The sequence below is a fragment of the Frigidibacter oleivorans genome (assembly GCF_003993775.1).
Lineage (GTDB): Bacteria > Pseudomonadota > Alphaproteobacteria > Rhodobacterales > Rhodobacteraceae > Frigidibacter > Frigidibacter oleivorans.
On sequence record NZ_RJRZ01000022.1, the window covers coordinates 1 to 55,541 of the forward strand.

Here is a 55,541-nt window from a genome sequence, read left to right on the forward strand (position 1 = left end):
TGGGGCAGAAGGTCAGTGCCGGCGACCTGATGCTGACGCTGGAGGCGATGAAGATGGAAACCGGCATCCACGCCGACCGCAGCGCCACCGTCAAGGCCCTCCACGTCACCCCGGGCACCCAGGTCGATGCAAAGGACCTGCTCGTCGAACTCGAGTGACACGACCGGGGGCTCAGGCGGGGTGGAGCGCCCTCGGACTCTCGTCCATCTGGGCGATCACGCGATCCAGCAGACGTTCCGTCAACCGGGCCCGGACCTCGGTGAAATCCGGGTTGTCCCAGAGGTTGTCGGTGTTTTCCGGATCCGCCTTGCGGTCGTAGAGCTCGCCCCAGCCCTCGCCCGCCGGCACGATCAGGGTCCAGTCCTCGGTCACGAGGGTCCTGATCCGGGCAGGCGCGCGGTACCCCAGCCGCGCGCTGCTGTCGTTGAACTCCACCAGGACATCCGGGCGCGGCTCTGCCGCCGGGTCGCCGAGGACGGGCAGGAAGGACCGGCCCTGCATTCCGTTATAGGGCATGAGCCCGGCCCGTTCGAGGATCGAGGGCGCGATATCGACCGTCGATGTCAGCGCGGCGCAGCGGGGGCGCGGGTCCGGATCGGACGGATCGCTCCAGATCAGCGGCACCTTGTTGAGCGATTCCCGCATCCAGGGTCCCTTCAGGAGCAGGTCGCTGTCCCCGAGATAGTCGCCATGGTCCGACGTGAAGATCACGACCGTGTTCGCGGCCCGCCCCGATGCCTCCAGGGCGGCGAGGATCTCGCCCACCGCATCGTCGATCATGGTGATCATTCCCGCCGTCAGGGCCATCGCCTCGCGCAGATGCTGCTCCGACGCGATGAAGGGGGACGTGCGGGTGGCCGGCGGCGTGCCGGCCTCGAAGGCGTCGTGGAGCCTTGCCAGCGGCACGGGAGGCGACCTGTGATCGGCATAGCGCGTGCCGAGCTCGAACTGGTCGGGGCTGTACATGTCCCAATAGCGGCCCGGGGGGTTGAACGGGTGATGGGGGTCGGGGAACGACACGAAGGTGAACAGCGGCTGCGCGGATCCCGCCTGATCCCTGAGATACCGGCTCGCCCGATCCCGGATATAGAACGTGGTATACGCCTCTTCCGGCATGTCGGGGCGCAGGGCCTGCCGCACCGTGTAGTCGTGCGGCAGCCCGCGCATCGGGTTGTCGGCCACATCGGGATAGGTGCGACGCAGCCACTGGCGGTAGTGTCCGCCGGCCTCGGTGCCGTGGTCCGTGACCATGTCGACGTGATCGTAGCCGTAATAGGGCAGCGGGATGTCATAGCCCCCCTCGCCCTGATACCGGCCCGGCTGCTCTTCCCCGTAGAGAGTCTCGTCGATCTTCCACGCTTCCGGGATCGGGCCGCCATCGTCCCTGGGCGGAAGTCTTCGCCCGATCATCGGCTGGAGGTGGGACTTGCCGATGGCCCCGGTCCGGTAGCCGGCCGCGCGCAGGACATCGACGAAGGTATTGGCTTCCACCGGAAGATGGCAGCCGTTGTAGCGCAGGCCGTGGGTCGTCGGGAACCGGCCGGTCATGAAGCTCGCGCGGTTCGGCATGCAGACCGGCGAGGCGACGAAATACTGGTCGAACGTGGTACCCCGCGCCGCAAGCCGGTCGATATTCGGCGTCTTCACCACGGGATGGCCATTGCAGCCGAGCCAGTCCCAGCGGTGCTGGTCGGTCATGATGACGAGAAAATCGGGGCGGTCGGTCATCGGTCACTCCTTGTCGTCGGGCGGGGGCCGTTCCGGGGCAGCCGCGCGGGGCAGCGATGGCCCCGGGGACAGGCCCGAGGGGATCACTCCGGCAGACTACCCCGCGGGGCCGGCCCGTGCCACGGGCGGCGCGGCGAGAACCGTGTTCGCGCGCCGCCCCGGCCTGTCATCCGCGCCTGTCAGGTCGTCAGGTCCAGCCGCCTCGCCCCGGCCCTGACGCCCAGGTAATGGGCCACCAGCACCGCCAGTCCGGCCGCCGTGGCGATACCGTGCACCACCGGGTCATGCAGGATGATCCCCACCGCCAGCGCCAGACGCAGCGCCACCTGCCATGCCCCCAGCCGGGCAAAGTCGAAGGCGGTGAGCGCGCTGGCCAGCAGGTAGAGCGCGATGGTGAGCCGCAGGATCAGCAGCACCAGGTTCACGACGTCGACCGTACCATCATAGCCCGGCAGATAGACGATGCCGCTGGCCTGCGGATCGAGAACGGCCTGCGGGATCAGCAGAAGCTCGGGATAGGCCGCGAAGATGAACGGGATGACGAACATCACGATCCCCGAGCGCACTGCGGACAGGCCGGTCATGATCGGATCGGCCTTGGTGATGGAGGCGGCGGCATAGGCCGCCAGCGCCACCGGCGGCGTGATGGCCGAGGCCGCGGCGAAGTAGAAGATGAACATGTTCGCGGTGAAGAGCGACACGCCCAGTCCGGCCAGCACCGGCCCCATCAGCAGCGATACGTTGATGAAGGCCGGCGCCGCGGGCATGCCCATGCCCAGCAGGATGGCCAGCAGCATCGTCACCGCCAGCGCCAGGAACTGGAAGAAACCCGCGCCCCCTTCGCCGAGGTTGAGGCTGTTGAGCCACTGCAGCACGTCGAGCGAAATGTAGAAGGGCATTCCGGTCATCTTCAGGCTGAAGTCGATGATCGTCACCACGAGGAACATCAGGTAGAGCGTCGCGATCAGGCCGCCCGCATCGGACAGCGCGTCGATCAGCTTGCGCGGCGCGGCCCGCATCGCCGGGTCGAGGAACAGCAACCCCATCAGCAGCAGCACCGCCCACCATCCGGCCCCGCCGACGTCGCCGGCCGCGTTCTGCAGGAGTTGCAGCACCCAGGGCAGGTCCCGCGCGATGCAACCGGCTCCGGTGACCGTCCGCTCGGCGCCGAGAAGCGTGCCGAGCAGACCGCAGCCCACGGTTTCCTTCGGGGTCAGAAGCAGGGCGGTGATAAGGACGATGGGCGCGAAGATCATGACCAGGTTCAGGATGTCCTGGCGGCTCATGTGCATCTCGTCGGTGAATTCGCCCACCGCCTGGATGTTCTGCCGGCGCGCCTGGAAGACGACCGTGAGGAACAGGCAGAAGAAATAGGCGATGGCGGGGATCAGCGCGGCGACGATCACGTCGCGGTAGGGCACCGCCGTCATCGAGGCCAGGATGAAGGCCGCCACGCCCATCACCGGCGGCATCACCGCGCCGCCGGACGAGGCCGCGGCCTCGATCCCGCCTGCGAAGGTGCGCGAGAAGCCGCGCTTCAGCATCATCGGGATGGTCAGCACGCCGGTGGACAGCACGTTGACGACCGGCCCGCCCGAAATCGTGCCGAACATGGCCGAGGACACGACCGCGGCATGCGCGGGACCGCCGCGGAGCGAGCGTGTCCAGCGGAAGGCCAGCTTGATCAGCGACTGGCCGCCGGCCGACACGCCGAAGAGCGCGCCGAGGATGAGATAGGGAAAGATCTCGTTCAGGACGATGGCCATGAACCGCCCCAGCAGGCCCGAGGCATTGCTGGTCAGGATGTCGTGGACCCGCGAATAGCCATCCGCCAGCGTGCGGGGTTCGCCGCCCAGCTTGGTCACGAGATACTTGTTAAGGCCGTCGGCGCCGAAGAAGTACCACACGCCGATGGTGGTGAAGGTCCATCCCACCACCACGATCGCCACGATCACCAGCGGCAGGCCCCAGACCTTGACCGCATAGGCGAGGAACACGGAAATCGCGATGCCGATGATGGGGACGAGCCAGCCGCCCAGCGTGTTCAGGCATTGCGGATCATCGACCGTCGAGGGCTCGGGCATGCCGAACAGTGCGGCATTTTCCTTCTCGATCCGCAGGGCTTCCTCGATCAGCCGCGCCCGGTCGCCGGTGATCTGGTCGGCAAGGCAGACCGACTGGATCTCGTTCAGATAGGCGAGCGACACTGCAGCCGCCATCGCCACCAGCGCGATGTCAAGCGCCAGCGCCAGCGGCTTGCGCTGCCCCTCGCGCTTGCGGGTGTTCACCTGGCGCAATGCCACGATCAGCATCATCACGAAGAAGGCGGCCGGGTAGAAATACTCGTAGGGGAAGCGGCGGATGCGGATCGCGGTCTGGCCGGTCAGGTCGGCCACCAGGGCGTCGAGCCCCGGTATGCCCGGCATGGCGTTGAAAAGCCCGACCACGACAAAGGCGAAGGCCAACCAGTAGGCGAGGCGCATCGTGAAAGACGAGGTCGCGACTTCCGCGGATGAGGCTGAGGCAGTCATGGGAGCGCCTTTTTCGTAATCCGACGGTCATGTGCCGACCGCCGGTTTCTGCGATGATGTCGGGATCGGGTCGGGATCAGGGCTTTGCGCAGTCCGGGACCGTGTATCCGGCCTCTTCCCACGCGGCGACCGCGCCCGGGTGATACTTGATCGGGTTCGGGCCGCACATGCCGGTGTCTTCCGCATCGATGGCGCCCAGCAGGACATAGCGCATGTAGGGCGCCTTGGTCTCGAAGGTCTCGAGGTTGTCCAGGAACAGCGCCGTCAGGGCCTTGGCCGTGTCGAAATCCATCTCCGAATTCACCACGACGGCCCCTGCCGTTGCCGGGCCGCGCCAGATCTCATCCTCCGACTGGATGGTCACGCCTTCCTGCCGGGGAAGCTCGGACACCGGAATCTCGAAACCGACGGTGCCGGGGCTGGCAAGGTACTTCTGGAACGGTTCGCTCTCATATGCCTCCCGGGGCACGGAATAGAGCGTCATGGCCCCCGCAGCCGCGGCCTGGGTCAGGCGGTCGTCGGGGAAATAGATCGGCAGCACCATGCCGTCGCCCGACCCGTCCGCGATGAACTGCGACATCTGCCCCCAGTTCGACTGCACGCCTTCATAACCCTTGCCGTCTTCCAGTCCGGCGATGATCTGGATCATCGCCCGGGCGTTGGCCAGGGCACCGCCGGAGGGCGGCCCGTTGATGATCCGCTTGCCCTCGAGGCTGTCCCAGCCCGACACGCCCGAGCTGTTGTAGGCATACAGGCCCATCGCGCCGAGACTGACCGTGAAGAGCGCCGAGACCTTGCCGACCAGCTCGGTCCCGCCTTCGGCCCCGATCGAGGCATAGGGACCTGCGCCCCGCGACAGAAGGAACGGCGCGATCAGCGGCACGGGGGCCACGTCGGTCGTGCCCCGGGCCACATTGACGAGCGAGTCGGTCAGCGTCTGCCCGTCCTGCACCTGGAAATCCGCGATGCCCGCGGCACTGGCAAGCTCGGCCAGGGTCATGATGGTGGTCAGGGGCGAACTGCCCGGATTGGAGCCCTCGGCCGTCATGGTCTGGGCATGGACCGCGAAGCCGGCGAACGAGGCCAGGGCGGCGGCGGCGAGTGTGGCGGTTGTCTTCATGAGTGTTCCTCCCTAAAGCCGGATCGCGCCGGCGACGAAAAGCCGAACCGGCGCGCGATCACCCGCGCGCCGTCTCCCCCGAAAAGATCGCGACAGACGCGCCAAAGCGGATGACGGTCAGGTCGCGGGCCACCAGAACGGGCCCATCATATTCCAGCCCGACCTCGTCCAGCACCTCGCCGAGGCTAGGCGGCTCGGGCGCCTTCAGGACCACATGGGTCAGGATCGCGGCCTTGGGCCGGATCTGCGCGAACACCCGGCCCACCTCGCGCGGGGTGATGTGGTGTTCCAGAACCGTGCGCACATGCGGGTCCCGTGCCATCACTTCGGCGCGCGCCATGGCGACCTCGTGAACCAGCACATCCGCGCCTTCGGCGTGCCGGACGAGGTTCTCGCTGTAGCGGGTGTCATGGCTGTGAACGAAGACATGCCCCCCGTATTCGACCCGATACCCGAAGGCCGGCTTCACGAAATCCCCGTGATCGACCTCGAAGGCGATGATGCGCAACCCGTTCTCGTCGAAGACGACGCCTTCGGAAATGACGCCGACATCGACGCGCTGCAGGTCGGGGTCGATCTCCTGTCGGCCACACGGATGGTCCGGTCGCCGCTCATGAAGGCCCACAGCCCGTCCACGACCTCGCGCACGCCCTCGGGACCGACGACGCGAAGCCGCCTGCGGCGCGCGCCCCAGGGGGCGGGGATCGCGCCGGTCATGACAAGATCGGGCAGCGCCGCGTAATGGTCGGAGTGGAAATGGGAGATCAGCACCGCATCGATGCTGCCGGCCGGAACGCCGATCTGCGCGAGTCGCACCACGGCGCCGCGGCCGCAATCGAGCAGGACGCGCAGCCCGCCCGCCTCGATCAGCGTGCTCGTGCCGAACTTGTGGAGGTCGGGCATGGGGGTGCCCGTCCCGAGCAGCGTGATCTTCATCGGCGGGTTCACAGGGTCCTCCACAAACGCGATCTGCCTGACATTCTGACATCCTCCCGGGTATTGACGGAGCTTCCGCTCCGGGGCCTTTCATCGCCTCGCTATCGCCGGACCTCCCTTGTCCTGCCCTAGCCGGACCAGACATCGACGAGCCAGAAGCTCAGCGCGGGAAAGGCGATCAGCAGCCCGATGCGGACGAATTCCGACGCGATGAACGGCACGGTTCCGCGGAAGATCGCCGAGGTCGGGATCTCCTTGGCGATCGCGGAAATGATGAACAGGTTCAGACCGACGGGCGGGGTTATCATTCCCAACTCCACGACCACGAGCGTCAGGATCCCGAACCAGAGCGCCTGCTGTTCGGGCAGAAGGCCGAAATCGAGGCTCATCATCGTCGGAAAGAACACCGGCACCGTGAGCACGATCATCGACAGGCTGTCCATCACGCAGCCCATGACGAGGTAGAAGGCCACGATCAGCAGCAGGACGGTCGTCGGCGCGATCTCTGCGGCCGTGAACCAGTCCGCCAGGGTCGTCGGCACGCGGGACAGGGCCATCGCGACATTGAAGATGTCGGCGCCGAACAGGATGACGAAGATCATCGCGCTGGTCGCCGCCGTCTCGACCAGGCTTTCGATCAATGCGTCCAGTGACAGGGTGCGCGTGAACACGCCCACGACGGCAATCAGCACCACACCGATGGATGCCCCCTCGGCCGGCGTGAAGAAGCCCCCGTAGATCCCGCCCAGAACGACGACGAAGATGCCGACGATATGCCAGATGCTGCCCAGGCTGCGCAGCCGGGTCTGCAGGCTCGCCCGCTCCTGCAAGGGGGCGGCGTCGGCGAAGACCCGCACATAGATCGCGATGGCGATGATGAAGCCCAGGACCGCCAGCACGGCGGGGACCGTGGCCGCAAGGAACAGCTTGACGATGTTCTGCTCGGTCAGCAGCGCATAGATGATCAGCACGATCGAGGGCGGGATCAGGATGCCCAGCGTGCCGCCCGCCGCCAGCGCGCCGGACGACAGCGCACCGCTGTAATGGTGCTTGCGCATTTCGGGCAAGGCGACCTTTGCCATGGTCGATGCGGTGGCGATGGACGAGCCGGAAATGGATCCGAACATGGCGCAACCTGCGACCGCGGCCATGGCAAGGCCGCCGCGCCAATGCCCGATCCACGCGTTCGAGGCTGCGAACAAGGCCGTCGAAATGCCGGTATGGGTCGCCAAATGCCCCATGAGGATGAACAGGGGCACGATTGCCAGATCGTAGGACAGGAACTTGTCGGTCCAGCCCGTGGACACATAGGCCTGCAGACTCGAGGAACTGGACAACAGGATGTAGCCGATCGCACCGACGGCGCCCATGGCCAGTCCGATCGGTGCGCGCAGGACAATTGCTGCGAGGAGGAGCAGGACGAGAATGCCTGCGACGAGAGTCGGATCCATGGTCAGTGTCCAACCTCGCTTACCGCTTCCCGCGGGAGCAGCGTCGCCTGCGCGAAGGCAATCAGGCTTGCTGCGCCGGTTCCCAGGACCGACGGCACATAGGCCCACCAAACCGGAATCGACAGCAGCATCGTCTGGTCTCCATACGCCCGGATTTCCGCGAGGCCGTGGACCGTGAAATAGCACAGCGCCGCCCAGGCCAGTGCGAAGCCGATCAGCCAGATCCAGTCGATAACGGCGCGGACGCGATAGGCGAGCCAGTTCGTGAACAGGTCGACCATCACATGGCCGCGCTTCAACTGGCACAGCGGCAGAAACAGGCCGGCCGCCCAGACGCAGGACATCTCGACCAGTTCGAAGTCGCCGCGAACGCCCTGCAGGCCCAGAACACGCATCACGACCGAGACGGTGACCGTCAGCGCCACGCCGAACACCACGGCACCGCCAAGCGCGGCAAGTATCCTGGCCAGCCTGTCCATCCAGGTCAGCAAGGGGGGATGCCCCACCCCCTGCCGAGGCCATATCGCTGCCCAGCTGGACATTTACGCGCCCTGATCCAGGAGCGCATTCGCCCGCGCCAGGATCGCCGCCCCGTCATGGCCCGCGTCGTTCAGCTTGGCTTCCCAGGCGGCATAGACCGGCAGGGCAGCCTCGGACCATCTGGCGATTTCCTCGGCCGGGATTTCAACGATCTCGTTGCCCTGCTTTTCGACCATGTCGCGGCCGACGGCCTCGAAGGCGTCGTAGGTCTTGCCGATGCGGCGCGACAGCTCGATGCCGGAATTGGCATCGATCACGCCGCGCAGATCGTCGGAAAGCCCTTCGTAGCTGGCCGCGTTCATCAGCAGAACGTTGGTATTGGCATAGAGGCCGCGGGCGCCGGGGGCTGCCTCGCTGGAAAACTTCGTCAGTTCCTGCAGCTTGAACGGCGGCACGACCTCATAGGGAAGGCAGCAACCGTCGATGACGCCGTTGCTGAGGCCGACGACCATCTCGGTCACCGGGAAGAACACCGGTTCTGCGCCCAGCGACGCGAGCAGGTCGCCCATGCCGGCATTCGGGCTGCGGATCTTCTTGCCCGCCAGATCGCTGGCAGAGCGAACGGGGTTGTCGCGCATGTGCAGCTTGCCGCCATCGTGGCTCCAGAAGGCGAGCGGCTTCATGCCGGCGAATTCGTCGCCGCCGAACTCGTCCATCAGCCTGTGCAACGCGACCGAGGTTTCTTCGGCATGCTTGGCCAGGAACGGCAGGCCCATGGTCTCGGCCACCGGATAGCGGCCCGGCGTATAGGTCGGCAGCGCCCAGGCGATGTCGACGATGCCCTTCTTGACCTGTTCGACAAGTTGCGGGGGCTTGCCGCCCATCTGCATGGCCGGGAAAAGCTGAACCTCGATGGCACCTTCCGATGCCGCGGCTAGCTCCGCCGCCCAGGGTTCGAAGAACTGCGCGTGCATCGGCGCGACCGGCGGCAGGAAGTGGTGCAGGCGCAGGGTGACTTCTGCGGCGGACGCACGCCCGACGATCGCAGGGGTTGCGATTGCAGCCCCCAGCCCTGCGAGCACCAGACGGCGCGACGGGGTGAATGATGACATTTGCTTCCTCCTGGTGATTGCGGCCGGGTATCGTCGGCTGATTCCGGCGGGCGAACGGGTGAGCCCTATGTGGTCTGCTCTGCGCCTGGCTGTTCGGCGGCCCCGCCCCGCGCAGGACCGGCCGCCACCGCGCGGCCCGCAACTGCAATCAGGATGCGTGAAACCATTCCCCCCTCCCGTGGCGATTGGCCTTGCGCCGAAGCAGCTTGCCGCGCCCAAGGAGCCGCGGCAGACTGGTCCGGTCGTTAAAAAATCATATAGCTATCTTTTTAATATAGCGCAACGTCATTTTTCGTCGCGCGCGCCGGTCACGGGCCGCTGTGCCGGACTCCGGACCCGGGGATTCCGCCACCTCGCCCGCAGGAGTCTGCTTGACAATAAGCTATAAAGGTAGCTTATTATTTTTCTTGCAGGCGGGAGGCGCAGCCGTGGCCTGGCATGTCGCACAAGCGTGCCAGCCGTCGAAATCCGAGGGAAGGAGACCAGCGCGTGAGAAACGATACACGCAGGCGGATGTATGACCCCTGGCCGGAGGGCGTGCAGCCCACCGTTCCGATCGAAGGCTATACGAACACCTGGACGCATACGCCATCGCAGCCCGCCTATCGCCGGCCGCTGACGCGCACCGAGGTGACGGGTCCGGCCGACCTGTGGCGCAAGCTGCATTGCGGGGACAGCAACCTCGCCCTCAGCACGACCGGAAAGCTGGCGCAGGGCCTGCTGATGGAGGTCACCGGCCGCATCCTCGACGAGGACGGGCGCCCGGTCGCCAACGCCATCGTCGAATTGTGGCAGGCGAACGCCGCCGGCCGCTACACCCATGCGCTCGACCAGCGCGCGGCGCCGCTCGATCCGAATTTTCTCGGCCACGGTCGCGTCAGATCGGACGAGAGCGGCACCTATCGCTTCCTGACGATCAAGCCGGGGGCCTACCCGGTCCCGGTCAAGGACACGTGGTGGCGCCCGCCGCATATCCATTTCTCGGTGCTGGGACCCAGCACCCTGTCGCGGCTGGTGACCCAGATGTATTTCCCGGGCGACCCGCTGAACGACTGGGACCGCATCCTTCAGTCGATCGGCGATCCGGCGGCCCGCCAGCGTCTGGTGGCCAGACAGCTGCACCCTGCCGAGGTGGGTGTCGACCATCTCGGGTTTCACCATGACATCGTCCTGCGCGGACGCAACGCCACTCCGGAAGCATGATGGAAGACCTACAGCACATGCGCCGCATCCCCCTGTCGCAGCACACCATCGGTCCGTTCTTCCCGGCGGACTACTTCCGGCCCGGCGACAACGACCTGACCCGCCTGTCCGCCGATGCCGAGCCGACCGGCAAGGGCACGCCCTTCGTCCTGACCGGGACGGTCCGGAAAGAGGGCGGCGACCCGGTCGCCAACGCGATCCTCGAGCTTTGGCAGGCGGATGCCGCCGGCCGGTTCCGCCATCCCGAGGACCCCGAGGCCGACAAGGCCGACCCGGATTTCCTGGGATGGGGACGGGCCTGGTCGACCATCGAGGGCGTCTACGACTTCCGCTCCGTCCGGCCCGGCCCCTATGTCGAGGATGGCCGGAAGCGCGCGCCGCACCTGAACATCATCGTCATGGGGATCGGCCTCATGCGCACGGTGGAAACCACGCTGTTCTTCCCCGAATTCCCCGAGGAGAATGCGCAGGATCCGGTGCTGACCACACTTCCCGAAGATCTGCGGCACATGCTGATCCTGCGCGATCTCGGCGAGGTCGACGGCGTGCAGACCTATGGGTTCGATTTCCTCCTGCGGGGGCCGAGGGGTCTCGAAACGCCCTTCTTCGAGACGTGAGCCCCCTCGCCCGCCCCTTACGGGCGCGGTCCCGACAGGCTCTGGTCCAGCAGCCGCGCCAGCCCATGGACGCCGTCCATGACTGGCGTCGGCACCTCGAGCTTCCGCGCCAGCTCGACCAGCGCGCCGAGGATCGGGTCCAGCTCCAGCGCGCGCCCGGCATCGACATCCTGCAGCATCGAGGTCCGAAACGTCCCCAGCTTGCGCGTGGTCTCGATTCGCGCCTCGACATCGTCGAACCCGGTCAGCCCGATCCGCGCGCCCACCGTGGACATCTCGCGCATCATCGTAAGGGCAAGACCGCGCACCCCCTCGTCGTCCAGCATCGTCGCCAGGTCCGCCCGGCACAGGGCCGACAGCGGGTTCATGTTGGAATTGCCCCACAACTTGCTCCAGACCGCGCGATGGATCGCGTCGGTCGCGCTGGCCGGGATGCCGCCGGCGGCGAGGTGCCGGGCGATGTCGGATGCAAGACCGCCGTCGGCGGCGTCCCCCAGCAGCACGCTGTTCGCCGCCACCAGACGGATGCGCCCCGGCGCCTCGACCAGGCTTGCCGCATGGATCACCGCGCCCACGACGCGGCCGGCGGGCATCAGCCGCGCCAGAACGCCGTCCGGATCGACCGCATCGAGGTGCAGGCCCTGCGCCGGCCCGCCGAACGCCTCGAAAAACCACCAAGGCAGACCGTTGATCGCGGCCACGACCGTCGTCCGCGGTCCCAGGGCCGCGTCGATGAGCGGCGCCAGCCGGGGCAGGTCATGCGCCTTGAGCCCCAGCAGCAGGACATCCGCGTCCCGCAGGTCGGCCGGATCATCCGTGGCCGCGACGTCGTACCGGCGAAGGGATGTGCCGTCGTCAAGGGCAAGACCGGACGTCCGCAATGCCGCCAGCGTCGCGCCCCGTGCCAGAACCGTCGCCGTGGCGCCGGCCTCGACGAAGCCCGAGGTGAGCCAGCCTCCGATCGCTCCGGCACCGATGACTGCCAGTTTCATCAAACCCTCCTTTGGCTCGCCACGCTGGCAGCCCTTCCTCTGTCATGAACAATCGCAGGTCGCACCCATGGAACCCAGCCCCCCCGGACCCGAAACCGCCCGCGACCCCGGTGCACGGCGCCCGACCCGCGACGGCGGCGAGATCCGCTATCGCATCTGCGGCGACGAGGGGCCGGCGGTCGTGCTGATCCCGTCCCTCGGACGCGGGACCGAGGATTTCGACCTTCTGCTGCCGTCGCTCCTGCGGGCGGGGCTGCGCCTCATCCTGCCGGAACCGCGCGGCATCGGGGGGTCCACGCCGCTCCGCCCGGGCGACACCCTGCACGACATGGCCGCCGATATTGCCGCGATCCTCGAGGCCGAGGCGGCTTCCCCTGCCGTTCTGGTAGGCCACGCCGCCGGCAACTGGGTCGCGCGGATGCTGGCGCATGACCGGCCCGACCTGACCCGCGCCGTGGCGCTGGTGGCCGCGATCGTGACCAATACCGTGCCGGAACCCGTCAAGGCCTCGATCTCGGCCAGCTTCGACATGTCGCTGCCGGACGGGGAACGCCTCGGGCATCTGCGGAAGGTCTACTTCGCCGCGGGCTCCGACGCCTCGGTTTGGCTGGACGGCTGGTGGCCGGAGGTCGCCGCGGAACAACGCCGTGCGGCGGGCCAGACCCGCGACCAGGACTGGATCCGCTCCGCCGACCGGCACCCGACGCTCTATGTCGGCGCGACCGAGGATGTCATCTCGCCGCCGCCCGAACTGGCCGCGCTGCGCCGGACGATCGGCCCGAAGGCCGAGTGCGTGGTGATCGGGGGCGCCGGACACGCGCTGTTGCCGGAGCAGCCGGAGGCCGTGGCCCGGGCTCTGGCGGACTGGATTGCCGGACTGGCGGACAGGGAGGGCTGACACCGGGCGCGGGGGCCTGTCGCCTGTCCCGCGCCGCCGCGGTCCGGTCACGGATACTGTCGCCATCTGCATCCATCCCCAAGGTCAGGGGGCCAAGCCGCCCCACCTCGAGGCGGACGGTCCGGTCCTGCGCGACCATGTCCCGCCAGCCGGTTCCGGCGGCACGCGCCCCGGCACGGCGATCGGCGGCAGGCGGGTCATGGCCCGGCGGTCACGGCTTGAAGACCGGCGCCCGCTTCTCGCGGAAGGCGGCCATCGCCTCGGCGCTGTCCTCCGAGGTGGACAGGGCCTTGGTCTGGCCCTGCTCGAACCGGTAGCCCTCGTAGACCGACTGTCCCTCCGTGACCTGGAACGAGGCCTTGGCGGCGCGAACGGCCGAGGGGCTGGCCCTGGCGATGTCGCGGGCGATGCCCATGGCCGTTTCCAGAAGGTCCTCGGGCGCGGTGCAGGCCGAGGCCACCCCCATGCGCAACAGGTCCGGCCCGTAGATCCGCCGCGCCGTGAACAACATCAGCCGCGCGTCGGATTCGCTCAGGTGGCGCCGGACATGGGACACGCCGCCGGCAAGGCCGACAGTGACCTCGGTCATCTGAAGATAGCCCTTTTCCGAAAACACGAGGATGTCGCAGCACAGCGCCGTCACGCAGCCGGCCCCGATGGCCGGGCCGTTGACGGCTGCGATCACGGGCTTGGGGCATTCCAGGATGCAGTCGAAACTCGCCCTCACCCGCCGGTTATGCGCCGTGTAGACCCCCAGCTCCTGCGTCGGGCGCTCGGCCAGATCGGCCCCGGCCGAGAACGCCTTGCCCGCGCCGGTCAGCACGATGGCGCGCACATCGGTCCGGTCGCCGAGGCTGTCCATGACAAGCTGCATCTCGTCGCGCAGCTTGTTGTTCTGGGCGTTCACGGGTGGACGGTCGATCGTCACCGTTGCGATGTAGTCGGCGACGGACACCGAAAGCGTTTCCAGGTTCATCACGGTCTTCCCCGGGGTCATGCCTCTGCTGAATGCGGCCAGTCTTCACACAAGCCTGCCATCGGCACAAGCGTTAAGTATAATAGTATAGCTTTTTGCGATTTAAGCCGGCTGCCCTGGTGTTGCGGTCGCGTCACCTTCCGCAGCCCGGGTCAGGCGGCGCCCCCGCCTGCCGGCTGGACCGGCGGACGAAGGCGAGGAAGGCCTGCATCGCCGCGCTGCTGTGCCGGCGGTTCGGATAGTAGAGATACCAGCTCGGCAGGCGCGGGCTCCAGTCCGCCAGAACCTCGACCAGCCGGCCCTCCCCGATGGCTGTCCGGGCGTAATCCTCGAACACATGGGCGAGCCCCTGCCCCGCCAGCGCCGCCTGCAGCTCCTGATGCGCGGAATTGAGCGTGAGGCGGCCTTCCGGCTCGATCTCGACGATCCGGCCGTCCTTCTCGAACAGCCATTCGGCCAGGGTGCCGCCGGGATAGCGGCGGCGGATGCAGGCATGGCCCACCAGATCGCCCGGCTCTGCCGGCGTCCCCCTTGCCGCCAGATAGGCCGGCGCCGCGACGATGGCATAGCGCAGCGGCTGTCCCAGCGGCACGGCGATCATGTCCTGCGCCAGATGCTCGCCGAACCGGACCCCGGCGTCATACCCCTCGGCGACGATATCGACGATGGCCGCGTCGCTGACGAATTCGACCTGCACCTCCGGATATTCGGCCATGAAGTCGAAGGCGAGCGGGCAAAGCACATGCTCCACCGCCGGCGCGGGCGCGTTGATGCGCAGCGTCCCGGATGGCCGGTCCCGCAGCTGGTCGATCTCGGCCAGCGCAAGGCGGATGTCGGCCAGCGCCACGTCGAGCCGCGACAGCAGCCGTTGCCCCGCCTCCGTCGGCGCCACGCTGCGCGTGGTCCGGTTCAGAAGGCGCAGCCCCACCGCCCGCTCCAGCGTCGCGATGGTCTGGCTGACGACGGAGGAGGCGACGCCGCGTTCCCGCGCGGCGGCGCGGAACCCGCCCGCGCGCACCACAAGGGCGAAGGTTTCGAGGTGATCCAGACGGACAGGCGCCATTGCTCGCTTTTTCCGAACAGCTTGATCGACTCTGTCCGGGTTATACCAACGACGCTTCGATGTCATCTCACCTCCTGAGCCGGAAGACCGTGCTCCTGACCCGGAAAGGAAGGATCGAGATGCTCACGATCAATCGACGCAGGATCATGCTGACTGCCGCCGCCGGCGCCTCGGGCGCGCTGCTCATGCCCGGGGCCATCCCCGCGGCCCGGGCGCAGGCGGGCACCCCGCAGACGGAGTGGAACAGCGGCATCTACCGGTTCCGCATCGGCGACATCGCCGCGACCGTCGTGTCGGACGGCAATATCGGCGGCCCGCCCACCGTCTATGCCGGCGATGCGCCCGAGGCGGAACTGGAAGAGGTCCTGCGCCGCGCCTTCCTGCCCGCCGACCGCCTGACCCTGAACCTCAACACCCTGCTTCTGGAAATCGACGGGCGCCGCGTCCTGCTGGAGGCGGGGGCCGGTGCGACCATGGGGCCGGACGGCGGCCGCCTGTTCCGGCATCTCGAGGCACTGGGCCTGACGGCCGATGACATCGACGTCATCGTCATCTCCCACACCCATCCCGACCATGTCGGCAACCTGCGTGCCGCCGACGGCACCCGCGCCTTCCCGCGCGCCACGGTGATGGTGCCGCAGCCGGACTGGGCCTTCTTCGTCGAATCCGATCCCGATCTGTCCTACATGCCGGTGCCACAGGATTTCCGCGACCGCTTCGGCGCGAACATCAAGGCCAGCGTCGAACCCTACCGGCAGGATGTCGAGCTGTATCAGGCGGGGGCCGAGCTGGTGCCGGGCCTCGCGACCGTTCCGGCCGAGGGCCACACGCCCGGCATGGTGGCCTTCCTCGTCCATTCGGGCGGCGAGCAGCTGCTGCTGACCGCCGATCTGGCCTATCACCCGGTGGTCAATATCGACGAACCCTGGCGCCCCGGCCCCGACCGGGACAAGGAGACCGCCGCCGCCTCGCGCCAGCGCATCTTCGACCGGGCGGCGGCCGAGCGGATGCTGGTCCTGGGCTTCCATTTCCCCTTCCCCGGCCTCGGGCACATCCTGCGCACCGACAGCGGCTATGCCTGGGTGCCCGCCAATTGGCAGTTCTGACAAGGGGCGCCCCCGGGAATACCCCGGCGGGCGCCCTTCCCCGCTCAGGCCACCCGGGGGAACTGCCGCAGCCAGAACCGCGCCATCAGCAGCGCCGCCGCCAGCGCCAGCCCCACGACCAGCCCCAGCCACAGCCCCACGCCGCCCAGCCCCAGCGGGAAGCCCAGAACGAAGCTGGCCGGAATGCCCACGGCCCAATAGCTGATCGTGGCCAGCCCCATCGGCACCGCCGTGTCCCGCACCCCGCGCAACAGCCCGAGCGCCATGCATTGCAGCGCGTCGAACATCTGGAACAGCGCCGCCACCGCTAGCAGGGTGATGCCGAAGGCGAGGATGTCGGGCGCGGCGGGATTGGCCTCGTCGAGGAACAGCCCGACGATGGGCCCGGCGGCGACGAGGAACAGCGCCGTGACCCCCAGCCCGAAGATCACCGACAGCGCGATCGCGGCCAGCGCGGCGCGGCGCATGCCCTCGCGGTCGCCCTCGCCCTCGGCCCGGCCGACACGCACGGTCGCGGCGCTGGCGATGCCCAGATGGACCATGAAGGCCAGCGAGGCCGCCTCGAGCGCGATGCCATGCGCAGCCAGTTCCACCGTGCCGATCCAGCCCATCATCAGTGCCGCGGCGGTGAACAGACTGCCCTCGGCCAGCCCGGTCAGCCCGACCGGCATCCCCAGCCGGGCCAGCTGTCCGAAGGCGGGCCAGTCGGGCCGCCACAGCCGCGCGAAGATGCGAAAGCGGCGCAGCGCCGGATGCCAGCCGGCATAGGCGGCCAGCACCGCCAGCGACACCGCCTGCGCGCCAAGGCTGGCCAGCGCCGCCCCCCGCACGCCCAGTTCCGGGGCGCCCCAGTTGCCGAAGATCAGCATCCAGTTCAGCAGGCCGTTGCCGAGTGCCGCGCCGAGCGTCGCCCACAGCACGATCCCCGCCCGCTCCATCGCCGACAGGAAGCTTTTCAGCACCATGATCAGCAGCGCGGGCACCATCCCCCAGCCGACGATCCGCAGATAGGATTGCGCCAGCGCCGACAGCGCCTCGTCCTGCCCGAGCACGCGCAGGATCGGCGCGGACCACCAGAACAGCGGCAGCGTGCAGATGCCGAACAGCGTGGACAGCCACAGGCCCATCCGCACATCGCGGCGCACCTGCACCTCGTCCCCGCGGCCGACGGCGGCGGCGACCATGCCCATCGCTGCCACGCCGAAGCCCGACCCGAGGATGAACACCATGAAGAAGAACGACGCGCCCAGCACCACGGCGGCCAGCGCGTCCACCCCGTACCAGCCAAGCATCACCGTATCGGTGACATGCAGCGACATCTGCGCGAGGTTGCTGCCCACCAGCGGCAGGCCCAGGACCACCAGCGCGCGCAGATGCGCCCGCCAGGACAGGGCGCGCATCGCAGGAACGGCCGGTGATGTGGCAAGGGGGGTCATGCCCTGCCCATATCCCAGCCGCCGCGCCCCCGCCAGAGGCGCGGCGGGACCCCGGCCGCTGGCATCAGGCCGCCGGCGTCAGACCGCCGCGGCCAGTTGCAGCGCCACCAGCAGGACCAGCGCGCCCAGGACCAGTTCCAGCCCGGGCAGCAGCGCGGCGAGCCGCCCGCCGGCCAGCGAGGTCCGCGCGCCCGCCCGCATCAGCCCGGCCCCCACCGCCACGCCCGAGGTGACGAGCGCAGTGCCCACCCCCATCGCATAGGTGGCGGCGATCCCCGCCCCCGGAATGCCCAGTTGCCAGGTCAGGATCAGCAGGATCAGCGCCCCGGAACAGGGCCGGATCGCGATGCCGCCGACCAGCAGCGCCACCTCGCGCCAGTTGCCCGCGCGCGCCAGCTGATCCGGCGTCGGGCCATGGGCATGGCCGCGGCCGCAGGCGGTCCCATGGCCGTGCCCATGGTCGTGGTCGTGGTGGTCGTGCCCGTGGTCGTGGTGATGGTGGTCATGGCCGTGACGATGGTCCGGCCCCTCCGCCGCCATGCCCCGCTGGCGCCACAACCCGCGCGCGCCGCGCCACATTAGCCACAGCCCCACCGCCGCCGCCGCCAGATGCCCCGCCACGGCAAGCTGGCCGTCTGCCGCGCCCACCATCCGGTCGCGCGTCCAGCCGAAAAGCTGCAGCCCGCCCATCACCATCGCCACCGCCACCGTGGACTGGGCGAGGCTCGACAGGACCGAGATCGCCGCCAGCCGCCGCAGGCTGACCCCCGCCGCCAGCCCGTAGCTGCCGACCAGCAGCTTGCCATGCCCCGGCCCCGCCGCGTGGAACACGCCATAGCCGAAGGCCAGCGCCAGCAGCGCGGTGAAGGCGCCGGGCTCGCCGGCCTTGATGCCGCGGATCGCCCCCGCCAGCGCATTCTGCGCCCAGCGCTGGCCCGCCACCGCATCGGCCTGCAGCGCGTGCAGCAGGCCCGTCCCCCAGGCCAGCGCCAGCAGCGCGGCCGCCAGTGCGACCGCCAGCCCGGCAAGCCGCCCCGGCTGCAGCCTGTCCTGTGGCCTGTCCTGCGGCCCGCCCCCGCTCATGGGCAGGTGACCTGCACGGCGCCGGAAAAACTTTCGCCGATCATCATGTATCCCATCTCGTCCAGCGACTTCGTCGCGTCGAACTTGTCAAGCTCCGCCGCCAGCGCCCGCAGGCCCGCGTCCTCGTCCGGTTCCACCAGGGTCGCGCTGCAATCCGCGCGGCCGCTGACCGACTGCGCCACGATGGAATAGTCGGTGTAATAGCCCGGATCGTAGGGTTTCAGCAGGATCGGCCCCGTTGCCGGGTCCAGCGGCTCCACCAGCCGGCGGACATGGGTGGACATCAGGTGTCCGTCCTTCCAGGCCGAGGTCCAGTCCTGCGGCCCGGGGACCAGCGGGATCGTCTCGCCCGCGCGCTCGACCTCGAAATCGCCGAGGAAATCCGCGCCCCATTCCATGTCGAAGCCCTGCAGGGGCTGCATCTCGGCCTGTGACAGCGCGCCGTCGCCATCGCGGTCATAGCCGCCATCGGCGATGGCCGACATCGTGGTGAACTCGTCATAGATCCAGGTCAGGCGCACAGCCGCCAGCCGGCCGTCGCCATCGAAAATCGCCTCGACCCCGGTATCGACGAACAGATGCGGATGCGCCGCGGCCGGCCCGGCAAGGGCCAGCGGCAGGACGGCCGCCAGCGGCAGAAGGGCGGCAAGCGGCGGGCACGGGATCAGGCGGCGGACAGGGCGGGTCATGGCCCTGTCGTGCGGCGGCGGGGCGCGGCGGTCAAGGCCCGGCGCGACCCGGCCTGCGCACATTCCCGCGCGTCCCCGCCGGTCACGCCACCCTCCGACGGCGCACCCCGCGCGATCCCCCTTTTCCCGCGCAAGCGACCGCGCTAGCCATGCGCTGTCACCTCTGCGCGCCACCTTCCCCCCACCGATCCTCTTCCGGACAGGAGCCGTCCATGATCACCCTCTACGGCATCTACAATTCCCGCGCGAGCCGCACGCTCTGGCTGATCGAAGAGCTGGGGCTCGACTTCCAGCATGTGCCGGTGATCCAGAAGAACCGGCTGGAATCGCCCGACGCCCCCGGCGCCCGGCTGAACACCGGCTCTGCCGAATTCCTGAAGATCAGCCCGGCCGGCTTCATCCCGACGCTGCAGGACGGCGACCTGATCCTGCACGAATCCCTCGCCATCAACGGCTACCTCGCACGCAAGTATGGCGGGCCGCTCGCCCCGGTCGATCTGGCGGAAGAGGCGCAGATGACCATGTGGTCCTTCTACGCCGCGACCAGCATCGAGCCGCCGGCGCTGGAGATCACGCTGCAATACCGCACCGGCCAGCAGGACACGCCGGTGGGCCGCGCCATCATCGCGGGGGCGGTGGACAAGCTGAAGCGCCCGCTCGCCGTGATCGAGGCGCATCTGGCCAAGGCCGGTCACATGGTCGGCAACCGCTTCACCGTGGCCGACATCAACGTCGCCGAATGCCTGCGCTATGCGCAGCTTCATCCGGGCGTCTTCGATCCCTACCCGGCGCTGAAGGGCTGGCTGGCGGAATGCCAGGCACGGCCGGCCTGCGCGACCGTCGCCGAACGCCGGGTGGCCGAGGCGCAGTCGATCATGCTGTAAGCGGCGGGCGCCGGCCGACCGGCGGGTCAGACCGGCGCCGTCGCCTGCATCAGCCAGTCGCGCGCCGCACCGGACAGGCGCGGCGCAATCTTCGCCGCGACCTCGGCGTGATAGGCGTCGATCCAGTCGCGCTCTCCCGGCGACAGCATTCCGGGCAGGATCAGCCGCCGGTCGATCGGCACGAAGGTCAGGGTGCGGAAGGCCAGCATCGCCCGGTCATCGGCCCCGGCAAGCGCGGGGGCGCGTTCGACCGTGACGAGGTTCTCGATCCGGATACCGAAGGCGCCCTCGCGGTAATAGCCCGGCTCGTTCGACAGGATCATCCCGGGTTCCAGCGGCACGTCGGACAGGCGCGACAGCCGCGCCGGCCCCTCATGCACGCAAAGATAGACGCCCACGCCATGCCCGGTGCCATGGTCGTAGTCGAGCCCGGCCAGCCACAGCGGATAGCGCGCGACCGCCTCGAGATCGCGGCCCGCGCGTCCCTCGGGCCAGCGCAGGCGGCTGACCGCGATCATCCCCTGCAACACGCGGGTGAAGCATTCCTTTTCCAGTGCGCCGACCTCGCCCACGGCGACAGTGCGGGTGATGTCGGTCGTCCCGTCCACATATTGCCCGCCCGAATCCACCAGCAGCAATTCGTCGGGCCGGACCGGGCGATCCGTCTCATGCGTCACGCGGTAATGCACGATGGCGCCGTTCGGTCCCGCCCCGCAGATCGTGTCGAAGCTGATGTCCTTCAGCGCGTTGGTGGCGCGGCGAAAGCCTTCCAGCGCCGTGACCACCGCGATTTCCGTCAGGTGGCCCTTCGGCGCCTCGGCATCGAGCCAGGCGAGGAATTCGCACATCGCCGCACCGTCGCGCAAATGCGCCTCGGTCGTCGCGGCCAGTTCTGCGGGGCTCTTGCGGGCCTTGGGCAGGATGCAGGGATCCTCGGCCCGGGCCACGGGGATGCCGTCGCCCTGCAGCCGCCCGGCCTGTTCCAGTTCGCGGAACACCTGCAGGGGCGCGCTCGCCGGATCGACACGCACCGGCCCGGACAGGCCCTGCAGCGCGGCGCGGAAACTGTCGGGCGCATGGAGGCGTACCCCCGCCGGCAGCGTGACCCCGGCCAGCTTGTCGCGGTCGATGAACAGGTCCAGCTTGCCCGAGGCGTCGAGGATGGCGAAGGCCTGCACCACCGGGTTGCGCGGAATGTCCGATCCGCGCAGGTTCAGCAGCCAGGCGATGGAATCCGGCAGGGTCAGCACCGCCGCCGCCTGCCCGGCCGCCCGCAGGGCGCCCGCGATCTGCGACAGCTTCGCCTCGGCGCTGTCGCCAGCCACCTCGGGCGGCTGCAGAACCACCTGCCCGCGGGCGGGGGCCGGCTGATCCGGCCAGACCGCATCGACGGCATTGGCCACCGGCACCAGACGGATGGCGCTGCCGGCGAGGCCCGCCTCGATCTCGGCGATTTCCTTCGCCGTGTGCAGCCAGGGGTCGAAGCCGATGCCCCCGCCGCCGGGCAGATTGGCCCGCAGCCAGTCCGCCGCCCGCGTCTCGGGCCAGGCGACCGGGGTGAAGACCGCAAGGTCCACCTGCGCCTTGACCTGCACCCGGTACCGCCCGTCGACGAAGACCCCGGCCATCTCGGGCAGCACGATGGCGAACCCGGCCGAGCCGGTGAAGCCGGTCAGCCAGGCCAGCCGTTCGTCGCGGGGGCTGACATATTCGCCCTGCCAGGCATCGGCGCGCGGGACGAGGAAGCCGTCCAGACCCTGCGCGGCCAGATGCGCCCTCAGCGCGGCAAGGCGCGGGGCGCCGGTTTCGGGGCTGGTTGCGGCGGTGAAGGTCTGGAACATCACCGGAACCCCGCCACCTTCTTCATCCCCAGCACCCGCGCCCGGGCGCGGGGATCGGCGTCGAACAGGCTTGCCAGCTGTTCGGTCATCGCCCCCGCCAGCTGCTCCACATCGGTGATCGTCACCGCGCGCTGGTAATAGCGGGTCACGTCATGGCCGATACCGATGGCGATCAGCTCCACCGCCCGCCGCTTTTCCACCATCGCGATCACGTCGCGCAGGTGTTTTTCCAGGAAGTTGGCGGCGTTCACCGACAGGGTGGAATCGTCCACCGGCGCCCCGTCCGAAATCACCATCAGGATCTTGCGCGCCTCGGGCCGGCCTACCATCCGCCGATGCGCCCATTCCAGCGCCTCGCCGTCGATATTCTCCTTCAGCAGGCCTTCCTTCATCATCAGCCCCAGGTTCGACCGCACCCGCCGCCACGGCGCATCTGCCGCCTTGTAGACGATGTGGCGCAGGTCGTTCAGCCGGCCCGGCTGCTGCGGCCGGCCCTGCTGCACCCATGTCTCGCGGCTCTGCCCGCCCTTCCAGGCCCGGGTGGTGAAGCCAAGGATTTCCACCTTCACCTGACAGCGTTCCAGCGTCCGGGCCAGCACATCGGCGCAGATCGCGGCGATGGAGATCGGCCGCCCGCGCATCGACCCGGAATTGTCGATCAGCAGCGTCACCACCGTGTCGCGGAACTCGGTGTCCTTCTCGATCTTGAAGGACAGGGGCGTGGTCGGGTTCGCCACCACCCGCGCCAGCCGCCCGGCATCCAGGATCCCCTCCTCGCGGTCGAATTCCCAGCTGCGGCTTTGCTGCGCCTGCAGCCGGCGCTGCAGCTTGTTCGCCAGCCGGCTGACCGCGCCCTTCAGCGGGTCGAGCTGCTGGTCGAGATAGGCGCGCAGACGTTCCAGTTCCGCGGGTTCGGCCAGATCCTCGGCGCGGGTCTCCTCGTCATGTTCGGTGGTGAAGACCTTGTAGTTCGGGTCGGCATCCGACCAGGGCGCGGGCGGCGGCGGCTCCTGCGGGGCATCGCCCTCGGGCAGTTCCGCCTCCTCGCTGGCCTCGGTATCGGCCATCTCGTCCATGCTGACCTGGGCCTGGCTCTGGTCCTGCTCGGCCTCCTGGCTGCGTTCGGGGCTGGCCTCGGCCTCGTCCTGCTGGTCCTGGTCGCGCGACTGGTTGTCGCCCGCCTCTTCCTGTTCCTCCGGCTCGGCCTCGTCGCCCGCATCCTCGTCGGGCGCGTCCGGGTCTTCGCCCAGCTGGTCGCCATAGCCGAGGTCCGAGATCATCCGCCGCGCCAGCCGGGCGAAGGCGGCCTGATCGGCCAGCGTGTCGTTCAGCCCGTCGAGGCTGCCCTGCGCCTGCCCCTCGATGAAGGGGCGCCACAGCTCCATCACATTGGCGGCGGCGGGGGGCAGCGGCCGGCCCGTCGCCAGATGCCGCACCAGATAGCCTGCCGCCTGCGCCAGCGGCGCGTCCGAGGCCTGCCGGATCTGGCCATAGCCCTTGCGTTCCGCCTCGGCCTGGATCTTGGCGTCGATATTGCCCAGCGTGCCCGGCATGTCGCGCGCGCCCACGGCCTCGCAACGCGCCGTTTCCATCGCGTCGTAGAGGTCGCGCGCCATCGGCCCCTGCGGCGCATAGCGATTGAACACGCCCGCGTCGTGATGGCGGCGGCGCAGCGCGAAGGCATCGGCCGTGCCGCGGGCCAGCAGCACCTCGTCCCGCGTCATCCGGCGGCTGACCTGCGGCAGGCGCATGCTGTCGGCGGTCATCCCCGGCGGGTCGACCGAATAGCTGACCGTCATCTCGGGGTCGTCGGCCAGGGTTTTCGTCGCCTCGGCCAGCGCCTTCTTGAACGGATCGGCGGGGTTGTCGCTGGGTTTGCTCATCGCGTCGCCTGTCCGCTGCTGGTTCGGCGGCCGGCCCGGTCACGCGGCCGCGCCCGCCCCATCTTCTGTTCCCAAATATCCCGGGGGGGCGCCCGGAACGGGCGCGGGGGGCTGGCCCCCCGCCCTGCCGTCCCGTCAGCGCACCGCCTGGCTGGCCGCGCTTTCCGGCAGTTCCTCACCGAAGCAGCGCTGGTAGAACTCGGCCACCGTCTGCCGTTCCAGCTCGTCGCACTTGTTGAGGAAGGTCAGCCGGAACGCATAGCCGATATTGCGGAAGATCAGGTTGTTCTGCGCCCAGGCGATGACCGTGCGCGGGCTCATCACCGTGGACAGGTCGCCGTTCATGAAGGCGGTGCGGGTCAGGTCCGCGACCGTCACCATCTGGCTGATCTCGCGCCGGCCCTTCTCGGTATTGTATTGCGGCGCCTTCGACAGCACGATCGCCGCCTCGGCATCGTGGCTGAGGTAGTTCAGCGTCGCCACCAGGCTCCAGCGGTCCATCTGGCCCTGGTTGATTTGCTGGGTGCCGTGATAGAGGCCGGTGGTGTCGCCCAGGCCCACGGTGTTGGCGGTGGCGAACAGCCGGAAGCAGGGATTGGGCGAGATCACCTCGTTCTGGTCCAGGAGCGTCAGCTTGCCCTCGGCCTCCAGCACGCGCTGGATGACGAACATCACGTCGGCCCGGCCGGCATCGTATTCGTCGAAGACGATGGCGGTGGGGTTGCGCAGCGCCCAGGGCAGGATGCCCTCGTGGAACACCGTCACCTGCTTGCCGTCCACCAGCTTGATCGCGTCCTTGCCGATCAGGTCGATCCGGCTGACATGGCTGTCGAGGTTCACCCGCACGCAGGGCCAGTTCAGCCGGGCGGCCACCTGTTCGATATGGGTGGACTTGCCGGTGCCGTGATAGCCCTGGATCATCACCCGGCGGTTGTAGGCAAAGCCGGCGAGGATGGCGAGCGTGGTGTCCGGATCGAACTTGTAGGTCGGGTCGAGATCGGGCACCCGGGCCGAGCGTTCGGCAAAGCCCTTCACCTTCATCTCGGTATCGACCCCGAAGACTTCGCGGACCGAGATCTCTTCGGTCGGTTTCGCGTTGATGTCGAGCATTCCGTCAGCCATGCGTCCTTCCCTGCCGGGTCCGGCCCGGCATGCGCCTTCGTCCGTGGCCGCAGGACCACCGGTCTTCCATTCCCGGATTGATGGAACATATCCGCCGGGGGTGCAAGGCGGGTCCGGGCGCTGCGCTCAGGCGTCGCGGAAGTTGCGGCTGTCCTTGATCTGGTCCCAGGCCCAGACGACCTCTTGCAGGCGGTCCTCGTCGGACCGGTCGCCGCCGTTCATGTCGGGATGCAGGTCCTTCACCAGGCTCTTGTACTGCTTGCGGATCTCGACCCGGGTCCAGGTGTCGCGGGCATCGAGGATCTCGAGCGCCTTGCGTTCGGTCGGCGGCAGCTTGCGCGTGGCACCCGAGGGCGCGACGCGGCCGGGGTTCTGGGTGGCATTCGTGCCGAGGATTTCCATCGGGTCGTCGACCCCCAGCCGGGACCAGGCCCGCCCCTCGTCGCCGCGCGGGCCGAATGGCTTGGTCTCGCGCCCCCAGACGCGGTCCTTGTCGATGAACTGGGCGAATTCCTCTTCGGTGCTGCCCTGAAAGAAGTTCCATTTCAGGTTGTATTCGCGCACATGATCGCGGCAGAACCAGAAATATTCGTCCAGATGGTCCGGCGATTTCGGGGCGCGGTACTTGCCCTGTTCCTGGCAGCCCGGATGGTCGCATTCGCGGGTCGAGGTCTCGAAGGCGCCGGACATGCCGCGCTTGCCCTTGGTACGGCGCTTCTTGTCCGCAGACACGCGCAGGTCGAAACCGAATGGATCGTTCTTCGTCATGAGCTGCCTGCCGTCCTGCGTTTCGCTGCCCTGCTGGTCATCATCCAGCTTCTCGACTCGGAGAGGGGAGTTTAGGGTTTTTCGGGCGGCTTTGAAGGGGGAGGTGCCCGATCCGCGCGTTTTTCGCCGGGCGGTGGCGGCCTCGGCCCCGGAGGTGGCACGGGCAATGACAGCAGCGGAGTGGAGCGGACGATGACCCTTGCCGACGAGATTCATGTCCGGCTGCAGCAGGTCTTCGATCCGGCCGAACTGGACGTCGCCGACGAAAGCCATCGCCACCGCGGCCATTCCGGCTGGCGCGAGGAGGGCGAGACGCATTTCCGCGTACGGATGCGGGCGCCGGCGCTGCGCCCGATGCCGCGCGTCGCCCGCCACCGCGCCGTGCACGAGGCGCTTGGCCCCGCGATCATGCTGCGGCTGCACGCGCTGGCGCTGGATCTCGACGGCTGAACCGCGGGTCCGGGCCGCAGGTGGCTGTCAGTCCGCGGGGCCCAGCTTCGGGGCGCGGCCGGCTTCGGGCGCGCTGTCCAGCCGGGGCGCCTCGCCCAGGGGCGCATTGACCGACAGTTCCGGCGCCGGGCGCGGCGCGGCGGCGTCCGGCGCCTCGGCCGGGAGGCGGTCTTGCGAAACGCGGTCTTGCGAAACGGGGGCGGCGACCTCGGGCCGCGGCGTGGCGGCCGCGGCCTGCGGCACGGGGGGATCGGCGGGCCGTTCCACCGGCGGGGCCAGCGCCTTGGGCAGGTCCAGCGCCGCCGTCTCGGCCGCGACCCGGCGGAAGACCAGCAGGTTCTGATAGGTGGTGCTGCGGCTGGTCAGGCCGGTCCGCTCTTCGCAGGGCAGCGTGTCGGCGCGCAGGTATTCCCAGCCGTCGCGCGCCATCTCGTTCATCAGAAGCGTCAGGGCATGGGCGAAGCGCTCGCCCGTGGTCTTCAGCCCCCGCGCCTTCTCGCCCCGCGCGGGGGAAGGAACGACCTTGTATTCGTACCGCTGCATCTGTCCTGCCATCTCTGGGGCCGCCTGCCCGCCTTCCGGCGGCGGGGCGGCCGATCCGTCCCTATGGGCCATAGCCCGAGATGATACGCAAGACACCGCGCCGTGTTCCGCGCGGTGAGGCGGCGGCTTCCCGCGCCCGCCGGACTTGCCGGACCGGCCCAGCGGGACTAGAACAGAACAAGAACATCAGGGATGATTCCGTGCGTCATGTTCCAGACCGACATCTTTCCTGCGGCACAGTCGCGGCATCCGGGGGGGCCGGTGCGGCGACCGGGCCCGACCCTGTGCGAGGTGTTCCCCGCCGCCGGTGCCGAGGCGGCGGCGGCGGGATTCGTGCTGGCGCAACTGGGTCGCGGGGCGGCCCCCGTCCTGTGGATCCAAGAGAGGCTCGCGCAGTCCGAAACCGGGCGGCCCTATCTGGCGGGGCTGGGGCTCGACCGGCCGCTGCTGGTCATGCGGCTGTCGAGACCGGCCGACGTGATGGCCGCCATCGAGGAGGGGCTGCGCTGCCGGGCCCTGGGCGCGGTGGTCGCCGAACTTCACGGCAATCCCCCGGCGGCGAGCTTCACCGCGTCGAAGCGGCTGGCCCTGCGCGCCGGGGCGGCGGCCGTACCCTGCTGGCTGATCCGGCAGGCGGCGACCGCCGATCTCAGTGCCGCGCGCGACCGGTGGCGCGTGGCCACGCTGCCTTCGGCCCCCGACCCGGACGATCCGCAGGCGCCGGGCGATCCCTGCTGGCGGGTGGAACTGTTCCGCTCGCGCGACCGGCCGCCCGGGGCATGGGTGGCGCGCCATGAGCGGGGCCATGAACGGGGCCATGAGCGGGGCACGTCGAATCGTCTCGATCTGGTTGCCGCATTTCCCGATGGAGCGGTGGCAGAGGCGGCAGGACCGGACCGGCGGCACGGCGCCCGCTGACCTGCCGCAGGCGCTGGTGGCGGAGGCTGCGCATGGGCCGGTAATCCATGCCGTGAACGGGGCCGCGCATCTGGCCGGGGTCACTCCGGGCGCAAGGCTGGCCGACATGCGGGCGCTCTGCCCCGACCTGCGGACCAGCCCCGCCGATCCGGCCGGGGATCGCGCCACGCTGGAGCGGCTGGCCCTCTGGGCGCGGCGTTGGTGCCCCTGGACCGTGGCCGATCCCGATGGCGGGGTCGAGGGCGCGGGGCTGATCCTCGACACCACCGGGTCCGACCATCTGTGGGGCGGCGAGGCCGCGATGCTGGCCACGATCGAGGCAGAGCTGGGCCATCTGGGATTTTCCGCCCGCGCGGCGCTGGCGCCGACCTGGGGCGCCGCCTGGGCGCTGGCGCGGTTCGCGCCGGGACAGGGGACAGCGCCGGCGATCGACGCCGATCCGGCGCCGCTGCCGGTGGCGGCGCTGCGGCTGGAGGGCCGGACGGTGCTGCTGCTGAACCGGCTGGGCCTGCAGCGGATCGGCGATCTGGCCGCCCTGCCCCGCCTGTCGCTGGCGCGCCGCTTCACCCGGCCCGAGCCCTCGCTGAACCCGCTGATCCGGCTGGACCAGATGACGGGCCACCGGCCCGAACCCGTCTCGCCGCCCGGGGCACCGCCGGTGTTTCGCGCCGATCTGCGGCTGGCCGAGCCGGTCTTCGACCCCGGCCCGCATCTGCCGCGGCTGTGCGAGGCGCTGTGCGATCGCCTGTCCGCGGCCCGTCACGGCGCCCGCCGCCTGCGGCTGAGCGTCTATCGCACCGATGGCGAGGTCGGCCGGATCGAGGCCGCCTGCGCCCTGCCGAGCCGCGACCCGGCGCATCTGGCCTTCCTGTTCCGCGACCGGCTGGAACGGATCGACCCCGGCTATGGCTTCGACCTGATCGCGCTCGAGGCGCCGGTGACGGAACCGCTCGCCCCCCGGCAGGCCGATCTGGCGGGCGGGGCCGATCCGGGGCTGGACCTGTCGCATCTGGTGGACCGGCTGACGGCGCGGTTCGGCCGCGATGCCGTCACCCGGCTGGCGCCGGTGGCCAGCCATGTCCCGGAACGGGCCGAGGCGCGGGCCGCCCCGCTGCCGGCCGGTCCTGTAGCCGCCGACCCCGCGCCGGAGCGTGCCGAACGGCCGCAGCGCCTGCTGGAGCGCCCCGAGGAGATCCGCGTGCTCTATGCCGTGCCCGAAGGTCCGCCCGCGCAGTTCCAGTGGCGGCGGCGCAGCTATCGCGTCGCCCGGTTTCAGGGGCCGGAACGGGTGGCGCCGGAATGGTGGCAGGACCGGCCCGGTACCCGCCTGCGCGACTATTTCAAGGTCGAGGACAGCGAGGGCCACCGATTCTGGCTGTATCGCGACGGGCTGCATGACGATGGCCGCGGCGGCCCCCCCCGCTGGTTCCTGCACGGGATCTTTGCCTGATGCCCGACAGCGACCCCCGCCCCCTGCGCAAGACACTGACCGGCGACTTCCCCCCGAACCCGCGGGCCGATTATGTCGAACTGGGCGTCACCACCGCCTTTTCCTTCCTGCGCGGCGCGTCCGAGGCCATCGAACTGGCCGTGACCGCGCATGTGCTCGGCTATGACGCGCTTGGGGTGGCCGACCTGAACACGATGGCCGGCGTGGTGCGCCTGCATGCCGCCGCGCGGCGCACCGGCCTGCGCCCGGTCATCGGCTGCCGGCTGCGGCTGGTGACGGGCGAGGAATTCCTCGCCTATCCCCGCGACCGGGCCGCCTATGGCCGGCTCTGCACGCTGCTGACCAAGGGCAAGCGGAAGGACATGTCCGGCGACTGGCAGGCCAAGGGCCTGTGCGAGATCACCTTGGCCGATCTGGCCGCCCATGCCGAAGGGGTGCAGCTGATCGTGCTGCCGGATGCGATGCTGCCCCGCCGGCTGGCCGGGCTGGTCCGCCGCCTGCCGGGCCTGCGCCATGTCGCCGTCAGCTGCCTTTACCGGGGCGACGACCGGGCGCGGATCAACCGGCTGGACCGGCTGGCCCGCCGGCACGGCCTGTCGATCCTCGCCACCAACGACGTGCATTACCACGCCCCCGACCGCCGCCCGCTGCAGGACGTGATGACCTGCATCCGCGAGAAGACCACGATCCACAAGGCCGGCTTCCTGCTGGATGCCAATGCGGAACGCCACCTGAAATCGCCGGCCGAGATGGCGCGGCTGTTCGCCGACTGGCCCCATGCCATCCGCGCCACGCGCGAGGTCGCCGATGCCTGCGCCTTCGACCTGCGGGAACTGGCCTATCACTACCCGCTGGAAACCGTGCCCCCGGGCGAAACGCCGCAAAGCCAGCTGGAAAAGCTGACATGGGCCGGCGCGGCGGACCGCTATCCCGCGGGCCTGTCGCAGAAGGTGCGCGGGCTGCTGGAAAAGGAACTGGCCATCATCGCGCTGAAGAAGCTGCCCCAGTATTTCCTGACCATCCACGAGATCGTCTGCTGGGCCCGGGCGCGGGGCATCCTGTGCCAGGGCCGCGGATCGGCGGCGAATTCGGCCGTCTGTTTCGTGCTGGGCATCACCTCGGTCGATCCGGCCGAGCAGGAGATGCTGTTCGAACGCTTCATCAGCATCGACCGGGACGAGCCGCCCGACATCGACGTGGATTTCGAACACGAGCGGCGCGAGGAGGTGATCCAGCACATCTATGACCGCTATGGCCGCCATCGGGCCGGGCTGTGCGCCACCGTCATCCACTATCGCCCCCGGTCGGCCATCCGCGACGTCGGCAAGGCGATGGGCCTGTCCGAGGACGTGACGGCGGCGCTGGCAAAGACCGTCTGGGGCAGCTGGGGCACCAGCATGGGCGAGGCCAACAGCCGCGAGGCGGGGATCGACCTGACCGACCCGCTGATGTCGCGCGCGATCCGGCTGGCCGAACAGATGATCGGCCTGCCCCGCCACCTCGGCCAGCATGTCGGCGGCTTCGTCCTGACCGAAGGCGCGCTGCACGACACCGTGCCGATCGGCAATGCGGCGATGCCCGAACGCAGCTTCATCGAATGGGACAAGGACGATATCGACGAACTGGGCATCCTGAAGATCGACGTCCTGGCCCTGGGGATGCTGACCTGCATCCGCAAATGCCTCGATCTGCTGACGGCGCATTACGGCATCGTTCATGACCTTGCCTCGATCCCGCCCGACGACACGGCCACCTATGACATGCTGTGCCGGGGCGACAGTATCGGCGTCTTCCAGGTGGAAAGCCGCGCGCAGATGAACATGCTGCCCCGGCTCAGGCCGCGACGGTTCTATGACCTCGTGATCGAGGTCGCCATCGTCCGCCCCGGCCCGATCCAGGGCGACATGGTGCATCCCTATCTGCGCCGGCGCAGCGGGGCCGAGCCGGTGGACTATCCCGCGCCGGGGCCGGAACATCCGCAGGACGAACTGAAGAACATCCTGCAGCGCACGCTCGGCGTCCCGATCTTCCAGGAACAGGCGATGAAGATCGCCATGGACGCGGCGAAATTCACCCCGGAAGAGGCCAACCGCCTGCGCCGCGCCATGGCAACCTTTCGGTCGCGGGGCACGATCGCGGAACTGGAACAGCTGATGGTCGGCCGGATGACCGGGCGGGGCTATGACCCGGTCTTCGCGCAACGGTGCTTCGACCAGATCAAGGGCTTTGGCGAATACGGCTTTCCCGAAAGCCACGCCGTCAGCTTCGCGCTGCTGGTCTATGTCTCGAGCTGGCTGAAATGCCATTATCCGGCGGCCTTTGCCTGTGCGCTGCTGAACGCGCAGCCGATGGGCTTCTACGCGCCGGCGCAGATCGTCCGCGATGCGCGCGAACACGGGGTGGAGCTGCGGCCGGCGGATGTGAACCTCAGCGAGTGGGACAATACGCTGGAACCCGGCGGCACCGGCTTTGCCCTGCGGCTGGGGCTGCGGCAGGTGGATGGCATCGGACGCGAGGCGGCGGAGCGGCTGATCCGTGCCCGGGACGAACCCTTCGCCAGCCTGGCCGATCTGGCCCGCCGGGCGGGGCTGAACGGGCGGACGATCCGCGCGCTGGCGGCGGCCGATACCGTCCGGTCGATGGGCCTGGACCGCCGCGCCGCGCTGTGGGAGGCGCGGGCGCTGCGGGATGCGCCCGACCTGCCGCTGTTCGGCTCCGGGCGGGACGAGGGCGGCGAGCCCCCCGCCCGCCTGCCGCGGATGCCGCTCTGCGAACATGTGGTGGCCGACTACCAGACCCTGCGCCTGTCGCTGAAGGCGCATCCGATGTCCTTCCTGCGCGCCAGCCTGACCGCGCAGGGCTTCGTCGCCGCCGCCGACCTGAACCGGATCGCCGACAACCGCCGCCTGCGGATGGCCGGGCTGGTGCTGGTGCGCCAGCGACCCGGCAGCGCCAAGGGCGTCTGCTTCATCACGCTGGAGGACGAGACCGGCGTCGCCAATCTGGTGGTCTGGCCCAAGGTGATGGAGGCGTTCCGCAAGGTGATCATGACCGCCCGGCTGATGCAGGTCACGGGCCGGATCCAGCGCGACGCGGCCTCGGGCGTGACCCATGTGGTGGTCGAGTCCCTGCTGGATCGCAGCGATGTGCTGATGCGCCTGTCGGACCGCAGCCTGTCGCCGCCGCTGGCCCGCGCGGACGAGGTGAAGAACCAGGTCCCCGCCCCCACCCTCGGCCATCCGCGACAGGCGCGGATCATCCCGGGGTCGCGGGACTTTCACTGAGGGGCGTCCAACGAGGCTGCCCCGGCGGTGCGCGGCTCACGTCTCGCGCAGCTTCACCAGCAGTTGCCGAAGCATCCGGGCATCCTGCTGGCCAAGCCGCCGCTCGAGCTGCGCCTCATGCTCGCGCGCCGCATGGCAGAGGTCTCGGAACGCCTCCTCCCCCGGCGGGCGCAGCACCAGATACTCGCTGCGCCCGTCGCCCGGCCGTTCGACACGTTTCAGGAACCGCTTCTGCTCCAGCGCGCGGACGGCGCGGGAAATCTTCGTCTTGTGCACCAGCGCGCTGGTGGAGATGTCCTTCGCCGTCATCGGGCCATATCGCCCGAGATGGAACAGCACCCGCCACTCTGTCCGCAGCATCCCGTAGCGGTTCCGGTAGATCGCGGCGAAGGCGACGCTCTGCGCCTCGGCGGCCTGGTTCAGAAGGTAGGGCGTGAAGCTGGACAGTTCGAACCCGTCATCCTCGGTCATGCGTGAAATCCCGGCTTGTTAGTTACAAAAGCAACTATCAGGTTGGGGCCAGACAGTCGATGGAGGACCTTCCATGAACGATATGAGCAAGATTTCCGGCATGACCCGTGCCGCCGGGATCAGCGCCCTGGCCGAAGGCTACATGCCCGGATTCGGGAACGACTTCGAAACCGAGGCGCTGCCCGGCGCCCTGCCGGTCGGCCGGAACAGCCCCCAGAAATGCGCCTACGGGCTGTATGGCGAACAGCTGTCGGGAACGGCCTTCACCGCCCCCTCGCATCAGAACGAGCGGACCTGGTGCTACCGCATCCGGCCCTCGGTCAAGCACAGCCACCGCTATGAAAAGATCGACGTGCCGTACTGGAAATCGGCGCCGAACGTCCTGCCCGACGTCACCAGCCTCGGCCAGTACCGCTGGGATCCGGTGCCGCATTCCGACGCGCCGCTGACCTGGATCACCGGGATGCGGACGATGACCACCGCGGGCGACGTCTATACCCAGACGGGCATGGCGAGCCACATCTACCTTGTGACGCAGTCGATGGAAGATGCCTATTTCTACTCGGCCGACAGCGAGCTGCTGGTGGTGCCGCAGGAGGGCCGCCTGCGGTTCTGCACCGAGCTGGGGATCATCGACCTCGAGCCGAAAGAGATCGCCATCCTGCCGCGCGGGCTGCTGTACCGCGTCGAACTGATCGACGGCCCCGCCCGCGGCTTCGTCTGCGAGAACTATGGCCAGAAGTTCGACCTGCCCGGCCGCGGCCCCATCGGGGCCAACTGCATGGCCAACCGCCGCGATTTCAAGACGCCGGTCGCGGCGTTCGAGGACCGCGACGCGCCCTCGACCGTGACGATCAAGTGGCAGGGACAGTTCCACGAGACGAGGATCGACCATTCGCCGCTCGACGTGGTGGCCTGGCACGGCAACTATGCGCCGGTGAAATACGACCTGCGCAACTACTGCCCGATCGGCGCGATCCTGTTCGATCATCCCGATCCGTCGATCTTTACCGTGCTGACCGCGCCGTCCGGGGTGGAGGGAACGGCGAATATCGACTTCGTCCTGTTCCGCGAACGCTGGATGGTGATGGAGGATACCTTCCGCCCGCCGTGGTACCACAAGAACGTCATGTCCGAACTGATGGGCAACATCTACGGCGAATACGACGCCAAGCCCAACGGCTTCGCCCCCGGCGGGATGAGCCTGCACAACATGATGCTGCCGCATGGGCCCGACAACGAGGCCTTCGAGAAGGCGACCTTCGGCAAGCTCGAACCCCGGAAGCTCGACGACACGATGAGCTTCATGTTCGAAACCCGGTTCCCGCAGCATCTGACGACCTTCGCCGCCACCGAGGCGCCGCTTCAGGACGACTACATCGACTGCTGGTCCAGCCTGAAGAAACGCTTCGACGGAACCCGGGAAGGCAACTGGGACTGAGCCGGACACCGGACAGACGCTTTCCGGAAAGGCGCGGACGCGCGGCCTTTCCGGTTCTACAATGGACGATCAAGGACAGGTCATGACGCTGATGAAAAGCTGGGTGGACAGCGCGAACTCCCCCGACACCGATTTCCCCCTCAACAACCTGCCCTATGGCGTCTTCGACGACGGGCAGGGTGCCCGCATGGGTGTGGCCATCGGGGATTTCGTCCTGGACCTCGGCAAGGTCGACCACGGGCTCGATGCGGGGCTTCTGGCCCAGCCGTCGTGGAATGCCGTCATGGAAGCGGGGGCCGGGGTCTGGGCGGCGCTGCGCGACCGGCTGACCCAGCTGCTGGGGGACGAGACGCATCGCGATGCCGTCGCCCCGCATCTGATCCCGCTCGACCGGGTGAGGCTGCTGATGCCCTTCCGCGTCACCGAATACACCGACTTCTACGCGGCGAAGAACCATGCGTTCAATGTCGGGACGATGTTCCGCGGGCCGGAGAATGCCCTGACGCCGAACTGGCTGTCGGTCCCGATCGGCTATAACGGACGGGCTTCCTCGATTGTCGTCTCGGGCACGCCGGTGCAGCGCCCCTGGGGGCAGGTCAAGCGCGCCGACGAAGACCTGCCGCGCTTCGATCGCAGCGCCCGCTTCGACCTCGAGCTGGAGATGGGCGCCATCGTCGGCAAGCCCTCGCAGGGGATGGTCAGCGTGGCCGAGGCGGACGAGATGATCTTCGGCTATGTGCTGCTGAACGACTGGTCCGCACGCGATATCCAGGCCTGGGAGTATCAGCCGCTGGGGCCGTTCCAGTCGAAGGCCACGGCCACCACGATCAGCCCCTGGATCGTGACCCGCGCCGCGCTGGAGCCGTTCCGGAAGAGCACCCCGCAACGCGAGCGGCCGCTGCTGCCCTATCTGCATGAGCCCGGTCCGATGCTCTATGACATCGCGCTGGAGGTCACGCTCGCCCCCGAGGGCAAGGACGAGACTGTCATCTCGCGGACGAATTACGACCAGATGTACTATTCCGCCGCGCAGCAGCTGTGCCACCACACCTCCAGCGGCTGCCCGATGCGGGTGGGCGACCTGCTCGGCTCCGGGACGATTTCGGGAACCGACGAAGGCAGCCGCGGCTCCCTGCTGGAACTGAGCTGGGGCGGCAAGACTCCGGTCACGCTCGACAGCGGCGAACAGCGCAGCTTTCTCGAGGATGGCGACACGCTGACCCTGCGGGGCCATGCACAAGGCGACGGGTATCGCGTCGGCTTCGGCGCCTGTTCCGGCAAGCTCCTTCCGGCCGCCGACCTGCCCGGCTGGGCGCAGGGCTGAGGGCGCGCCATGGATGGCGACGCAGCGGGCGGTGAACTGGCACCGGGAAAACCGGGCAAGATCGTGCTCTACGACTACTGGCGGTCCACGGCGAGCTGGCGGATCAGGATCGCCCTGACCCTCGCCGGACTCGACTGGGAGAGCCGCCCCGTCGATCTGGTCCAGGGGGATCAACGATCCCCCGGACATCTGGCGCTGAACCCGCAAGGACTGGTCCCGGTGCTCGAGATCGACGGGCTGCGGCTGACACAGTCCCTGGCGATCCTCGACTATCTCGAGGATACGGGCCGCGTCACCCTGCGACCGCGTGACCCGTCACAGGCAGCCCGGATGCGCGCCATCGCCCAGGCGATCGCCTGCGACATCCATCCCGTCTGCAACCTGCGCGTCGCCAGTCACGCGGCGGCGCTGACCGGGGCAGAGACGGCCAAGGCCGACTGGATGAGGCACTTCATCCGCCCCGGGCTGGAAGCCGTCGAACGGATGCTGAGCCCGGAGGGTCCCTATTGCTGCGGGACGGAGCTGACCCAGGCGGATCTGTGCCTGATACCGCAGCTTTACAACGCGACGCGATGGGGCGCGCCCTTCGACGATCTGCCGGCCATCGCGCGGGTCGCCGCGGCTTGCGCCCGGATTCCCGCCTTTCACGAACCGCAGCCGAACCCCGGCACCTGAAGGTCCGGACGGGAGAGGCCCCGGGATGCCCCCGGGTTCCGGGGCCGCGCGTCGATCAGCGCGGCCCGTCGCCCGCGCGATGATCGAGCGCCACGCCGCCGCGATCCTTCATCGTCCGCAACACGATCTCCGACCGGACCTGCGACACCTGCGGGTGGGGCAGCAGGTGATTATGGATGAAATCGGCAAAGGCCGTCAGGTCGACGACGCGTATGTCCAGGATATAGTCGGCATCGCCTGACACGGAGAACGCCACCGAAATCTCGGGCCGCTCGTCGATGAACCGGGCGAATTCGTCCTCCCGGTCCTTGCCGTGATGCCGAAGGTTGACCCGCGTCACCGCCCGCACGCCGAACCCCAGCTTCTGCAGGTTCAGCCGCGCCGAGTAGCCCTCGATGATCCCCGCCGCCTCCAGCGCCTGCCGCCGCCGCGACACCTGGCTGGCCGACAGGTTCACCTTCTCGGACAGCGCGGCATTTGTCATCGCCCCGTCGGCCTGAAGTGCGGAAAGAATGGCGATGTCGAACGGATCCATGCGCATACCGTGCATTCTAGACCCGGCCGATGCGCGCGTCATGCAAATTCATCTATCTGCCGCCTGCAATACGGTCGGACCATGCACGCGCGATCCGGTAGTCTGGATGACATCTCAGAGAGGAGAGACGCCCATGGGCCCCTTCCCCCACGACGCCCCCAAGGCCGAAATCAGCGCGCGCAATCCCGCCGGCACCGACGGGTTCGAATTCGTCGAATTCGCCCATCGCGAGCCGGAACAGCTGGACCGGGTTTTCCGGCAGATGGGGTTCGCGCCCGTCGCCAAACACCGGTCCAAGGAGATCACGCTCTACCGGCAGGGCGATATCAACTATCTGCTCAACGCGGAACCGGACAGCCACGCCGCCGAATTCGTCGAGGCGCACGGCCCCTGCGCCCCGGCCATGGCCTGGCGCGTGGTCGACGCGCAAAAGGCGCTGCGGCGCGCGGTCGAACTCGGCGCCACCGAATATACCGGCCCCGGCAAATCGCTGGACGTTCCGGCGGTGGTCGGCATCGGCGGGTCGCTGCTCTATTTCGTCGACACCTATGGCGATGACGGCAGTTGCTATACGGCCGAATTCGACTGGCTGGGCGAGGTCGACCCCAGGCCCGAAGGCTTCGGCTTCTACTACCTCGATCACCTGACCCACAACGTGATCCGCGGCAACATGGACACCTGGTACAGGTTCTACAGCGAGACGTTCAACTTCCGCGAGATCAAGTATTTCGACATCAAGGGGCGGCAGACCGGCCTCGTGTCGCGCGCCCTGACCTCGCCCGACGGCAAGATCCGCATCCCGATCAACGAAAGCACGGACGATCACAGCCAGATCGAGGAATACCTGCGCGAATACAAGGGCGAGGGTATCCAGCACATCGCCATCGCCAGCGAGGACATCTATGGCGGGACCGACCGGATCGCCGAGGCGGGCATGGAATTCATGCCGGCGCCGCCGTCCACCTACTACGAGATGTCGCACAAGCGGGTTCAGGGGCATACCGAACCGCTGGACCGGATGGCGGCGCGCGGCATCCTGATCGACGGCGAGGGCGTGGTCGATGGCGGCATGACTCGCATCCTGCTGCAGATCTTCTCCAAGACCGTGGTCGGCCCGATCTTCTTCGAGTTCATCCAGCGCAAGGGCGATGACGGGTTCGGCGAAGGCAATTTCCGCGCCCTGTTCGAATCGATCGAGGAAGACCAGATCCGCCGCGGCGTGCTCAAGGCCGAACCGGCGCAGTAAGGCCGATCCGGGCCGGTTCGCCGGCCCCGTCGCCCCGGAACCCCACATGGCCTGGACCGACTATTCCTCTGCCCCGCCCTCCGGGTCGCTCGTCTGCCCCAGCACTGCCGTCGCCTCGGTGGCGGCGGTGGATGTCGCGAGCGAGAAGGGCGTGTTTCCGCTGATCCTGGTGCGCTCGCCCGAGGGGCTGCGGGCCTATGTCAACGCCTGCCCGCATCAGTATCTGCCGCTCAATTACCGCGGCGAGCAGCTTCTGTCGTCCTGCGGGACTAGGCTGCTGTGCACGGCGCATGGGGCGAGCTTCGACGCCGCGACGGGCGAAGCCCTCGCCGGAGCGCCCTGCCCGCTCGACGCCGTGCCGGTTGTCGAGGATGGCGGGGAAATCCGCATCGCCTGAGCGAAGGCTTCGCAGCCTCGGGCCCCGTGGATGGCGGGAGGGCCCCTGTGCGGAAGCGCCCTCCCGCAGGCGCTACGGCTGCCGCCGGAGGATCATGCCCCCGTGGTGCAGCGTGTTCTCGTCAACGAAGGTGCCATCGGCGGTGAAGCCGGTGTCGTCCCAATACTGGATGTAGTTGCCGTCCACCTCGTAGCGTCCCTGATAGGCGCTCTCCCGGTCTCCGCGGGCTTCGTCATAGCGCCCGTTTGGCAGAAGCTCATGGCGAACCCTGTTGTCGTCGGTGTTCCACATCCCGACATAGGGGTGATCGGCAGGGGCATTTTCTGCGGCTGCGCCGGACGGTTGCCCGAAAAGCGCCAGGGCGACGGCGGAGGCGAGTCTTTTCTGCATGTTCGGTTCCTTTCAACTGAGGAGGGTGGAGGGGGCGCGCCGCGACCGCGCGCCCCGGGAGGCGTTCACTCCGTGACCGGTTCGTTGTTCTCGACGACCTGCTGATAGGCCGCGAGGTCGAGAAAGGCCTCGGCTTCCACGACCTCTCCGTCTGCCATCCGGAAGATCCAGAGGAACTGGTTTTCGTAGGCGTCGCCGGAGGTGGTGGTGGCCGCGCCGTCGAACCGGACGATCACCGTGTCATCCACCGCCCAGATGGCATGGACCTCGGGCACGACCGGCGCCGACAGGCGGCTGACCAGCGGCAGGGAGGCATCCTGCACGAAGCTGTCGCGGCTTTCATAGGTACCCGCCACCGGGCCGGAGCCGTAAATGGTCCAGCGCACGTCGGGCGCGAGCAGCGGATCGAAGACGCTGCCGCCGGCCGCCCACCGGTCGAAAGCCTCGCGCACCGCGGCCTCGTTCCGGGCGGCGACGCCCGACGGATCGGCCAGCGCAGGGGTTGCGAGGGCCGGGATCGCGAGGATGGCGAAGGCGCCGGCGAGTTGCACGGATCGCATGGCGCCGTTACGGATGGATCTGGTCAAAGTGCTTCTCCTTCTGGCTGACGTGGTGGATGTCGAGGGGCCTGCGCCGCTCACCCCTGCTGCCCCTGCGGGCGCACGGTGATCTCGTTCACGCCGACATTTTCGGGGCTCTCGATGACGTGGCGCACCAGCCGGCCGATATCGGCGGGCTGAAGCGCGATGGCGCGGTACTCATCCATGAAGGCCATCGTCTCTTCATGGGTGATCGTCTGCGCCAGTTCGCTTTCCACGACACCGGGGTTGATGCAGGTCACCCGGATATGCGGGCTTTCCTGCCGCAACCCCTCCGAAATCGCCCGCACCGCGAATTTCGTGCCGCAATAGACCGCCGCCGTGGGTACCGCGTTCAGCGCGCCGATAGAGGCGATGTTGATGATCTGGCCCGCGTTCTGCCGGTCCATGACCGGAAGCACGGCGCCGATGCCCCAAAGCACGCCCTTGACGTTCACGTCCACCATGCGCTCCCACTCGTCATGCTTGCCGGCCGACATCGGCGACAGCGGCATGACGCCGGCATTGTTCACCAGCACGTCGATCCGGCCCCAGAGGTCGAGGGCGGTTGCGGCGAAGGCGGCCATGTCCGCGCGGCTGGTGACGTCGAGCGCGCGGAACTCGGCGGCGCCGCCCGCGGCCCGGATGTCCCCGGCGATGGCGGCAAGCCGGTCGGTACGCCGGGCGCCGAGCAGCAGCCTGGCACCCGTCGCGCCCAAGGCCCGCGCGATGCCCTCGCCGATACCGCTCGACGCGCCGGTGATGAGAATGACCTTGTCCATGTGAAGCTCCTTCCGTCCGTCTTCTGGCGTCACGGGGAAGGTGGCGGCGTTTGACTGTCGCTTGTAGAGGCCCGGCCGTTGACGCTATGGTTAGCCAAACTGGACAACCGCCATGGACCTCAACCTTCTCCCGCTGCTGCTCGCCGTGGCCGAGGAGCGGAACTTCAGCGCCGCCGCCGACCGGATGGGGGTCACGCGTTCGGCCGTCAGTCAGGCCATCCGGCGGCTCGAGGACCAGCTCGGGACGGCCCTTGTGCTGCGCACCACCCGTTCGGTCCGGCTGACCGAGGCGGGCGCGGCGCTCGTCGCCGCGCTGCAGGCGCCGATGACCGAAATCGGCAGCGCGCTGGAAAGCGCGGGGGCGCGCGACGCGCCGCGCGGCCATCTCCGGCTGACGGCCACCTCGATCGCCGAGCCGTTTCTTTCGGGCCCGCTTCTGGCGGGCTTCGTGCAAGGCCATCCGCATGTGACGGTGGACGTGACGGTGACGGACGAGGAATTTGACATCGTCGCCCATGGCTTCGATGCCGGCATCCGGCTGGGCGAGGTGATCGAGAAGGACATGATCGCGGTCCCGGTCGGCGGCGACCAGCAAGAGCGCGCCGCCGCCGCCCCCGCCTATCTGGCCCGCCATGGCGCGCCGGCCCACCCGCGCGAACTGGTGGATCATCCCTGCATCGGCTGGCGCCGCGCGCCGGAGCTTGCCCCGCACCGCTGGGAATTCGTCGAGAACGGTCAGCCCTTCGATGTGGCGGTGAACCCCCGCTTCACCACGAACGACCTGCGGCTGATGATCCGGATGGCCCGTGCCGGCGCGGGGATCACCTTCGCGCCGGAGGATTGCCTGCGCGCGCACTTCGACGACGGCACACTCGTGCCCTTGCTGGAAGGGTTCCTGCCCCCCTTCCCGGGCTTCTTCCTCTACTTTCCACAGCGACGCAACATGGCCCCGAAATTGCGGGCCCTGGTGGATCACGTCAGGCGCTTCCGGGAGGCGCGTGACCCCGTCGCCTGACGGACGCGGGACGCATCCGCCCCTTGAGCTGAGCCGGCGCCGGGGCATCGGCGCATCCGACCTGGCGACGCCAGGTACCTCAGCCTTGCCTCCGTGGATGGGGAGGTTGAATACGATCCGCGCGGACCTCTGCCGCGAGAGATGGACCTGCGGGGCCGGTCCCGTGCCGAGGCACCCGCGCGTCCGGCCGGCGGCGCGTGCAGGGCCGCCGGCCGGATGCTGCGTCAGTTCAGACCGCCATTCGCATAGACGGTCTCGCCATTGATCCAGCCCCCGTTTTCCGAGCAGAGGACGGCAATCACGTTGGCAATGTCCTCCGGTTCCCCAAGTCGGCGCAGCGGCGTCGCTTCGGGAATGCCGTCCAGCAGCTCTTCGCCATGCTGCCACAGCAGCTGGGTATCCACGGCGCCCGGAGCGACGGCGTTGACCCTGATGTTCCGTCCGGCAACTTCCTTGGCCAGAACGCGGGCATAGATCTGCAGGTCCGACTTCGTGCCGGCATAGGCGGCGCCGCCCGGAGGCGGTTGCCGGACAATGCCCGACGACAGGGTGATGATGCGGCCGCCGTCACGCACATGGCGCGCGGCCTCGCGCAGGACGTTGAACCCGCCCTTCACATTGGTGGCGATCATCCGGTCGAAGGCGGCGTCGGTCATCTCTGCAAAGGGGCCGGAATTGAAGATGCCTGCATTGCTGACGACGACATCGACGCCGCCGAAGGCCTCTTCATTGGCCGCGAACAGGGCGCGCACGGCCTCGGGATCGGCCACGTCCGCCTGCAGCCAGATCGCCCGGCCGCCCTCCGCCTCGATCTCGGCCACGACCTGCGCCGCCAGATCGGTGTTGACGAGGCAGTTGACGGTGACGGCATAGCCTTCCCGGGCCAGCCGTCTGGCGGTGGCGGCACCGATGCCGCGGGAAGATCCGGTCACGATGGCGGCCCGGCCCGTCCCGGGGCGCGTGGCGGGATCGGCGTCACTCGCCGTCTGGGCGGACGCCGTGCTGGCGAGCGTGAACGCTGCCGGCCCCGCTGCGGCGAGTGCCAGAAACGTCCGGCGGAAAGTGTCGGGGGCGTCGGTCGGTTCGGTCATGTTACAGGTTTCTTTCGATTGAGCCTCAGGAGGGTGCGGGCCGCGACGCGGCATCCGGACATGCGGGTGCATGAGCCGGCGCGCGATGCGGGCATCCTCTGGGGCCAGGCCACAGTCAGGGTCGAAGCAGGGACGGGCGTCCGGTCGGCTGCGCCGGGTCCGCCGCACCATGCAATGTCGGCGCATGGCCCTCGCTTCGAGGCTCAATCTAGGGGCTGCCGCCTGCGACCAGAATGCTCAAACCTGCTGGAAACCTGCCTGTTCCTCCGGAAAGGACGCGCCCGCTGCCGCGTCCCGACCGCTCAACGCGGCCGCCCCCTCGCCCGGCCCGGCCCGGACCCGGCCACGCCTCACAGCACGCCCCGCAGGAACGAGAAGAAGCGGCTGTCGTTCACCCGGCTCCAGTTGATGCGCATGCCGGGCGGATGACTCTCCGTGCCCGCGTGAAACAGCGAGCCGGGCGCGAGGAAGATCCCCTGCGCCGACGCCTGATGGGCCACCTCGAGATCGTCGAGCCCCTCGGGCAGCCGGATCCAGCCGTACAGCCCGCCCTGCGGTTCGGCAAAAAGGGACACCCCCAGCGCGCCCAGCCGCTGCATCCCCTCGGCCCGCGCCAGGGCCAGCCGCCTGGCCATCGTCGTCTTGATCTTCTCGTAGCGGCGGCTGCGGATCAGGTTGGCGATGAGCCGTTCGGTATAGCTCGAACTGCTGACGGCAAGGATCATCTTCAACTCGGCGAGGCTCGAGGCGATTTCGGGCCGGGCAATGATGTAGCCGGAGCGCAAGGAGGGCGAGAGCGTCTTGGAATAGCTGCCGATCTGGATCACCCGGTCGAAAAGGTCGAGATGGGCCAGTCGCGTCCCTTCCAGCCCCGGCAGGTCGAGGAAGGGGTCGTCGTCCACCACCAGCATCTCCTGCCGGTCGGCGACCTGCAGGATGGCATGGGCCGTGGGCAGGTCGATGGAACAGCCCGTGGGATTCTGGCCCAGCGACTGCGTGAAGAAGAGCCGCGCGCCATGGTCGCGCGCTAGGCTGCGCAACGCCTCGGGGTCGGGTCCGCTGGGCCGGCGCGGCACGCCGATGACCGTGGCCCGCGCCAGCCGCAGCTTGGCGAACAGCGGATAATAGCCCGGATCGTCCACCAGCACCGGATCGCCCTCGCGCACGAAGCGCCGGATCACCAGGTCGAGGGCGTGGTTCGCGCCGAAGGTGGTGACGATCTGCGAGGACGCCACCTCGATGCCCTGCGCCAGCTGCGCGGCGGCGATGTATTCGCGCAGCAGCAGCAGCCCGTGCGGCGTGCCATAGCCGCCTTCCCCCGCCGACAGCGTCAGGCCCGGCACCGCGTTCAGCAGCCAGTTCTCCGGCGGGCGCCCGTCGCCGGGCACGACCGTATGCGGCCGGTCGACCTGCGCATGCAGCAGCGAGACGGTGTCGATCGCCTCCTGCAGGTTCTGCGGTTCGACCGCCATCGAGCGCGCATGCGCGACGAAGAAGCCCGCGCCCTGCCGCGAGGTCACGAGACCGCGCGCCACCAGCCGGTCGTAGACCGCCACCATGATGTTCTTGGACACGCCATATTGCTCGCAGGCCTGCCGCAGCGATTGCAGCCGCGCGCCATGCCGCAGCTCTCCCTGCAGGATCCGGTTCTGGAGCGCCTCGAAGATACGGTCGGTCTTGGTCTGTGCCATGCAGCAATCTGTACCCTAAAACCGGGATGTACAGTACAGGCTCAATTGTTCCAGCTGTACCAATACAAGAACGCACAAACCGGCGACTATCCCTTCCAAACGGGAGGACGTTGATGATCGACACAGCAGAAGCATCGCGGCTTCATGCCGCGGACGGCGCCGGTTCGCGCGTCGAAGGCATGCGCGACATGGAGCCGGAAGAGCGGCGCAGGGCCGCGGTGCGGGCCGCGGGCCTCGACGCTTCTGTCGAGGCGGTGCTGGCCGGCGATGCCCTGCCGCTGGCCGTCGCCAATGGCATGATCGAGAATGTCATCGGCACCTTCGAACTGCCGCTGGGCGTGGCCACCAACTTCATCGTCAACGGGCGCGAGCATCTGGTGCCGATGGCGGTGGAGGAGCCGTCTGTGGTCGCCGCGGCCTCCTACATGGCGAAGATCGCCCGCAGCGGCGGCGGCTTTACCGCGACCTGCACCACGCCGATCATGCGCGCGCAGGTGCAGGTGCTGGGGCTGACGGACCCGCGCGGCGCCCGGGCGCGGATCCTCGCGCATCGCGACGAACTGGTCGAGATGGCAAATTCGCGCGACACCGTGCTGGTCGGGCTGGGCGGCGGCTGCAAGGACATCGAGGTCCATGTCTTCGACGACACGCCCATCGGCGCGATGGTGGTGATGCACCTGCTGGTCGATGTGCGCGACGCGATGGGCGCCAACACCGTCAACACCATGGCCGAACTGCTCGCCCCCCGGATCGAGGCGATCACCGGCGGCAAGGTCCGCCTGCGCATCCTGTCGAACCTTGCCGACCGCCGGCTGGTGACCGCGAGCGTGCGCGTGCCCGCCGAGGCGCTGTCGACCAAAACGCTCGACGGCGCCGATGTGGCGCGCGGCATCGTCGAGGCCTGCGCGCTGGCGATCGTCGATCCCTACCGGGCGGCGACCCACAACAAGGGCATCATGAACGGCATTGACCCGGTCGTCGTCGCCACCGGCAACGACTGGCGCGCCATCGAGGCCGGCGCCCATGCCTATGCCGCGCGGTCCGGGCGCTACACATCGCTGACCCACTGGGAGATCGACGGCATAGGCGCGCTGGTCGGCACGCTGGAAATGCCGATGGCGCTCGGCATCGTCGGCGGCGCCACGCGCACCCATCCGGCGGCGCAGGCGGCGCTGAAGCTGATGCGGGTGGACTCGGCGCAGCAACTGGCCGAAATCACCGCGGCGGTGGGTCTGGCGCAGAACATGGCCGCGTTGCGCGCGCTGGCCACCGAGGGCATCCAGCGCGGGCACATGACCCTGCACGCCCGCAACATCGCCATCACCGCCGGGGCGACCGGCGCCGACATCGACCGGGTGGCCAAGGCCATCGTCGCCGCGGGGGACGTCAGCGTCGCCCGTGCCAAGCGGGTGCTGGAGGGCACCTGAGGATCACACAGGGAGGAAGACCATGACCACATCGACCCGGCGCAGCATGCTGCGCCTCGGGGCGGCCGCACTGGCTGCACCCGCCATCGTCGCCGCGACCTCGGTGCGTGCCCAGGGCACGACCACCTGGCGGATGCAGGCCCTCTGGGGCGGCGGCACCACGCCCATGGAGTTCGAGGAACGCTTCTGCGCCCGCGTCGCCCAGCTGACCAACGGATCGCTGCAGATCACCCCCTTCGCGGGCGGCCAGATCGTGCCCGCGGCCCAGGCCTTCGACGCCGTGCGCGGCGGCGCCTTCGAACTGATGAAGACCTTCGACGGCTACACCGCCGGCAAGATCCCGGCGCATGGCTTCTCGTCCACCGTGCCCTTCGGCTTCCCCGAGGCCGACCAGTACGAGGCGTGGTTCTACGAACGCGACGGGCTGGACCTGGCGCGGGAAAGCTATGCCTCCGCCGGCCTGACCTATGTCGCGCCGACCGTCTATGGCGAGGAGCCCATTCATTCGCGCGTGCCGATCACCAGCATCGCGGACCTGAACGGGCTGAAGGGCCGCTTCGTCGGCCTCGCCGCGGCGGTGATGGGCGATTTCGGCGTCTCCGTTTCGCCGCTGCCGACCTCCGAGGTCTATTCGGCGCTCGACAAGGGGCTCGTGGACATCGCCGACCGCGGCGACATCAAGGCCAATTACGAGGAAGGCCTGCACGAGGTGGCCCAGTATCTGGTGCTGCCGGGCTTCCACCAGCCCTCGACCGCGACCTCCTATGTCGCGAATACCCGGGCCTACGAGGCGCTGGACGACCAGCAGCGCGCCGCGCTCGAGGTCGCATCGCGCGAGATCTCGGGCACGCTGCGTCAGAACATCCTCGTCGCCAACGGCGAGTATATCGCCAGGTTCCAGGGGGCCGGGGTCGAGATCGTGGACCTCGATCCGCAGGATATCGCGGACAACCGCGCCAAGGCGGTGGAAAGCTGGGCCAAGGCGGCAACCGACGACCTGTCGAAGCGCATGATGGACTCGCAGGTCGCGCTGATGAAAGAACTGCGCCTGCTGTGACAGTCGCAAAGGGGCCGGCCTGAATCGTCGGGCCGCCCTTCCCTTTCCCGGAGTCCGTCATGCTGCACCTGTCCCGTGGCATCACCGCGCTGAACCGCGGTCTCTTCGCCGTATCGAAATGGCTCGTCTACGCCATCGTCCTCCTGATGCTGTGGGAGGTGCTGTCGCGCTATCTGCTGGCGGCGCCCACCTCCTGGGCGCCCGAGCTTGCAACGCTCGTCTTCGGGCCCTTCTTCCTGCTGGGCGGGCCGTACCTTCTGCATCTGGGCGGGCATGTGGCGGTCGACATCGTCTCGGCCAAGGCTACGGGCAGGCTCGCCACGGTGCTGACCCTCATCGGCCTGCTGTTGGCGGCTGCCTTCGGGCTGATCCTGCTGTGGTTCGCGGCTCCGCTGGCCTGGCAGAGCTACAGCTACGGCGAGACCAGCTATTCGGCCTGGAACCCTCCGATCTGGCCGGCCAAGCTGTTCCTGCCGCTCGCCGCGCTGCTGCTCGCCCTGCAGGCGCTGGCCGATACCGTCGCCGTCCTCTCCGGCACCCATCCCGGGCCCGATGCGGGCGCGGAGGCGCAGTGATGGAAAGCACGCTCATCCTGACCTTCATGTTCGTCTCGCTCGTCGTCTTCATGCTGAGCGGCGCAGGACTGGCCTTCGTGCTGGGCGCCATCGCCTTCATCTCGACAATCCTGCTGTGGGGGCCGGCGGCGCTGATCGTGGCGGTGCTGAACACCTTCGAGACGATGACCTCGGAAAGCCTGATGGCGATCCCGCTCTATGTGCTCATGGCCTCGATCCTGCAGAAATCCGCGGTGATCGATGCGCTGTACGACGCGATGGAAACCTGGTTCGCACGGGTCAACGGCGGGCTTGCCGTCGGCACCATCGCGATCTGCACCATCCTCGCCGCGATGACGGGCGTCGTCGGCGCGGCCGTCGCCGCGATGGGCATCCTCGCCCTGCCCTCGATGCTGAAGCGCGGCTATTATCCGCCGCTGGCGCTGGGCGCGATCTGCGCCGGCGGCACGCTGGGCATCCTGATCCCGCCCTCGGTCATCACCATCGTCTACGCCATCACCGCGCAGATCTCGATCGGCCAGATGTTCGCCGCGGGCATCATGCCGGGCCTCATCCTCGCAGGCAGCTACATCCTCTATATCCTCGTGCGGACCTGGATCAATCCCGAGCTTGCGCCGACGCCGGACGACATCCAGGACGTGCCGCTGCGGGTGAAGCTGTCGAAGCTGAAAAGCCTGATCCTGCCCGCCTTCGTCGTCCTGGGCGTGCTCGGCTCGATCTATGCCGGCATCGCCACCCCGACCGAGGCCGCCGCCGTCGGCGTCCTGGGCGCGGCCGCCTCGGCGCTGATGATGCGGCGCTTCACCCTCTCGATGCTGTCGGGCAGCGCCACCGACACCTTGCGCGTCACGGCGATGATCCTATGGATCACCATCGGCGCGCGGGCCTTCATCTCGACCTTCGTGGCCACCGGCGGCGCGGATTCGCTGCTGAACTTCGTCGAGACGCTGGAGGCCTCGCGCTGGCTGGTGCTGGGCGTGATGATGCTGATCCTGATCTTCCTCGGGCTCTTCCTCGACGAGATCGGGATCATCCTGCTTTGCGTGCCGGTCTTCCTGCCGATCGTCACCGCGCTGGAATTCGACCCGTTGTGGTTCGGGGTGCTCTTCATGATCACGGCGCAGATGGCCTATATCACCCCGCCCTTCGGCTATACGCTCTTCTACCTCAAGGGCGTGCTGCCCAAAGGCATCGGCATCGGGCAGGTCTATCGCGGCGTGATCCCCTTCTTCCTGATCCAGGTGGTGATCCTGATCGTCTTCGCCCTCTTCCCCGGCCTGGTCACCTGGCTGCCCGAGGCGCTGGCCGGCAATGCGAGGTGATCCCGCGACGGCGGGTCATCGCCGACGTCATGACCGGAGGTCCGGGCCTGTCATCGGACGGGACGGGGAACGGGATCAGGCCTGCGAGACCATCCGCGAGATCCATTGCGCGAACTCGTAGTTCGGCCGCTCCAGATGGGACAGGGGGCCGGGCCGGGCGAGGCGGCTCTGCATGCCCTGCCAGACCCGTTCGGTGCAGCCCTTGTCCTCTTCGTTCACGTCGTCCAGCAACAGCTTCAGCGCCGCCAGATGCCCTTCGGCCGCGGGATCGGCGAGAAATTCCGGCGACAGCCCGCCGCCATAGAGGATCTTCACATGGTCCGGCCCGTCCGGCATCAGCGAGAGATACCAGAAATAGCCGGGCGTCAGCGTGATCAGCAGCGACGGATACAGCGCCAGCAGCCATGTCCGCCGCCGGTCGTCGCCCTGAAGCACGGTGTTGGACGGATGGGCCAGCGCCAGCGGCACCGTGTCGTCCTTGAGGATGTGGTGGTAGTTGAAGCCGGAAAAGCCCTCGGGGCAGACCATGTCCCTGAGCCTGGTCGCCCCGCCGATCGTGCCGGCATGGCAGACCGGCAGATGATAGCTTTCCATGAAGTTCTCGGCGAGGATCTTCCAGTTGGTCTGCCAGCGATGCTCTTCGCGGAAGGTCTCGACATAGGTCGACATGTCGAGATAGCCGACAAGATCGTCGATTTCGGCATAGATCGCCGACGGGTCGGGCAGGTCCGCGTCCAGCGTGACCATGATCCAGCCCTTCCAGTTCACGCAGCGGATGGCGGGAAGGCCCGATGTCTGCTTGCAGAAGCTGCCGTTCCGTTCCATCGCCGGGGCGCCGCGCAGCGATCCGTCCAGCGAATAGGTCCAGGCGTGATAGGGGCAGGTGATGACGCGCACGGTCCCGCGGCCTTCCAGCAGCAGCGACATGCGATGGCGGCAGACATTGGACATGGCGCGCAGCTCGCCGTCGCCGTCGCGCAGCACGATGATCGACTCGCCCGCGATCTGCAGCGTCATGTAATCGCCGCGCCCCTTCAGCGCCTCGGCACGGCCGGCGCAGACCCAGCTTTTCGCGAAGACATGCGATTGTTCCAAAGCGAGGAACTCTGCCGAGGTATAGACCGAGGCGGGCATGGCCGTGGCCCGTTCGAACGGAACGGCGACGTTCTCGGCAAGTTCGGCCGCGGGGGTGATCCTGTTCATCATCAGCTCCATCTCGGCATCCCGGCAGGGCGGTCGGGCGCCCCCGCCGCTGCGGTTCGGACTGCGCGACACCGTGTCGTCAAGGATGGGAATGGCGGTTCGGTGGCCTAGGCGAAAGGAAGATTTTCATTAGCTCCGCTTAGGGAATGGCTAATTTCTGCCGGTGTGGGCCCGGTTCCGCCACCGCCGCCAGGCGGCCCGTCCACGCGGCCTGCCCGCCGCCTGCAAAAGCATCACTGCGATACGAAATCATGCAGGATGCGGATGCAGCCTTCCATCTGATCCACGGCGATGGACTCGTCGGGTTGGTGGCCGTCGCGCATCGTGCCCGGCCCCCAGACGACGGTCGGGATGCCTTGCGCGGCGAAGAAGCCTGCCTCGGTCCCGAAGGCGACGGTGCCGGGCGACGGGTCGGGCAGCAGCGCCGCGAAGGCCGTCAGTTCGGGCCGGGCCGGATCGGTGTCGAGGCCGGGGTAGCGGCCCGTCTCGGTGATTGTCACGGCGTCGGGGACGTCGAGGGTGGCAAGGATCGCCTCGGGCGTCTCGGCGGCAAGGTGCCGGATCTCGAACAACAGCTCGGCCCGGTCCGGCACGATGTTGAGCGCGCTGCCCCCGCGCAGCACCCCGGCATGGATCGTCGAAAAGGCGGGATCGTAGCGCGGATCCTGCGGTCCGCTCGCGGCGATCCGGGCCTGCCGGTCGCGGATCGCACAGACCAGATCGGCCGCGGGATGCAGGGCATTGCGGAACCGGGGGGCCATGGCGGAATGTCCCGGCTCGCCCGAGGCCACCGCCCGATAGCTGGCCTTGCCCTTGTGCGCCGTAACCAGCCGCAGCGAGGTCGGCTCGCCCACGATGCACATCGCCGGCCGCCCGAGAGTCGGGACCACCCGGTCGATCATCTCGGCGATGCCGCGGCAGCCGATCTCTTCGTCCCAGCTGAGCGCGAAGGCCAGCGGCAGGCGCTGTCGGCCCGCCGGCAGGTTCTGCACCACGGTCAGAAAGCAGGCGATGAAGCCCTTCATGTCGGTCGTCCCCCGGCCGAAATGCCGCCCATCCCGCGTTTCCAGACGGAAAGGATCGCGGGACCAGTCCTGCCCCTCGACCGGAACGACATCGCTATGGGCCGAACAGAGCAGCCCGCCCTCGCCCTCGCCCCGGCGGGCCAGCAGCCCGGCCTTGAGGCCGTCGGCCGAGCCGAGGCGCCAGGTGCGGAACCCCTGCCCGTCCAGAAAGCGGCGGACCCAGTCCACCATGTCGCCGTTCGGGCCGCCGGTGATGGTCGAAAAGCCGACGAGGGTGGCGAGGATGTCGCGGCTTTCGCGCCGCAGGTCAGCTGTCATGGCGGCGGCCTCAAGGGCTGGTCAGGCTGAACGCGCTGTGGTTGTTCAGATGACGGCGGGCATGTTCCAGGAACGCGGCCACCGTGCGCGAACTGTCCGTCCCCTCGCTCAGCAGGACCCCCATCCGCAAGCTGCGCGCCGGCCCCGAGATCGGCACGAAGCGCAGCTTGCCGCCATCGGGGGCCCGGTCGTTCAGGGGGCGGATATTGGCGATCGAATAGCCGAAGTCATTGGCGACGAGCGAGCGCATGACGGCGATGTCGCGGGTCTTCTCAACGATCCGGGGCCGCGTATGGAGTCCGGCGAAAATCGACATGAAATAGTCGGCGCTGACCGGCAGATCCAGCAGGATCATCGGCAGGTCGACCAGTTCGGCCGGCGAGACCTCGGACCGCCCGGCCAGCGGGTGGCGGTCCGAGAAATAGGCGACGGGCGGCAGATCGGCCAGCGGCACGAAGGTCAGGTCCGAGGGGATGTTGATGTCATAGGTGATGGCGACATCCAGACTGGCATCATGCAGCTGCGCAAACAGTTCGGACTGGTCGCGTTCGTATTGGTGGAACTGCACCTCGGGATAGGTGTCGACGAAGCTGCGGCGCAGCCTGGGCAGCACGATCTGGGCGAAGGTGACAAGGCAGCCGACATGCAGGTCACCCCTGACCTTGCCCGCCAGGTCGTTTGCCAGGTTGCCGAGCGAATGCGCCATCGCCACCGTCTCGCGCGCGCCCTCGAGAAAGCGCCGTCCCACCTGCGAGACCGACAGCCCCTGCGCATGGCGGCGCACGAAGAGCTTCAGGCCGATCTCGGCCTCGAGCTGCGCGATGGCGGTCGAGATGGTGGGCGACGAGACATGGACCTTCTGCGCGGCCAGGGCGATCGAGCCGCAGTCGCAGACCGCGATGAAATACTCGAGCTGCCTCAGCGTGATGCGCAGCGGCATCAGCGGTCGTCGCCCGGGACGCCATAGGAGGGCGCGGCGTCGGGATTCAGGGCGCGGGTGACGTAATCGTCGGCCTGCGGGCGATAGATCTGCCAGATCCCCGCCAGCGCGGCGATGGGGCAATCCTCCTCCAGCCAGTCCACGCGCAGATCGGCATAAGGCCAGCTTTGCCTGTCGGCGATCAGCAGCCCGGCCGAATGGACCGGCCCCGCCTCGCCGCCCGCATCGGCCCCGGCGCGAAGCGCGGCGATCAGCCGATCCCCCAGCGTGCCGCCGGCCGCCTCGAACCCCGCGATCATCGCCGCCGGCACGCCCTCCTGTGCCAGCATGTTGCCGCCCGAGGCGCAGTCCCGCCCCTCTGCCGAGGTCCAGATACCCAGGGCGCGCGCCCCCGAATGCACCGCCGTCCGGCCCGCGGCGTCGATGGCCAGAAGCTGGCGGAACTCGGGATGGGCATCGGCCGCCCGCGCCGCCCCGACCGCCGCCGCCGCATCGTCGCCTGCGGCGAGGCGGTCCAGCATCGCGGCCCCGAGCGCGGGATTGGTCACGTTCTGCGTCGAGACGGCACCGACGCCTGCCCGCACCCAGGCACAGCGCGCGGCGACGGCCGGCGAGGACGAGGCGATCGCCACCCCGAATTGGCCGCTTTGCGCGCAGCGCCCGATGATCGAAAAGGTCATCCCGCCCCCCTGCCGACGTCTCAGTCCGGGATCACGGCCGTCGCGTCGATCTCGACCAGCCATTCGGGCCGCGCGAGGGCGACGACGACAAGGCCGGTGCAGACCGGATGCACGCCGCGGATGTATTCGCCCATCGTGCGATAGACGGCCTCGCGGTGGCGCACGTCGGTCAGATAGACCACCAGCTTGGTCAGATGCTCCATCTTCCCGCCGCTCTCCTCGATCAGCTGCCGGATGTTCTGCATGACCTTGTGGGTCTGATCAACCGGGTCGTGGCTGTCGATGTTTCGGGCGCTGTCCAGATCCTGAGGGCACTGGCCGCGCAGGAAGATGATGCGGCCGCGCGCGACGACCGCCTGCGCGAGGTCGTTGTCGAGCTTCTGCTCGGGATAGGTGTCGCGGGTATTGAAGCTGCGGATGCGGGTATGGGCCATCTTGGGTGTCCGGTTTGCGAATGGGGCGGGATCAGGCGGTCATCTTGCCGGCGGCGGGCCGCAGGTCCCGGTCGGGGACATAGGCGCGGTACTGGGCCTGGATCTCGATATGATCGGCCAGATAGCGCGCATCGTGCCAGACGCCCCAGATGAAGCTGGAGCCCCGCCCCGAAAGCCACGGCAGCCCGAGGAAATAGATGCCCGGCGCGGACGAGACGCCGCGCTGGTGGCTGGGCCGGCCGTCGTCGTCGAAGGCGCCGACACGCATCCAGCCGTAATCGTTGCGAAACCCCGTCGCCCAGATGATCGTGCCGATCCCCGCCGCGCGCAGGTCCAGATGGGTCAGCGGCCGGGTCACGCAATCGGGCATGGCGGCGAGGACGCGGGCCGAGGGTTCGGGCGGCAGGTCGAGCCCGTTCCGCTCGATATGGGCATCCGCCTCGTCGAGGACCGAGAGGTAGTTCGCGTCGCCCCGGCGGATGTTGCGCTCCAGATCGGCACCGAAGGACAGGACGCCGTCGGCGCAGCCCTCGGTCCGGCCGACCAGCACCATCCCGGCATGGGCGAGACGGCGGAAATCGATGGTCTCGCCCCCCCGCGCGCCGCTGACCGCGATGGTCACATGTTCCGTGCCGGGCGCCCTCGCCTGCAGGTCCCACTTCCCCAGAACGCCCAGCCACCAGACGAAATCGCGGCCGCGATAGCTGCGCGGCGGGCGGTCATGCGGACCGACCGACAGATAGACCCTGCGCCCGGACAGCATCAGCTCGTCGGCGATCTGCACGCCCGACGACCCCGCGCCCACCACCAGCACCGCCCCTTCGGGCAGCGCGGCGGGGTTGCGGTAGTCGCTGGAATGGATCTGCAGGAGGCCGGGCGTTGGCGGCACGATCTGCGGGATGACCGGCGTCTGGAAGGCCCCGGTCGCGACGACGACGTTCCGCGCCTCGATCTCGCCCTCCGATGTTTCGGCACGATAGCCGGGCCGCCCCGCCAGCGGGACCAGCCCCGTCACCTCCACCCCGCAACGGATCGGGGCCGCGAACCTTTGGGCATAGGCCTCGAAATAGGCGGCGACATCCTCCTTGGGCACGAAGGCGTCCGGGGAATGGCCCTCGAACGTCATGCCCGGGAAGCGGTCGTGCCAGGCCGGCCCGTTCGCCACCAGGGAATCCCACCGCCGGCTGCGCCAGGCTTCGGCGACCCGGGCCCGTTCGACCACGATATGGGGAATGGACTTGCGGGTCAGATGCTCGCTCATCGCGATGCCGGCTTGTCCTGCGCCGATGACCAGCGTGTCGGTGGTTTCACGTCCCATGCCATGTCCCCTGAAAGCCTGGCGCTTCTGCGCCCGGTCCCATCGTGCTTAGCCGTCGCCCGGATTTCCCAAAACTAATTAATTCAACATCAAACGTTAGGCGTTTCCTAATCCGCAAGTACCGCGCACTTCCCGTGGCCGCGCCGGAATCCCCGTCCAGCCGTTGCCACAGCAGCGGACATGTTTGCCCGGAGAACAGGCATTTCGCGGAGCCCGCCCCATGACGGCCTGTGACGCGGGCTTGCGGCCGTCCCGCTAACGCACGAGAACTGCTCGCTCTCTCGCCCGCGCCCCCCGTTGTTAGTTTCTGGCTAACCAGAGAGAAAGATAAATGAAGTATGCGCTTCGCCCCGCTGCGCCCACAACGACATCAGGCAACGGCTTTACCCTGTCGGGCAGGCCGCGACTGCGATGACGAGGTGAGACCATGCTGGACCAGACCGTTCTCGACGAAACCAGGGCGCGCATCGATCTGGCGGCGGCCCTGCGGATGACGGCGCGCGCGAACATGCACGAGGCGGTGGCGAACCACTATTCGGTCGCGCTGTCGCCGGACGGCATGCGGTTCCTCATCAACCCCAAATGGATGCATTTCGCGCGCGTCAGGGCCTCGGACCTGATCCTCGTGGACATGAACGACCCGGACTCGCAAATGCGCCGCCCCGATCTCGACACAACGGCGCAGGTGATTCACGGGCAGGTGCATGCCCGCTGCCCCGCCGCGCGGGTGATCATGCACCTGCACCCGGTGATGACGACGGCGCTGGCCAGCATCGACCCGCCGCAGATGCCGGCAATCGACCAGAACTCGGCGCGCTACTTCAACCGGCTGGCGGTGGACCTGCATTACGGCGGCATGGCCAATTCCGAAGAGGAAGGCGCGCGGCTGGCAAGCCTGCTGGGCGACAAGAGCCGGCTCTTGATGGGCAACCACGGCATCATGATCACCGCCGCCACCGTGGGCGAGGCCTGGGACGACATCTACACCTTCGACCGCGCGGCGCAGATCGTCGTCGGCGCCATGTCGACGGGCCGGCCGCTG

General features: G+C 68.7%; 53 protein-coding genes (1 of these 53 running past the window's edge). 21 read left to right on the forward strand and 32 right to left on the reverse strand.

What is annotated here, in order from left to right; genetic code table 11:
• A partial coding sequence (locus EEY80_RS20735; RefSeq protein ID WP_164738312.1) for a biotin/lipoyl-containing protein occupies positions 1-158 on the forward strand: 158 nt, incomplete at its 5' end.
• 13 nt (positions 159-171) lie between these two features.
• Here the strand turns inward: EEY80_RS20735 and EEY80_RS18305 are convergent.
• From EEY80_RS18305 to EEY80_RS18340, 8 genes are all read right to left on the reverse strand, one after another.
• Positions 172-1,728 carry a sulfatase family protein gene (locus tag EEY80_RS18305; protein ID WP_126979075.1) on the reverse strand — a complete coding sequence of 519 codons (1,557 nt, stop codon included), beginning with the start codon at positions 1,726-1,728 and terminating at the stop codon, positions 172-174.
• Positions 1,729-1,907: 179 nt separating this feature from the next.
• Positions 1,908-4,259 (reverse strand): TRAP transporter permease, encoded by a 2,352-nt coding sequence (locus EEY80_RS18310; RefSeq protein WP_235829907.1) that lies wholly within the window; start codon positions 4,257-4,259, stop codon positions 1,908-1,910.
• Between the two features lie 76 nt (positions 4,260-4,335).
• Positions 4,336-5,379, reverse strand: a complete 1,044-nt coding sequence (locus EEY80_RS18315) for a TAXI family TRAP transporter solute-binding subunit (RefSeq protein WP_126979077.1) — start codon at positions 5,377-5,379, stop codon at positions 4,336-4,338.
• Positions 5,380-5,437: 58 nt separating this feature from the next.
• A complete protein-coding gene (locus tag EEY80_RS20630; RefSeq protein ID WP_164738313.1) occupies positions 5,438-5,887 on the reverse strand; it encodes an MBL fold metallo-hydrolase in 450 nt (149 codons plus the stop codon).
• Entirely contained in the window at positions 5,845-6,315 is a 471-nt protein-coding gene (locus tag EEY80_RS20635; protein WP_126979079.1) for an MBL fold metallo-hydrolase, read from the reverse strand. The genes EEY80_RS20630 and EEY80_RS20635 overlap by 43 nt, the downstream gene beginning before the upstream one ends.
• Before the next feature lie 128 nt (positions 6,316-6,443).
• Positions 6,444-7,766, reverse strand: coding sequence for a TRAP transporter large permease (locus EEY80_RS18330; RefSeq protein ID WP_126979082.1), 1,323 nt, complete (start codon positions 7,764-7,766; stop codon positions 6,444-6,446).
• A gap of 2 nt (positions 7,767-7,768) precedes the next feature.
• The gene (locus tag EEY80_RS18335) at positions 7,769-8,257 is read right to left on the reverse strand and encodes a TRAP transporter small permease (protein WP_164738314.1); all 489 of its coding nucleotides are present in this window, start codon (positions 8,255-8,257) and stop codon (positions 7,769-7,771) included.
• 51 nt (positions 8,258-8,308) lie between these two features.
• The gene (locus EEY80_RS18340) at positions 8,309-9,358 is read right to left on the reverse strand and encodes a TRAP transporter substrate-binding protein (protein WP_126979086.1); all 1,050 of its coding nucleotides are present in this window, start codon (positions 9,356-9,358) and stop codon (positions 8,309-8,311) included.
• Positions 9,359-9,847: 489 nt separating this feature from the next.
• On the opposite strand from EEY80_RS18340, the gene EEY80_RS18345 reads away from it, so the two are divergent.
• Positions 9,848-10,561: a dioxygenase family protein gene (locus EEY80_RS18345; protein ID WP_164738315.1), complete on the forward strand. Its 714-nt coding sequence runs from the start codon at positions 9,848-9,850 to the stop codon at positions 10,559-10,561.
• Positions 10,561-11,178, forward strand: coding sequence for a protocatechuate 3,4-dioxygenase subunit alpha (gene pcaG / locus EEY80_RS18350; protein ID WP_164738316.1), 618 nt, complete (start codon positions 10,561-10,563; stop codon positions 11,176-11,178). Before EEY80_RS18345 ends, pcaG begins: the two co-directional genes overlap by 1 nt.
• A 17-nt stretch (positions 11,179-11,195) precedes the next feature.
• On the opposite strand, the gene EEY80_RS18355 is transcribed toward pcaG, so the two are convergent.
• Positions 11,196-12,170: a ketopantoate reductase family protein gene (locus tag EEY80_RS18355; RefSeq protein WP_126979091.1), complete on the reverse strand. Its 975-nt coding sequence runs from the start codon at positions 12,168-12,170 to the stop codon at positions 11,196-11,198.
• Between the two features lie 67 nt (positions 12,171-12,237).
• Here EEY80_RS18355 and EEY80_RS18360 point away from each other — a divergent pair, with 67 nt between their 5' ends.
• Positions 12,238-13,068, forward strand: a complete 831-nt coding sequence (locus tag EEY80_RS18360; protein ID WP_164738317.1) for an alpha/beta fold hydrolase — start codon at positions 12,238-12,240, stop codon at positions 13,066-13,068.
• 211 nt (positions 13,069-13,279) lie between these two features.
• On the opposite strand, the gene EEY80_RS18365 is transcribed toward EEY80_RS18360, so the two are convergent.
• Entirely contained in the window at positions 13,280-14,044 is a 765-nt protein-coding gene (locus EEY80_RS18365; RefSeq protein WP_126979095.1) for an enoyl-CoA hydratase/isomerase family protein, read from the reverse strand.
• A 133-nt stretch (positions 14,045-14,177) separates the two neighbouring features.
• A complete protein-coding gene (locus EEY80_RS18370) occupies positions 14,178-15,107 on the reverse strand; it encodes a LysR family transcriptional regulator (protein ID WP_126979097.1) in 930 nt (309 codons plus the stop codon).
• 119 nt (positions 15,108-15,226) lie between these two features.
• Here EEY80_RS18370 and EEY80_RS18375 point away from each other — a divergent pair, with 119 nt between their 5' ends.
• Positions 15,227-16,213 (forward strand): MBL fold metallo-hydrolase, encoded by a 987-nt coding sequence (locus tag EEY80_RS18375; RefSeq protein WP_205749156.1) that lies wholly within the window; start codon positions 15,227-15,229, stop codon positions 16,211-16,213.
• Between the two features lie 44 nt (positions 16,214-16,257).
• Here the strand turns inward: EEY80_RS18375 and EEY80_RS18380 are convergent, their stop codons facing one another.
• The 3 genes from EEY80_RS18380 to EEY80_RS18390 form a co-directional block, all read right to left on the reverse strand.
• Positions 16,258-17,649: an MATE family efflux transporter gene (locus EEY80_RS18380; RefSeq protein WP_235829908.1), complete on the reverse strand. Its 1,392-nt coding sequence runs from the start codon at positions 17,647-17,649 to the stop codon at positions 16,258-16,260.
• Positions 17,650-17,727: 78 nt separating this feature from the next.
• Entirely contained in the window at positions 17,728-18,732 is a 1,005-nt protein-coding gene (locus tag EEY80_RS18385) for a nickel/cobalt transporter (protein ID WP_126979099.1), read from the reverse strand.
• Positions 18,729-19,421, reverse strand: coding sequence for a DUF1007 family protein (locus EEY80_RS18390; protein ID WP_164738318.1), 693 nt, complete (start codon positions 19,419-19,421; stop codon positions 18,729-18,731). Before EEY80_RS18390 ends, EEY80_RS18385 begins: the two co-directional genes overlap by 4 nt.
• A 212-nt stretch (positions 19,422-19,633) precedes the next feature.
• On the opposite strand from EEY80_RS18390, the gene EEY80_RS18395 reads away from it, so the two are divergent.
• Positions 19,634-20,305 carry a glutathione S-transferase family protein gene (locus EEY80_RS18395; RefSeq protein ID WP_126979102.1) on the forward strand — a complete coding sequence of 224 codons (672 nt, stop codon included), beginning with the start codon at positions 19,634-19,636 and terminating at the stop codon, positions 20,303-20,305.
• A gap of 26 nt (positions 20,306-20,331) precedes the next feature.
• On the opposite strand, the gene EEY80_RS18400 is transcribed toward EEY80_RS18395, so the two are convergent.
• From EEY80_RS18400 to EEY80_RS18415, 4 genes are all read right to left on the reverse strand, one after another.
• Positions 20,332-22,146: an aminopeptidase P family protein gene (locus EEY80_RS18400; protein WP_126979104.1), complete on the reverse strand. Its 1,815-nt coding sequence runs from the start codon at positions 22,144-22,146 to the stop codon at positions 20,332-20,334.
• Positions 22,146-24,029: a cobaltochelatase subunit CobT gene (gene cobT, locus EEY80_RS18405; RefSeq protein ID WP_126979106.1), complete on the reverse strand. Its 1,884-nt coding sequence runs from the start codon at positions 24,027-24,029 to the stop codon at positions 22,146-22,148. Before cobT ends, EEY80_RS18400 begins: the two co-directional genes overlap by 1 nt.
• Positions 24,030-24,164: 135 nt before the next feature.
• On the reverse strand, positions 24,165-25,151 hold the full coding sequence (gene cobS, locus EEY80_RS18410; RefSeq protein ID WP_235829909.1) for a cobaltochelatase subunit CobS: 987 nt from the start codon (positions 25,149-25,151) through the stop codon (positions 24,165-24,167).
• Positions 25,152-25,277: 126 nt separating this feature from the next.
• On the reverse strand, positions 25,278-25,919 hold the full coding sequence (locus EEY80_RS18415) for a J domain-containing protein (RefSeq protein ID WP_126979108.1): 642 nt from the start codon (positions 25,917-25,919) through the stop codon (positions 25,278-25,280).
• A gap of 192 nt (positions 25,920-26,111) precedes the next feature.
• On the opposite strand from EEY80_RS18415, the gene EEY80_RS18420 reads away from it, so the two are divergent.
• Positions 26,112-26,369: a BolA family protein gene (locus EEY80_RS18420; RefSeq protein WP_126979110.1), complete on the forward strand. Its 258-nt coding sequence runs from the start codon at positions 26,112-26,114 to the stop codon at positions 26,367-26,369.
• 27 nt (positions 26,370-26,396) lie between these two features.
• Here EEY80_RS18420 and EEY80_RS18425 read toward each other — a convergent pair whose 3' ends face one another.
• Positions 26,397-26,924: a DUF4177 domain-containing protein gene (locus EEY80_RS18425; protein ID WP_407920745.1), complete on the reverse strand. Its 528-nt coding sequence runs from the start codon at positions 26,922-26,924 to the stop codon at positions 26,397-26,399.
• A gap of 195 nt (positions 26,925-27,119) precedes the next feature.
• Here EEY80_RS18425 and EEY80_RS18430 point away from each other — a divergent pair, with 195 nt between their 5' ends.
• Genes EEY80_RS18430 through EEY80_RS18440 form a run of 3 tightly spaced genes read left to right on the forward strand, consistent with a single transcriptional unit; the run spans position 27,120 to position 32,564 of the window.
• Positions 27,120-27,830: a hypothetical protein gene (locus EEY80_RS18430; protein ID WP_126979112.1), complete on the forward strand. Its 711-nt coding sequence runs from the start codon at positions 27,120-27,122 to the stop codon at positions 27,828-27,830.
• Positions 27,730-29,280, forward strand: coding sequence for a Y-family DNA polymerase (locus EEY80_RS18435; RefSeq protein ID WP_126979114.1), 1,551 nt, complete (start codon positions 27,730-27,732; stop codon positions 29,278-29,280). The genes EEY80_RS18430 and EEY80_RS18435 overlap by 101 nt, the downstream gene beginning before the upstream one ends.
• Positions 29,280-32,564 (forward strand): error-prone DNA polymerase, encoded by a 3,285-nt coding sequence (locus EEY80_RS18440; RefSeq protein ID WP_126979116.1) that lies wholly within the window; start codon positions 29,280-29,282, stop codon positions 32,562-32,564. The genes EEY80_RS18435 and EEY80_RS18440 overlap by 1 nt, the downstream gene beginning before the upstream one ends.
• Before the next feature lie 36 nt (positions 32,565-32,600).
• On the opposite strand, the gene EEY80_RS18445 is transcribed toward EEY80_RS18440, so the two are convergent.
• Positions 32,601-33,035 (reverse strand): MarR family winged helix-turn-helix transcriptional regulator, encoded by a 435-nt coding sequence (locus EEY80_RS18445; protein WP_126979118.1) that lies wholly within the window; start codon positions 33,033-33,035, stop codon positions 32,601-32,603.
• A gap of 73 nt (positions 33,036-33,108) precedes the next feature.
• Here EEY80_RS18445 and hmgA point away from each other — a divergent pair, with 73 nt between their 5' ends.
• The 3 genes from hmgA to maiA all read left to right on the forward strand — a co-directional run bounded on the left by hmgA (position 33,109) and on the right by maiA (position 36,475).
• Positions 33,109-34,476 carry a homogentisate 1,2-dioxygenase gene (hmgA, locus tag EEY80_RS18450; protein ID WP_126979120.1) on the forward strand — a complete coding sequence of 456 codons (1,368 nt, stop codon included), beginning with the start codon at positions 33,109-33,111 and terminating at the stop codon, positions 34,474-34,476.
• 82 nt (positions 34,477-34,558) lie between these two features.
• On the forward strand, positions 34,559-35,800 hold the full coding sequence (fahA, locus tag EEY80_RS18455) for a fumarylacetoacetase (protein WP_126979122.1): 1,242 nt from the start codon (positions 34,559-34,561) through the stop codon (positions 35,798-35,800).
• A gap of 9 nt (positions 35,801-35,809) precedes the next feature.
• Positions 35,810-36,475 (forward strand): maleylacetoacetate isomerase, encoded by a 666-nt coding sequence (maiA, locus tag EEY80_RS18460; RefSeq protein ID WP_126979124.1) that lies wholly within the window; start codon positions 35,810-35,812, stop codon positions 36,473-36,475.
• 55 nt (positions 36,476-36,530) lie between these two features.
• On the opposite strand, the gene EEY80_RS18465 is transcribed toward maiA, so the two are convergent.
• Positions 36,531-37,010, reverse strand: a complete 480-nt coding sequence (locus EEY80_RS18465; RefSeq protein WP_235829910.1) for an Lrp/AsnC family transcriptional regulator — start codon at positions 37,008-37,010, stop codon at positions 36,531-36,533.
• A 133-nt stretch (positions 37,011-37,143) separates the two neighbouring features.
• On the opposite strand from EEY80_RS18465, the gene hppD reads away from it, so the two are divergent.
• Both hppD and EEY80_RS18475 read left to right on the forward strand, forming a co-directional pair.
• On the forward strand, positions 37,144-38,256 hold the full coding sequence (gene hppD, locus EEY80_RS18470) for a 4-hydroxyphenylpyruvate dioxygenase (protein WP_126979128.1): 1,113 nt from the start codon (positions 37,144-37,146) through the stop codon (positions 38,254-38,256).
• A gap of 46 nt (positions 38,257-38,302) precedes the next feature.
• The gene (locus tag EEY80_RS18475; protein ID WP_126979130.1) at positions 38,303-38,653 is read left to right on the forward strand and encodes a Rieske (2Fe-2S) protein; all 351 of its coding nucleotides are present in this window, start codon (positions 38,303-38,305) and stop codon (positions 38,651-38,653) included.
• 72 nt (positions 38,654-38,725) lie between these two features.
• On the opposite strand, the gene EEY80_RS18480 is transcribed toward EEY80_RS18475, so the two are convergent.
• The 3 genes from EEY80_RS18480 to EEY80_RS18490 form a co-directional block, all read right to left on the reverse strand.
• The gene (locus EEY80_RS18480) at positions 38,726-39,043 is read right to left on the reverse strand and encodes an Atu4866 domain-containing protein (protein ID WP_126979132.1); all 318 of its coding nucleotides are present in this window, start codon (positions 39,041-39,043) and stop codon (positions 38,726-38,728) included.
• A gap of 65 nt (positions 39,044-39,108) precedes the next feature.
• Positions 39,109-39,630, reverse strand: a complete 522-nt coding sequence (locus EEY80_RS18485) for a nuclear transport factor 2 family protein (RefSeq protein ID WP_205749157.1) — start codon at positions 39,628-39,630, stop codon at positions 39,109-39,111.
• 50 nt (positions 39,631-39,680) lie between these two features.
• A complete protein-coding gene (locus EEY80_RS18490) occupies positions 39,681-40,403 on the reverse strand; it encodes an SDR family oxidoreductase (protein WP_126979134.1) in 723 nt (240 codons plus the stop codon).
• A gap of 112 nt (positions 40,404-40,515) precedes the next feature.
• Between EEY80_RS18490 and EEY80_RS18495 the strand changes: the two genes are divergently transcribed.
• Positions 40,516-41,418, forward strand: coding sequence for a LysR family transcriptional regulator (locus EEY80_RS18495; protein WP_126979136.1), 903 nt, complete (start codon positions 40,516-40,518; stop codon positions 41,416-41,418).
• A 224-nt stretch (positions 41,419-41,642) separates the two neighbouring features.
• On the opposite strand, the gene EEY80_RS18500 is transcribed toward EEY80_RS18495, so the two are convergent.
• Both EEY80_RS18500 and EEY80_RS18505 read right to left on the reverse strand, forming a co-directional pair.
• Entirely contained in the window at positions 41,643-42,509 is an 867-nt protein-coding gene (locus EEY80_RS18500; RefSeq protein WP_126979138.1) for an SDR family oxidoreductase, read from the reverse strand.
• A 350-nt stretch (positions 42,510-42,859) separates the two neighbouring features.
• Positions 42,860-44,200 carry an aminotransferase-like domain-containing protein gene (locus tag EEY80_RS18505; RefSeq protein ID WP_126979140.1) on the reverse strand — a complete coding sequence of 447 codons (1,341 nt, stop codon included), beginning with the start codon at positions 44,198-44,200 and terminating at the stop codon, positions 42,860-42,862.
• 113 nt (positions 44,201-44,313) lie between these two features.
• Between EEY80_RS18505 and EEY80_RS18510 the strand changes: the two genes are divergently transcribed.
• The 4 genes from EEY80_RS18510 to EEY80_RS18525 are packed head-to-tail and all read left to right on the forward strand — an operon-like array spanning position 44,314 to position 48,581.
• Positions 44,314-45,627 carry a hydroxymethylglutaryl-CoA reductase, degradative gene (locus EEY80_RS18510; RefSeq protein ID WP_126979142.1) on the forward strand — a complete coding sequence of 438 codons (1,314 nt, stop codon included), beginning with the start codon at positions 44,314-44,316 and terminating at the stop codon, positions 45,625-45,627.
• A 22-nt stretch (positions 45,628-45,649) separates the two neighbouring features.
• Positions 45,650-46,684 (forward strand): TRAP transporter substrate-binding protein DctP, encoded by a 1,035-nt coding sequence (dctP, locus tag EEY80_RS18515; protein WP_126979144.1) that lies wholly within the window; start codon positions 45,650-45,652, stop codon positions 46,682-46,684.
• A gap of 59 nt (positions 46,685-46,743) precedes the next feature.
• Positions 46,744-47,259 carry a TRAP transporter small permease subunit gene (locus EEY80_RS18520; protein WP_126979146.1) on the forward strand — a complete coding sequence of 172 codons (516 nt, stop codon included), beginning with the start codon at positions 46,744-46,746 and terminating at the stop codon, positions 47,257-47,259.
• Positions 47,259-48,581, forward strand: a complete 1,323-nt coding sequence (locus EEY80_RS18525; protein WP_126979148.1) for a TRAP transporter large permease — start codon at positions 47,259-47,261, stop codon at positions 48,579-48,581. The genes EEY80_RS18520 and EEY80_RS18525 overlap by 1 nt, the downstream gene beginning before the upstream one ends.
• A 75-nt stretch (positions 48,582-48,656) precedes the next feature.
• On the opposite strand, the gene EEY80_RS18530 is transcribed toward EEY80_RS18525, so the two are convergent.
• From EEY80_RS18530 to EEY80_RS18555, 6 genes are all read right to left on the reverse strand, one after another.
• Positions 48,657-49,784, reverse strand: a complete 1,128-nt coding sequence (locus tag EEY80_RS18530) for an aromatic ring-hydroxylating oxygenase subunit alpha (protein ID WP_126979184.1) — start codon at positions 49,782-49,784, stop codon at positions 48,657-48,659.
• A gap of 233 nt (positions 49,785-50,017) precedes the next feature.
• Complete coding sequence (argE, locus tag EEY80_RS18535; RefSeq protein ID WP_126979150.1) at positions 50,018-51,127, reverse strand: acetylornithine deacetylase; 1,110 nt, start codon at positions 51,125-51,127, stop codon at positions 50,018-50,020.
• 10 nt (positions 51,128-51,137) lie between these two features.
• Positions 51,138-52,067: a LysR family transcriptional regulator gene (locus EEY80_RS18540; RefSeq protein ID WP_126979152.1), complete on the reverse strand. Its 930-nt coding sequence runs from the start codon at positions 52,065-52,067 to the stop codon at positions 51,138-51,140.
• On the reverse strand, positions 52,067-52,747 hold the full coding sequence (locus EEY80_RS18545) for a DUF1028 domain-containing protein (protein ID WP_126979154.1): 681 nt from the start codon (positions 52,745-52,747) through the stop codon (positions 52,067-52,069). Before EEY80_RS18545 ends, EEY80_RS18540 begins: the two co-directional genes overlap by 1 nt.
• A 20-nt stretch (positions 52,748-52,767) precedes the next feature.
• On the reverse strand, positions 52,768-53,181 hold the full coding sequence (locus tag EEY80_RS18550; protein ID WP_126979156.1) for a RidA family protein: 414 nt from the start codon (positions 53,179-53,181) through the stop codon (positions 52,768-52,770).
• A gap of 31 nt (positions 53,182-53,212) precedes the next feature.
• Positions 53,213-54,499 (reverse strand): flavin-containing monooxygenase, encoded by a 1,287-nt coding sequence (locus EEY80_RS18555; RefSeq protein ID WP_126979158.1) that lies wholly within the window; start codon positions 54,497-54,499, stop codon positions 53,213-53,215.
• Between the two features lie 427 nt (positions 54,500-54,926).
• Between EEY80_RS18555 and EEY80_RS18560 the strand changes: the two genes are divergently transcribed.
• A protein-coding gene (locus tag EEY80_RS18560) for a class II aldolase/adducin family protein (RefSeq protein WP_126979160.1) crosses the window boundary here: on the forward strand, positions 54,927-55,541 show its 5' portion. 129 nt of this gene lie beyond the right edge of the window; only the first 615 of its 744 coding nucleotides appear in the window; it begins with the start codon at positions 54,927-54,929; its stop codon lies beyond the right edge, outside the window.

Excerpts from the sequence above, each read along its gene's own strand:
- EEY80_RS18525 (WP_126979148.1), top strand. The coding sequence starts at position 47,259 with ATGGAAAGCACGCTCATCCTGACCTTCATGTTCGTCTCGCTCGTCGTC.
- EEY80_RS18495 (WP_126979136.1), top strand. The coding sequence starts at position 40,516 with ATGGACCTCAACCTTCTCCCGCTGCTGCTCGCCGTGGCCGAGGAGCGG.
- EEY80_RS18520 (WP_126979146.1), top strand. The coding sequence starts at position 46,744 with ATGCTGCACCTGTCCCGTGGCATCACCGCGCTGAACCGCGGTCTCTTC.
- maiA (WP_126979124.1), top strand. The coding sequence starts at position 35,810 with ATGGATGGCGACGCAGCGGGCGGTGAACTGGCACCGGGAAAACCGGGC.
- EEY80_RS18400 (WP_126979104.1), bottom strand. The coding sequence starts at position 22,146 with ATGTTCCAGACCTTCACCGCCGCAACCAGCCCCGAAACCGGCGCCCCG.
- EEY80_RS18340 (WP_126979086.1), bottom strand. The coding sequence starts at position 9,358 with ATGTCATCATTCACCCCGTCGCGCCGTCTGGTGCTCGCAGGGCTGGGG.
- EEY80_RS18355 (WP_126979091.1), bottom strand. The coding sequence starts at position 12,170 with ATGAAACTGGCAGTCATCGGTGCCGGAGCGATCGGAGGCTGGCTCACC.
- EEY80_RS18505 (WP_126979140.1), bottom strand. The coding sequence starts at position 44,200 with ATGGCACAGACCAAGACCGACCGTATCTTCGAGGCGCTCCAGAACCGG.
- EEY80_RS18375 (WP_205749156.1), top strand. The coding sequence starts at position 15,227 with ATGCTCACGATCAATCGACGCAGGATCATGCTGACTGCCGCCGCCGGC.
- EEY80_RS18415 (WP_126979108.1), bottom strand. The coding sequence starts at position 25,919 with ATGACGAAGAACGATCCATTCGGTTTCGACCTGCGCGTGTCTGCGGAC.
- EEY80_RS18445 (WP_126979118.1), bottom strand. The coding sequence starts at position 33,035 with ATGACCGAGGATGACGGGTTCGAACTGTCCAGCTTCACGCCCTACCTT.
- EEY80_RS18475 (WP_126979130.1), top strand. The coding sequence starts at position 38,303 with ATGGCCTGGACCGACTATTCCTCTGCCCCGCCCTCCGGGTCGCTCGTC.
- EEY80_RS18510 (WP_126979142.1), top strand. The coding sequence starts at position 44,314 with ATGATCGACACAGCAGAAGCATCGCGGCTTCATGCCGCGGACGGCGCC.
- EEY80_RS18465 (WP_235829910.1), bottom strand. The coding sequence starts at position 37,010 with ATGGATCCGTTCGACATCGCCATTCTTTCCGCACTTCAGGCCGACGGG.
- EEY80_RS18530 (WP_126979184.1), bottom strand. The coding sequence starts at position 49,784 with ATGAACAGGATCACCCCCGCGGCCGAACTTGCCGAGAACGTCGCCGTT.
- cobS (WP_235829909.1), bottom strand. The coding sequence starts at position 25,151 with ATGGCTGACGGAATGCTCGACATCAACGCGAAACCGACCGAAGAGATC.
- cobT (WP_126979106.1), bottom strand. The coding sequence starts at position 24,029 with ATGAGCAAACCCAGCGACAACCCCGCCGATCCGTTCAAGAAGGCGCTG.
- EEY80_RS18390 (WP_164738318.1), bottom strand. The coding sequence starts at position 19,421 with ATGACCCGCCCTGTCCGCCGCCTGATCCCGTGCCCGCCGCTTGCCGCC.
- EEY80_RS18395 (WP_126979102.1), top strand. The coding sequence starts at position 19,634 with ATGATCACCCTCTACGGCATCTACAATTCCCGCGCGAGCCGCACGCTC.
- EEY80_RS18490 (WP_126979134.1), bottom strand. The coding sequence starts at position 40,403 with ATGGACAAGGTCATTCTCATCACCGGCGCGTCGAGCGGTATCGGCGAG.
- hppD (WP_126979128.1), top strand. The coding sequence starts at position 37,144 with ATGGGCCCCTTCCCCCACGACGCCCCCAAGGCCGAAATCAGCGCGCGC.
- EEY80_RS18540 (WP_126979152.1), bottom strand. The coding sequence starts at position 52,067 with ATGCCGCTGCGCATCACGCTGAGGCAGCTCGAGTATTTCATCGCGGTC.
- EEY80_RS18480 (WP_126979132.1), bottom strand. The coding sequence starts at position 39,043 with ATGCAGAAAAGACTCGCCTCCGCCGTCGCCCTGGCGCTTTTCGGGCAA.
- EEY80_RS18360 (WP_164738317.1), top strand. The coding sequence starts at position 12,238 with ATGGAACCCAGCCCCCCCGGACCCGAAACCGCCCGCGACCCCGGTGCA.
- EEY80_RS18430 (WP_126979112.1), top strand. The coding sequence starts at position 27,120 with ATGTTCCAGACCGACATCTTTCCTGCGGCACAGTCGCGGCATCCGGGG.
- EEY80_RS18545 (WP_126979154.1), bottom strand. The coding sequence starts at position 52,747 with ATGACCTTTTCGATCATCGGGCGCTGCGCGCAAAGCGGCCAATTCGGG.
- hmgA (WP_126979120.1), top strand. The coding sequence starts at position 33,109 with ATGAACGATATGAGCAAGATTTCCGGCATGACCCGTGCCGCCGGGATC.
- EEY80_RS18315 (WP_126979077.1), bottom strand. The coding sequence starts at position 5,379 with ATGAAGACAACCGCCACACTCGCCGCCGCCGCCCTGGCCTCGTTCGCC.
- EEY80_RS18385 (WP_126979099.1), bottom strand. The coding sequence starts at position 18,732 with ATGAGCGGGGGCGGGCCGCAGGACAGGCCACAGGACAGGCTGCAGCCG.
- pcaG (WP_164738316.1), top strand. The coding sequence starts at position 10,561 with ATGGAAGACCTACAGCACATGCGCCGCATCCCCCTGTCGCAGCACACC.
- EEY80_RS18425 (WP_407920745.1), bottom strand. The coding sequence starts at position 26,924 with ATGGCAGGACAGATGCAGCGGTACGAATACAAGGTCGTTCCTTCCCCC.
- EEY80_RS18555 (WP_126979158.1), bottom strand. The coding sequence starts at position 54,499 with ATGGGACGTGAAACCACCGACACGCTGGTCATCGGCGCAGGACAAGCC.
- EEY80_RS18440 (WP_126979116.1), top strand. The coding sequence starts at position 29,280 with ATGCCCGACAGCGACCCCCGCCCCCTGCGCAAGACACTGACCGGCGAC.
- EEY80_RS18380 (WP_235829908.1), bottom strand. The coding sequence starts at position 17,649 with ATGACCCCCCTTGCCACATCACCGGCCGTTCCTGCGATGCGCGCCCTG.
- EEY80_RS18500 (WP_126979138.1), bottom strand. The coding sequence starts at position 42,509 with ATGACCGAACCGACCGACGCCCCCGACACTTTCCGCCGGACGTTTCTG.
- EEY80_RS18330 (WP_126979082.1), bottom strand. The coding sequence starts at position 7,766 with ATGGATCCGACTCTCGTCGCAGGCATTCTCGTCCTGCTCCTCCTCGCA.
- dctP (WP_126979144.1), top strand. The coding sequence starts at position 45,650 with ATGACCACATCGACCCGGCGCAGCATGCTGCGCCTCGGGGCGGCCGCA.
- EEY80_RS18365 (WP_126979095.1), bottom strand. The coding sequence starts at position 14,044 with ATGAACCTGGAAACGCTTTCGGTGTCCGTCGCCGACTACATCGCAACG.
- argE (WP_126979150.1), bottom strand. The coding sequence starts at position 51,127 with ATGACAGCTGACCTGCGGCGCGAAAGCCGCGACATCCTCGCCACCCTC.
- fahA (WP_126979122.1), top strand. The coding sequence starts at position 34,559 with ATGACGCTGATGAAAAGCTGGGTGGACAGCGCGAACTCCCCCGACACC.
- EEY80_RS18370 (WP_126979097.1), bottom strand. The coding sequence starts at position 15,107 with ATGGCGCCTGTCCGTCTGGATCACCTCGAAACCTTCGCCCTTGTGGTG.
- EEY80_RS18420 (WP_126979110.1), top strand. The coding sequence starts at position 26,112 with ATGACCCTTGCCGACGAGATTCATGTCCGGCTGCAGCAGGTCTTCGAT.
- EEY80_RS18310 (WP_235829907.1), bottom strand. The coding sequence starts at position 4,259 with ATGACTGCCTCAGCCTCATCCGCGGAAGTCGCGACCTCGTCTTTCACG.
- EEY80_RS18305 (WP_126979075.1), bottom strand. The coding sequence starts at position 1,728 with ATGACCGACCGCCCCGATTTTCTCGTCATCATGACCGACCAGCACCGC.
- EEY80_RS18435 (WP_126979114.1), top strand. The coding sequence starts at position 27,730 with ATGAGCGGGGCACGTCGAATCGTCTCGATCTGGTTGCCGCATTTCCCG.
- EEY80_RS18550 (WP_126979156.1), bottom strand. The coding sequence starts at position 53,181 with ATGGCCCATACCCGCATCCGCAGCTTCAATACCCGCGACACCTATCCC.
- EEY80_RS20635 (WP_126979079.1), bottom strand. The coding sequence starts at position 6,315 with ATGAAGATCACGCTGCTCGGGACGGGCACCCCCATGCCCGACCTCCAC.